We start from the raw sequence: 57671 nt of genomic DNA, 5'->3' as shown, positions 1-57671 counted from the left end.
GGGCTCGATTGGCTTGAAGCTTATACTCAAAAGCCTGTTTTAGGCGTGTTGCCTTATCTGCATGATTTACATCTCGATGCCGAAGATGCGCTGGTTGATTCGCCCACTAAGCAGCCGAAGAGTCGTTTTAAGGTGCGGGTACTCGTATATCCGCGAACCAGTAATCACACAGATTTTGATCCGCTGCGGTTGCATCCCGATATCGATTTTGACTATGTGTCATTGCAAACCCAAGCCGCGAGTCACGCCACTCATTTGCCCGCCGCCGATGTATTGATCTTGCCCGGCAGTAAGAATGTGCGCGCCGATTTGGCCTTTTTACGCCAGCAAGGTTGGGATAAGGACATCGACACACACCTGCGTTACGGCGGCAAAGTGCTCGGTATTTGCGGCGGTTACCAAATGTTAGGCCAAAGTATTGCCGATCCCTTAGGGATTGAAGACAGTGCGGGCGATACCGAAGGACTTGGCTACCTGCCATTGAGCACAGAACTGAAAGCCGATAAACAGTTACGGCGGGTGAGCGGTGAGCTAAGGTTACTTGGGCAAACAGTTGCTGTGCAGGGTTATGAAATCCACTGCGGTGAATCACGTTATCTTATCCCTAGGCTTGAACAAACGAATGCGCCCTTGCAGTTAATCCCAGAATCGACAAGCTTAGCTGCGCCAGCGATGAGTTTTGCCGATGGCCTGCAAAGTGATGATGGGCAAATCTTAGGTACTTATTTACATGGGCTATTTGATAGCCCTGATGCCTGTCAGCTGATTTTGCGCTGGGCGGGATTAAACGATGCTAAGACGATAGATATCAATCAAATACGTGAGCAGCAACTCGAGCGTTTAGCCGATGTACTAGCCGAACATCTCGACATGCAAAAATTACAGCCAATTTTAGAAGCATAAGTTTTAAAAGCAGACATTTTTAGCCGCAGAGTGAAGAGAAGACCATGACAGCACAGAACGACAATGAACAAGCGCAAATCAAGGCCGAACGCCACAAGGCTCGCCAACAAAAAGTGAAAGCCGGTGTGGATGCTAAAATTGCCGCCGCCCAAGAAGAAAAGGGGATTTTGCTGGTATTAACTGGTAACGGTAAAGGCAAGTCGACCTCAGGTTTTGGCACGGTCGCCCGCGCCGTCGGTCACGGTAAAAAAGCCGCGGTAGTACAATTTATCAAAGGCACCTGGGAATGCGGTGAGCGCAACTTACTCGAAGGCGCCGGAGTTGAGTTTCATGTAATGGGTACAGGTTTTACCTGGGAAACCCAAGATAAAGAAAAGGATACCGCCGCCGCTGTGCTCGCTTGGGAAGCCGCTGAAAAGCTGCTGCAAGATGAGAGCATAGATTGCGTGATGCTCGATGAACTCACCTACATGGTGAGCTATCACTATCTGGATGTGGAACGTGTGCTTAGCGCACTTAAAAATCGTCCACCGATGCAGCATGTGATTATTACGGGCCGTGCTTGCCACCGAGCGATTATCGAGCTTGCAGATACGGTCAGCGAAGTGCAGCCGCTGAAACACGCCTTCGAAGCGGGTATCAAGGCGCAGCAAGGTTTTGATTACTAATCGAACTTGGTAAAAGTCGGCGCATAAGCGACTATCTGTTATTGGCTGGCAGCTAGGCCTTTAGCCACTACTAGCCGTTAGTCACTAACCGTTTAGCGTTCAAAGTGTTCTCAAGGATGATCCTATGAATAAGCGTATCGTGATTTGTGCCGATGGGACTTGGAATCGGCCCGAGAAAGATCTAAAGGTCGATTTCCCAACCAATGTGCTGCGCCTCGCGCGTGCTATCAGCCCGATAGCGGCTGATGGTAAACCCCAGCAGGTATTTTATGATTGGGGTGTGGGTTCCTATTACGATCAAACTATCGGTGGTGCGACAGGGCGCGGTTTACATAAAAACATCATGGATGGGTATCGCTATATAGTGCAAAACTATTCCCCAGGCGATGAGTTTTATCTCTTTGGTTTTAGCCGCGGTGCTTACACTGTGCGTTGCTTGTGTGGCTTGATTAATAACTGCGGCATACTTAAACGCCCCGATGCGGCGTTGATTCAACAAGCTTTCGACCACTATAAAAAAAGCAGTGCGCCCTTTGCGCCTGATGGTGAAAAATCCCTCGAATTTAGAGCGAGATACAGTCATGAATCACGGGAAATCAAGTTTGTTGGCGTGTGGGATACCGTGGGTGCTATGGGGATCCCTATTTCATTTTTAGGCTTGTTCGAAGATAAAGACGAGTTTTACGACACTAAAATTGGCCGCAATGTGCGCGTTGCCCGACATGCGTTAGCCATAGATGAACATCGCAGTGATTTTGAGCCGACTATTTGGCAACTACGCGACAATATGGACATGCAGCAAGTGTGGTTTGCGGGCGCCCATAGCAATATTGGCGGTAGTTATAAACCCGATAAAGACGGTTCATTGTTGTCGGATATTGCACTGTTGTGGATGATATCCGAGGCGCAGAAATTTAATTTAAGCCTAGAGCCACACTTAGCCGCGAGTGTGCATCCAAATCCGCTCGCGACCTTACATGACTCGAGACGCAGTTTTTATCGGATAAAACAGGAATATTTACGACCACTCGACCCTGAGCAAATCCCAGTACTTTTGCATCATTCGGTGAAGACCCGCTGGGATCAAGATCCTCAGTATCGCCCCAAGAATCTACAAACTTATATCGAACACTATGGCTGGCCAGAGCAGCTAGTTTAACTCTATAACCCCAAGTGACCTGAAGCTACTACGCCTGCATCTTCAGGCGGTTTGGGGATAAATACTAAGGCATATCATGATTAAGCGACACTTAGCTGGACTCGTTTTTGGGCTCAGCTTGTTTTTTCCCCATAGCGTATTGGCCGAGCCCGCTAAACGCATTATTGCGCTCTCGCCCCATGCGGTGGAAATGCTTTACGCCATAGGTGCGGGCGATACAATTGTGGCCGCAACCGATTATGCGGATTATCCCGAGGCGGCAAAAAATATCCCGCGTATTGGGGGTTACTATGGCATTCAAATGGAGCGGGTGATGGAGCTTAATCCCGATCTGATTGTGGTGTGGGATTCGGGTAATAAAGCCGAAGATATCAACCAGCTTAGGACGTTAGGATTTAACCTTTATGGTAGCGATCCTAAAACCTTAGAAGGCGTCGCCAAGGAGCTTGAAGAGTTAGGCCAACTTACGGGGCATGTTGAAGAAGCAAGCAAGGCTGCGGCCGCTTATCGCGCTGAGCTTATCCGATTGCGGGTTGAAAATGCTAAAAAATCAGAACCTAAGGTATTTTATCAACTCTGGTCGACCCCCTTGATGACAGTCTCTAAAAACAGTTGGATCCAACAGATCATCAGTGTGTGCCATGGCCAAAATGTGTTTTACGATGCTGCCAGTGATTATCCGCAAGTCAGTTTAGAAAACGTCTTGCTGACCTTGCCCGAGGTGATTTTGCAGAGTGAAGAAGAAGGTAATGTGAAAGGGGTTGATTGGCGCCAATGGCCAGAAATTCCTGCCGTGAAGAAACAGCATATTTATCAACTCAATGCCGATTTATTACACCGCGCGACGCCCAGAGCTTTACTTGGCGTTCAAGCCTTATGTGATGCCTTGGATAAAGCACGTTAAATAAAACGCCTGACAGATTATTCCGTCAGGCGTTTAGTCAGATGTTGCTATTTTTTAAGCGTTTAGAAAGGCGCGTTGATGTCGACCACATTAATCAGCTTGTGGTTTACAAACTCTTTCAATCCTAAATAAATCAACTCGCGGCCATAACCTGAGCGGCGTACGCCACCAAAGGGTAAGTCGGCCTTGACCATAGTCGGATGATTAACAAACATCATTCCAGTGGAAACTTGTTTCGCGACCGCGAGCCCGCGTTTAGTGTCGGCGGTAAACACTGAGCCACCCAGTCCAAAGGGCGAGTCATTGGCAACGGCAATCGCTGCTTGCTCATCCTTCACTTTGTGGATACTAGACACAGGACCGAAGAATTCCCAATAGTAGGCGGGATTATCTGGCGTCAGGTTTGTCAGTATTGTTGGCTGTACAAAGGCGCCTTGCTGCGGCACTTTTGGCCCCACTTCGGTCGCGGTTGCGCCGTGTTTCACGGCATCACGGATCTTCTGCTTCAACTCATCGGCTGCACCTTGGGAAGACAGCGGTGCCAGCGTAGTGGCCGAGTCCATAGGATCGCCTGCTTTTAGCGCTTCGATCCCCTTGATATAGCCCTGCATAAATTCATCATAAATGGCTTCAACTAAGATCATCCGCTTAGATGAGGTGCAGACCTGACCCGCATTCCAGTGACGACCAAATACAGCCCAGTCGATGGTTTTGGGGAGCTCGGCATCTTCCAGCACGATAAAGGCATCAGCGCCACCCAGTTCGAGGGTGGACTTTTTCAGCGCCTTACCCGCAAGAGCCGCAATGTGCGATCCCGCATCTTCTGAGCCTGTGAAGGCGACCCCATGCACTTTGGGTGAGTTGATGATCTGCCCTATTTGTTCTCGGGTGGCATACAGGTTTTGGAATGCGTCTGAGGGCAATCCGGCATCGCGCATTAGACCTTCAAAAGCGGCGGCGCACTGGGGCACATTAGACGCATGCTTGAGCAGTAGGGTATTACCGGCAGCAAGCTGCGGCGCGAGGATGCGAGCAATTTGATAATAGGGAAAGTTCCAAGGTTCGATGGCCAGCAATACACCCAGCGGCTCGTTAACCAGTATCGCTTCACCTTCGGCGGGATCGGCAACGGGCAGTTTTTGCGGAGCTAACAATCGCTCGGCATGTTCGGCGTAGTATTCGAAAATTTGCGCCGACAGTTCGACCTCTGCCTCAGCTTCTGCGGTGACTTTGCCCATTTCTAAGGTCAGCAATTTAGCGTAAGCGGGCTTGCTGTCTCTGAGGATGTGAGCGGCTTTAGTGAGTACGGCGGCCTTGTCGGCAAAAGGCGTGGTTCGCCAGCTTAAAAATGCCTGATGGGCGGATTCTATCGCTTGCGTGACTTCGGTATCTGTTGCATTTGGAAATTCTTTAACTAGTTCACCCGTAAAGGGATTGATCGTTGCATAAGCCATATGTTCCTCCAAGCGTTCAACGAATAGAGAGTAAATGCCAACTCTTGGCATCGAGGGTGTAAATATCGTGTCTGTTGTTATCTCCCTTGCCATCTTGCTTAGTATCGATGCGAGGCAAGGGAGTGATTAATGAGCTTTAAACCGCAAGCTTTTTATAACGTTCAGCCATTGCATTGGCGGCAATCATGGCTTGATAGACATCGTCGGCAGTTAACTGCATCGGCATATTGCCCATAGTGTCGCCCTCTGCGCAGGCAATCTCAGCCACTTTGCGCCACTCTGCTTCGACAAAGGTTTTTAGCCCCAAATCGGCGAGCGTGAGCGGCAGTCCCGCGGTTTTGATGATGTGAATGACGTTATCGATTTCGGCTTTGGGGGCATTTTCGAGTACTAGCTGGGTGAGTAAGCCAAATACCACTTTCTCGCCGTGCTGGGCTTTATGTAGGTCAGCTACCGCCGACATACCATTGTTCACAGCATGGGCTGCGGCTAATCCGCCCGCTTCGGCCCCGACACCACTGAGATAAATCGTCGCTTCAATGGTTTGCTCAAGTGCGGGAGTGACTATCTTGTTTCTCACCGCATCCATAGCGGCTTCAACATTTTCAGTCAGTAGTTGATAGCAAAGCTGCGCTAATCCCAGCCCTGTGCGGGAAGGTTTTTTCAATACGAGATTGACGCCATCGGATTGATAACAGGCGCGGGCTTCAAAGTAAGTGGCCAGAGCATCGCCTATGCCCGCTGCAAAAAATCGGGCGGGAGCCGCGGCGATAATGGCTGTGTCGGCAACAACAGCATCAGGATTTTGTGGCAGAAACAGATAGCGTTCAAACTCACCAGTTTCGGAATAGATCACGGCAAGTGCCGTACATGGTGCATCGGTTGAAGCAATAGTTGGGTAGAGCACCACTGGCCGTTTTTGATAGAAGGCGACGGCTTTGGCGGCATCTAAGGTTTTACCCCCGCCAACTCCAACAATCACGTTGGTATGATGCTGTTCTGCCAGTGCACCTAAGCGCTTTATCTCGGCTTCGCTGCACTCATAGTTGAATTTTTCGAGATGGTTGCTGATCCCATTTTGGTCCAGCCCTGCGACCGCTTCATTCTCAACTCGGCTGAGGATAAATTCATCGCAGATGATAAAAGCATTGTCACCAAAGTCCTTAACATAATCATGCGTTTGAGCTAATAAGCCCTTGCCGATAATGAATTTTTTAGGGGAAGTGACGGTACGCGGAACGACAGTGCTCATAGAGCCTCCTTTGCACTTATGACGGTTATCCTTTCATGCTTACCCTAGCATACGCTTAATTTATCGTCACAGCATGAGCGGTGGTAATATTTTTATTATGCAGCGTAAATTACTACTTTAGTGCCTAATTAATAGATTAAAAATGTGGTTTATTATTTTATTGGTCGAGTTAAATGCTTTGGTGTTTCTTTCTGGTTTTTTCTGGTTTAAGGCAGGGGCGAGGGCTCAGAGAGCGAGGCGAACTCAGTTGGTGAAGAGATGTAAGACGGAGCGGGCGAGCTGATTTAAGACTGAGTGGGCGAAGTGATATAAGACATCTAAGCAAGTGATGAAGCTAAAACTGGATTGTGTGAATAGCGGAAATGCCTGCTGTGGAAACACAGCATAGTCATTAATTTAATGGGAATTTATTACCTCAAACCCGCCCTAAGCCTTGCTCGCTGTTCATGCTTTATGTGATGCTCTGTACTGTCGTTAGTTTGTGTCCTCGCTAGATGCAATCGTTAGCTGAGATAAAAGATAAGTAATCAAGGAGTGAAGATGGCAGAGCAAAATGCGTTAGGGCAAGAAGCCAGTAAAGGCACGTTAATATTCCTCTGTGGCAAAATGGGCGCAGGTAAATCCACCTTATCGCGACAACTTGCTGAGGCCGAAAACCGCGTTTTAATCTCGGAAGATGAATGGCTGGCGGCGCTGTATGCCGATGAAATTAACGATTTTGATACTTACCTGAAGTATTCCGCTCGTCTTAAGCCCTTGCTTAAAAAGCATGTGCAGGAACTGCTCTGTTCGGGTGTATCTGTGGTGATGGACTTTCCCGCGAATACCGTGAATCAACGCCTGTGGTTTCGAAGCATTTTTACCGATTGCGGCGCCGCCCATAAGTTGATGCATCTTAATCACAGCGACGCGCTTTGTTTGAGCCAACTCGATAAACGCAGACAAAGTCACCCTGAGCGCGCTATGTTCGATACCGAGGCGATGTTCTGGCATGTGAGCGGTTATTTTCAGCCGCCGACTCTGGATGAAGGCTTTTATCTTGAGGTGATTGAGAGCTAAGTGATTGAAAAATTGATTGAAAGCCAAGTGACTGAAGCTTAGTTACAGAAGCAAGTTACTGAAGCAAGCGACTTAATAAAAACAATAGGGAATATCATGTATCAAGTGCTTGAAGACGTTGTCTCAGCTAATGATTTTATCCGTTTACGGCAGATTTCGGGGTTAAGCCCTCGGCCATTGGAGGGCGCCATTAAGGCCTTACCTAGGAGTTTATATGGCGTGCAGATAAAGCTTGCCGATCAAACTGTAGGTATGGGACGTGTGGTTGGCGACGGCGCACTGAACTTTGAAATTGTTGATATTGCGGTCGATCCCGAGCACCAAGGCAAAGGCTTAGGACGGCTGATTATGCAGCACATTATGGCCTATCTTGACCGTGAGGCTTTTGAGGGTGCGTATATTACCCTGATGGCCGATGTGCCTGAACTCTATGAAAAGTTTGGTTTTAAATTCAGTCGCCCCGCAAGTGAAGGCATGTATATAGTGAAATAACGCTGTTAACCCATACACTTTTAACTAAAATTCTCGTAGCGGCACTCGCAACAGGACTCGACGCTGTAGAGCTTAAACAGCAGTACTCGCAGTAGCAGAGCTAAAACAGCAGAACTAAAACAGCAGAACTAAAACAGCAGAACTAAAACAGTAGAGCTTGAATAACAGAACTCGAACAACAATCAAAGGAAGCTTAACCTATGAATACTTTACTTATTTGCCTATTTGTCGCCATGTTATTGCCGTATCTGGCGAAAGGCCCCGTCGCTTGGGCGATGGCCAAGGCGGGCGGTTATGACAATAATCATCCCCGCGCCCAGCAAGCACAGCTAACCGGTTTTGGTGCTCGCGCCTTGGCGGGGCATCAAAATGCCTTCGAGTCCCTGTTAGTGTTTGGTCTGGCGGTATTAGTGGTTATCGCCACGGGCAAAGTGAACCCCACCACTGAGTGGTTGGCAATTACCCATGTCGCCGCCCGCTTTGTGTATCACATCCTATACCTTGCCAATAAAGGCACCCTACGATCCCTCTCATGGTTTGTCGCTATCTTCAGCGCCTTCGGGATTTTCTTTCAAGCTTTTTAATGCACTGTCCCAGTGTAAAAACGGGTTTTAAAACCCGCCTAGAACCACTCGCGATAAGTAAGACGTGGCCTGTAATAAGGGTCACTTCCGCCTCTCTACCTTAAAAATGACCTTATTAAAGGTCATTTTTATATCTATTAAGCAAACTGTCAGGTTTTAATTGTTACCTTACGCCCCCGATGTATTGGTTAGTCCCTTTGCTACCGTTTTACCTCAGTTAGAGATATGTCATGTTTAAAAGGCTCAAGCTTTCGTTAATGATGCTCACATTCATGAGTACGTTTGTTGTGTACTCTTTTGAATATCCACAAAAGACGCCAGCTAATAGTCAGATTTCAAATGGAATGGTATTTCAAACATCCACTTCTTTGCCTCAAACTGCTCCCTATCCTTTAACTATGAGTACGAGTGCTCGGCTTCTTATCGATAGTACGTCAACATATGTAACGGCTTTTCTTTTGCAGTTAAATAGAGGCAATGTTGTGGAGACAGGCGTTAACTCTTTCCCATTCCCACCTATGGCCCAACAGCCCGTTTTACCCAGTTCAGAACTAAAGCCACAAAACGTCAGTATTACTTCGATTAACGAATTGATGCTCTTGTTTGATTCACTTGATTACACGCTAGAAAATTTTCATAAGGGTAATAAATCGATACCTAGATTGACCTTTGATGCAGTGGGAGAGGGCTGGCGTTCAGTGTCAAGCCAACTCCCTGTGAAGCAAAAGAAAACGGTGTTTTTTAGATTAATGACACCTTTAGTGCTGTTGGCTAATGAGAAAATTTTACAAGAAAGACAAGTTATCATGTCGGCAGATATTGATGACACAGCGCTGATTGCTTTGGCTGTTAAGTACAAAGTGTTAAGCAGTACAGATAAGCCGCTGTTAGAGGCCCAAAGACAAATGCTGCTTAAAAGGGTGGATATCCTGCCACCATCTCTAGTATTAGCACAAGCAGCAAAAGAGAGCGGTTGGGGAACATCGCGATTTTCCCATGAAGGTAATGCATTATTTGGACAGTGGGATTTCAACGGGGATGGCATGGAACCTAAGCAAAAACGCCAAGGATTAGGAAACTATGGTTTAGCCCGTTTCGACACACCACTTGCCTCGGTGGAAGGGTATCTACTGAATTTGAATACCCATAATGCCTATCAAAAGATGCGGGATCTTCGTGTTCAATCCAGACAAGATAATCAAGCTGTGACAGGCTCTGAACTCGCTGGGACGTTAGACCGATATTCGGAGCGCGGGCACGCCTATGTTGAGGCGATTCGTCAAATGATCCGCACCAATAAGCTCTATCTGGTGGATGATACTTATTTGAGTGATGACGCGCCACTACATCTATTAACAAGAACAAACTAAGTGATTGGTTAAATGTACATTATTACTTAGACACTATTGAGAGACCTATTTAATTTAGGCCTGATTCATCAGCGACAAAGCCAAATAAATATGCTTGCAGTTCAGACAAAATTTCAATTTCATTCTCGAACAAGTCATCGTGTTCAACCCACTCTTGTCTTGATAACATATTTAAATCAGAGATATTTACATTGTATTTATCAATATATTCAGAAAATTCTTTAGTCATTACAGGCTTATAGACATTCAAAATATTTCTAACTTGATTATTGAGTTTTGCACTAAGATCATTCCAACTTTTTATAAGCTCCTTCTCTCTCTCTTTAAGCCTTGGCATTTCATCTATCTCATCCTCTTGCATATGGTTCAAACGCATATAAATGTCATACATTTCTTTAGATAACTCTAACTTATTCGATAGTGCATTCAACAAATCAAAAACAATACCTTTCCTGAGTTCCCACCGTCTTGATCTTTCTTGTGTATACAAACCACTACCATGCACTAGGACAGCGATGATGGATGCAAAGGCTATTACGATGTTAGTTAACACACCTAAGCTTAAGGTAAGAATATCTAAACAAATAAAGATACAGCCAAATAAAACCAAACCAACCATAATTCCAACTAAGATTGGGCTCATTAAATCATCACAAAAACGTATAATTCTTATATACATGCTTTAGCCCTATATTTCATCTGTAAACTTCAACAACAGTGATATTATTCTTTATTCTCAATTAATTAAAGCTATCTCAGCCCTTCTCAACCAATACGCATACGACTTCTTACTGTCTAATCCCATCAATGCCAATTGGCCTTTGCACACGTAACAAGTGCGAATCGCCCGAATACAGTTTGGCGATAACCGCTCAATCATCCTATCGAACTGGATCACATGCTTAGGAGCGCTCAAAAAAAGACAGAAAATGCATAACTCTTTTAATGCGAAATGTTAACTCTAATGCCACAGAAGTTCACCTCTCCCCGGCGAAGCTGTTGAAATATTTTGATAAAAATGCCGTGGCGATATCATGGATGATGGCGCAGGCTCTGGGTTAGCCGTTAGGTGACTTTTAGTGGGCGTATGATACTGGTTACTATGGTGTTTACGGAGATATGAGTCATGTAGCTACAGACATACTTAAGTGTTGGTGAAATTAATCACTTGCATGTAAGTGACCGTTGGCGGCATGGATGCCGCCGTCGAGCCATCAGGGACGAGTTTATGGCGTGTCACTGGAATGAAAGTGATTAATTCTATGCATAAAAGATAAAGCACTAATCACTCATAAAGAGGGGATTGCTGTTAATTCCTTCTTGGTCGATTCTTGATTAACAAATCAGGGGTGAAGCCCCACGACGTTGACTTTTCTTGATAAAAATACTGATAGATAAAACCAATCAGTTGGTTGCAAAACTCCACATGGCTTGAATCAATCCATCAGAGACTTCAAATACCACCATCACCTCAAAGGGTTCATCTCTAATCCCGCTGATGCGTTCGTGGTCGACGACTTTATTGCCCACCACCATACGGCTGACGATTTCGGCATGTAAGTTGGGCAGATTAAAGCGCTCATTCTGATAGAAGTCACTAAAAGCGGCTTTACCTTGGATGACGGGCGCTGTTGCGGGTGGGCGATAGATGCACACATCGTCACTGAACTGGGCGACAAAAGTAACGAGATCGCGCTGGTTGTAGGCTTCAAGCTGAGCTTGAACCAAAGCTTCGGGTGTGCTTTCTACTGCTTTGGCTTTAGTTCTGGCACTTGCACCGATGCCTGTGGCTTCCGTCATATTCACTATCCTAATGTTTTTATTACAACAGCTTAAGCTGTGTTTGTCCCCATTGGGTGGCGAAAGGCATCGCCTCCTGCGGACTCAGGACAAATTCTTGTTCACAGCCATCGCCGCGGGGTGTTTCCCAGAATTTGATGGTCTTTGCCTCAAGGGTGAGCTGATAATATCCCGAGCCGTCTGATGAGGGACATTCTGGATCTAACTCTTTACCTGCAAACAATTTTTCCCTTAATGCTTGAGGTAAAGGATGGCTCATACTATCTAGCATGCTTTGCGGTTTGGTATCGGCGAGAAACCATTGCCACGGGTGGAAAGGTTTGCCGTCGGTAAGGGAGAAACTGACAAATTCTTGGCTGATGCCATTAGCGCCATAGCCTGCGGCCCAGCGATATAGGCGCACACTGAGCCAATGCTGATTAATAAAAATCGGCTCGGCAAAGGTTTCGTCAGTCACAAAACTGCCCATTTGTGCCAGCATTCTGCGGCGAGTGTCAAAGGTTTGTGCTAGCTGGGCTTCATCGGTGAGCTTATGTTCAAGCCATTGATTAATTGCCAAGATACCCGTTTGTGGGCCTTTAAATTCAATACCCACATCTGTGCCAAACGTCAGCGGGCGATACTCAATATTTTCATAGGGTTGCCATTTCCCTCGGCTGAGTTTTGGCCTTGTTTCTAGTGGCAGGTTATAGGCATCGGCACCGCAATCTTCTAGATCATCTGGGCTGGTTTCTCGCTCAAGTTGCACGGGTAACGATTTACCCGCGCTATCTTTAAACCAATGGCCGCTCAGTTTTTGTGGCGTGACAGTATCAAACTGCCAGTTTCCAGTGTTGCCTTCTTCTTTCCACAGTTCATCTTGCTGCTCGAGTCTTATTGGCTTTAAGTAGCGTTGATAGTAATAACTGCCTGTTCCATATTGATTAAAGCAGACTCTGACTTTGCTTTTGCCTAATTGTCCCTGCCAGATCCCCGTCAGTTCATTGGCCGCAAAGGAATGTAATGGGAGCGTAGAAGCAAGCAATAGGCTTGAAGATAAAACAGTGAATAACATCCTTGTGGGCATACTGATTTTCTCTTAAAAGGTCATAGGTTAGGGCTGTATTTTAAGCGAGAGACACTAGCCGATTGTGGTCTAAAAATCAAAATGAATCTGGGGCATAAAAAAGTCGCCCGTAGGCGACTTGATGTTAAAGACTTAAGGCTTACTCAACCTGCCAATCAATGGCTTCACCTGCACGAATCGGCACTACGTTAGTGTCGCCCAGCGGGTAAGTTGCAGGGACATTCCATGGTTTTTTCACTAGCGTGATCGTGTCGGCGTTACGTGGCAGATTGTAAAAATCTGGGCCATTGAAGCTTGCAAATGCTTCGAGTTTATCTAGCGCATTCACCGATTCGAAGGCTTCGGCATATAGCTCAATTGCGGCGTGGGCCGTGTACGAACCCGCGCAGCCACAGGCGGCTTCTTTCTTATCTTTAGCGTGGGGCGCCGAATCTGTGCCTAAGAAGAACTTCTTGCTACCGCTTGCTGCAGCGGCCAATAACGCCTGCTGGTGGGTATTGCGTTTTAAAATCGGTAGGCAGTAAAAATGTGGGCGAATACCGCCCGCCAGCATATGGTTGCGGTTATACAGCAAATGGTGGGCTGTAATAGTCGCGGCCACATTATCAGAGGCTTGGGTGACAAAATCGACCGCATCTTTAGTGGTGATATGTTCAAGCACGATTTTAAGTTCTGGGAAATCGGCAACGATTTTGCTGAGGATATTTTCGATAAAGACGCGCTCGCGGTCGAAAATATCAATCGATGAATCCGTGACTTCACCGTGCACTAAAAACAACATACCGACTTCTTGCATAGCTTCGAGGGCAGGGTAGATGTTCTTCAAATCGGTTACGCCTGAATCCGAGTTGGTCGTCGCGCCCGCAGGGTAGAGCTTCGCGGCGACAATTTTACCCGAAGCTTTGGCTTTGCGGATTTCATCTGGGCTAGTTTTGTCAGTTAAATACAACACCATCAAAGGTTCGAATTGTGAGCCCGCTGGCACCTGCGCTTTAATGCGGTCGTAATAAGTCAGTGCGGTTTCGGTATCGATAGCGGGGGGCACTAAGTTTGGCATGACGATGGCGCGGCCCATATAGCGGCTGATGTCGCGCACGGTATCTTTAAGCTGGGCGCCGTCTCTTAAATGAATATGCCAGTCGTCTGGGCGAGTGATTGTTATTGTGGTCATAGGGTTGGTCTTTTGATCGTTTTTGCTGCGAGGGTGGCAGGATCTTATGTGGCAAGGATTTTACTGTAAAGGGAAACTCGGTAGTTTCGGCCAATAAATCTGTTAGGACATGTAATTGAAACGCTTAGCTGCATGGCTCGCGCTATGTCATCTTTTTTAACATCGGACACTTTTGATTAATCTGCTGCGGACACTTTTCGATTTAACTCCCAGTGTCCGCGGACACTTTTATCAACAAAACAAAGTTAACGTTATGAATAATAATGTGTTTACTGATTTGGCATAGGCTTTGCTATCTCTGTGGTATAGATTTCCAATAGTGTCCGTTGATTGCGCTCCGGCACTGATGATTCCGACAGGGAAGCGAGTAAAGCCATGATTAAAGATACTAGCGGCCAAGATACTGTACTTGTGCCATCGACCACTAAACGTCTTAAGTTACCTCTGTTGATCGGCGGTTGCGCCTTATTAGTCAGCGCCTTAGTGTGGGCGAGCTTGGGCACAGATAGCGTGAGCAAATCCTTAAGCCGCAGCGACATCACTACCGCAACACTCTTTGTTGGAACCTTAACCCGTGATGTTGCGACCACAGGTAAAATTGTGGCGGCGAATGCGCCTATTTTGTATAGCACAGAGGAAGGCACAGTCACTCTGCTGAGTAACCCTGGCGATAGCGTCAATAAAGGCGATGTGGTTGCCAAACTCGATAGCCCAAGATTATCCAATCAGTTGGAGCAGGCTAAGTCGATTTTGGCGGGAATGCAGAGTGCGTTAGAGCGCGCCAAGTTGGACGCCAGACGCGGTCAACTGCAAGTGAATCAAACCTTAGACATGGCCGCGGTTGACCTAGAAGCCGCCAACAGAGAACGTCGCCGTGGTGAGTTGTTAATTAAAAATAAGCTGATCAGCGAAATCGATTACGAAAAAGGCAAAGACGAATTACACAAGGCTAAACTCAAGTTTGCCCATGCCGAGCAGGAAGTCGCGTTAACAAAAGACACCCTGACCTTCGAAGTTAAAAACAAAGCCTTAGAGGTCGAGCGCCAAACCCTTGCGGTGCACGAACTCGAACGCCAAGTTGAGGCTCTGAATATCAAAGCCCCCGTTGGCGGCATTATCGGCAACTGGATCACCGAGCAGAAAACCCGCCTTAGCGCTAATCAACCGATTCTAACCGTTGTGGATTTAAGCGCCTATGAGGCCGAACTTGCGGTGCCAGAGTCCTACGCCGACGATTTGGGTTTAGGGATGGAGGTTGAGCTCAGTTTCGGCAGCGTGAAGTTAATGGGCAAGTTATCGTCCATCTCCCCCGAAGTACGTAACCGTGAAGTGACCGCAAGAGTGCAGTTCGTTCAAGATAACAGCTTGAAACTGCGTCAGAACCAACGTATCTCCGCCCGAGTCTTGTTAGAGCACAGACCCGATGTGTTGATGGTGAAACGCGGCGCCTTTATGACTAGCGGTGGTGGCAATGAGGCTTACCAAATTGAAGGCGATTTAGCCAGCCGCCGCGAGATCAAACTCGGCAGTACCAGCCTGAGCCAAGTCGAAGTGCTGGATGGCGGTAAAGCCGGAGACGAGTGGGTGATATCCAGTGTCGAGCCCTTTAACCACGCCGAACAGGTCAGGATTCATTGATGACCGATATTCGTAAATTACTAAATAACCAATCTGATGAATTTAACAGCGCAGTGATCAAGGTGAATGACGAAACCTGCTGCGACATGGACAAGAATAGGAGCCGAATATGCGTGATAAACAATTTGATTTCAGCGTGTTGATGTCATCAAAAATGTTTGGCGTGTTGGCCTTACTGCTGCTGGTGGTCGCGGTGGAGTTGAGTATCGGTGAAGCCAATAGCTGGTTTTTCCTTGGACTGAATTTGCTGGAATGGACCAATCCATTGGATGAGGTTCGCCAAGTGGGTGAGGTTTCGGTCGAAAGTGCCGACCTTATATTGGGCGTTTTTGTGTGGCTTTTAGAATCTGTCGTTGAGCTCTTTTTCGGCTGATGACGCTGCCATGCATTGAGTCGTTTAGATGCAGCGTAAAATCGATTTGATTATTTTAAGGAAATTAACATGTTATCAATGAAGAGTGTGAGCAAGGTTTTTAAAACGGATTTAGTGGAAACCCACGCCCTGCGCGATTTTAACCTCGAAGTGAATGAAGGCGAGTTTGTCGCGGTCACGGGTCCTTCTGGCTCAGGTAAAACGACTTTTTTAAATATCGCGGGTTTGCTCGAAGGTTTTACCCACGGTGACTATTTTCTCGATGGCATTAACGTGTCTAACCTGAGCGATAACAAGAGCGCTGCTATCCGTAACGAGAAAATCGGCTTTATCTTCCAAGGCTTTAACTTAATTCCCGACCTTAACTTGGCAGAAAATATCGAAGTGCCGCTGCGCTACCGTGGTTTTAATGCCAAGGAACGCCAACGCCGCGTACAGCAGGCATTAGAACAAGTGGGTTTAGCTTCACGACTCAAGCATTTTCCCACTCAGCTTTCGGGCGGACAGCAACAAAGGGTGGCGATTGCCCGTGCATTAGCCGGTGAACCCCGCTTCCTGCTCGCCGATGAACCGACTGGTAACCTCGACAGCTTAATGGCGCGCCAAGTGATGGAATTACTTGAAAATATCAACCAAGCGGGCACGACTATTATCATGGTGACCCATGACCCTGAACTCGCTCGCCGCGCCCAGCGCAATATTCAAATTGTCGACGGTCAAGTGTGTGATTTTACTATGTATCAGCCCCATGGCAGTGTACAAACTGTGGCGACCCCGCACCCATTAGACAAACTTGTCGCCAACGCCGACCGTTAAGGATATGCATTATGTTCTTTTATTATGTTGATTTAGCTTGGCGCAGCATTAAGAAAACCCCAGTGCTGTCGCTGTTGATGGTGTTGGCGATTTCGATTGGTATTGGTATCACGATTACTACGTTAAACGTGTACAAGATGATGTCATTTAATCCTGCGGGTGAACGCTCAGATGAGTTAAATGCGGTACAGCTTTGGAGCCAAGGTCCCGATTCTTGGGATGAGCTTAACTCGTTAGTGACTTATCAAGATGCGATGAATTTGCGTAACAATACCTTACCTAAACGCCAAGCGGCGATGTTTCGTACTGGGATGGCTGTGCAAACGGAGGATGCTAATTTTGCGCCTATTTTAGAAAGCATTCGAGTGACAGATAGCGACTTTTTTAAGCTGTTTGACGTGCCATTTTTGTACGGTAATGCGTGGGATAAATACGTCGACACTGAACCTGCTTATCAAGTGGTGATTAACGATAAACTCAATCAAAAGTTGTTTGCGGGTCAAAACAGTGTTGGCAAAGTTATCTATCTTAATCGTAAACCTTATCAAGTGGTTGGGGTGATTGATGCTTGGGATCCCCAGCCTAAATACTATGATCCCAACAATGGCGCCTTTATCGAGTCGGAACCGATTTTTATCCCCTTTTCGCTGACGCCTATTGAAGAGTTTGCTCTCTGGGGCAACGCCATGGGTTGGAAGTTTGAGTCGGTGCAAAGCCACCAAGATCGGCTTAACTCTGAACAAGTGTGGTTGCAGTATTGGGTTGATTTGCCAAATAAAGACGCAGTAACCAGTTACCGTTCTTGGCTCAGCAATTATGTGGCGGAGCAAAAAGCTCTAGGCCGTTTTACGGATAATAAATCTGCCGCCGACTCAGTCAAAGTATCCGATGTCGCGACTTGGCTTGAATACAATCATGTGGTGCCCGAAGACAATAAAATCTTGGTTGGCTTGAGTGCACTATTTTTAAGTGTTTGTTTAGTCAATATATTAGGTTTAATGCTGACAAAGTTCCTCAAGCGAGCGCCCGAGGTGGGAGTACGCCGGGCAATTGGCGCTAGCCGTGGTCAAATCTTCGCTCAATATATGGTTGAAGTGGGCATGATTGGTTTATTCGGTGGTTTGCTGGGACTTGCTTGGGCCTACGCGTCACTTTACGGCTTATCGGCCCAGTTTGAGGTCGCGAAGGATTTAACCCATTTATCGGCGAGTATGTGGATTATCACCCCAAGTATTGCGGTAGGCACAGCCTTGATGGCTGGCTTGTATCCCGCGTGGGTGGTGTGCCGGACTAAACCTAGCGTTTATCTGAAAAGCCAGTAAGGGACTCATTATGTTGCATATTAAACCTATTCTCAGCAGTTTATTGCGCAGTAAAAGTGGCCCAGTCTTACTGCTTATTCAGATTATCTTGTCTGTGGCAATTGTGGCGAATGCGAGCTTTATTATTCAAGAGCGTTTAGCCCTGATGCAGCGTGATTCGGGAGTCGAAGAGTCAGAGGTCTTGACCTTTAGCTTGTACAACTTTGATCCATTGATAGATAAAACCGCGCAAAACAAAATTGATCAGCAAATTTTGCGGGGGCTGCCCAGTGTGATTGCTGCCACCTCGACCAATATGTTGCCTTTGAGCGGGGGAGGCAGCACGAGCACCTTAAACCTAGGACCCGATCCGGATAATACTAAAACGACAGCGGCATTTTCCATGTATTTAGGCACAGAACACACCATTGAGACCTTAGGCCTTAGCTTGATCGAGGGGCGCAACTTCTATCCCCACGAAGTTAAAGGTGATCTCAAGATCCCGAGTCGATTAGCGATCATCTCCAGGGCGGCAGCTCAAGCTGCCTGGCCGGGTGAGTCCGCTCTGGGCAAGGTGTTGTACGAGGGCAATATGGTTCAAATGACTGTGATTGGGGTGGTCGATAAACTGCAAGGGGTTGGTGTTGACAGCTCAGCCCTCGAATACAGTGTGATTCAAAATGTGGATTATGGCGGCCGTCAGTATATGGTACGGGCTAAGCCTGAGTTTCACGCCGAGCTTAAAGACGCGATAAAAAAAGCGCTGCTGGCCGAGAATCCAAATCGAGTTCTCGATGGATTTAAGTCAATCGAGGCCATAAAAGATAGGTCATACCGAGATCATAAATTGATGATTACTGTGTTAACTATGATGGTGGTGTTGTTATTGCTTATCACCTCGCTCGGTTTAACGGGCATGGTGATGTTTAATATCCAGCGCCGCACTAAGCAGATAGGTACCCGCCGTGCATTGGGGGCTAAAAAGCGCGATATTATCAGTTACTTCCTCGTGGAGAATTATTTGATTTGCTTAGCGGGAGGCGTGCTTGGCGGCTTGTTAGCGATACAGTTAGGCCAACAGTTAATGAAAATCTATAGCTTGCCTATGTTGGACTTAAGCTACCCACTAATTACTGTGGCAGGTTTGTTTATTGTCACCACGTTAGCGGTTTACTTGCCAGCGCGTAAGGCGGCAAATATTTCGCCAGCAACCGCAACTCGCAGCGTATAGCGGAATATTTGATGTTACTCAAGGTACGATAAAAGCTCGACAAAAGTGCGATAACAATAGGATGTTATTGCACTTTTTGTTACTTTACGGTTAACAGTTTTACTTAGGACAACACTCACACTTATGGATACTATCCTTATCGTCGATGACAATCATGCCATCTGCCAAGCCCTAGGTTTGATGCTAGAACTCAATGATTATCGGGTGCTGATTTGCAATAGCCCAGAGGACGCTCTTGGGTTATTGACGACACAAGATGTGGATTTAGTGATCCAAGATATGAACTTTACTCGGGATACCACCTCAGGTGAGGAAGGTCGGCAGCTGTTTTACGCCCTGCGCGAACGCCAAGGGGATTTGCCGATTATTTTGATGACGGCGTGGACCCAGCTCGAAACCGCAGTTGAATTAGTCAAAGCGGGCGCTGCCGATTATATGGGCAAACCTTGGGATGACGCTAAGCTACTCAATAGCATCACTAATCTGATTGCGCTTTATAAACTCTCCCGTGCTAACCATCGTCTCGAGCGGGTGAATCATCAACGCCAAGTGGCGATCGCCGATGCGGATCTCTGCGGTATTGTCTTTGGTAGCGGTGCTATGCAGCGTTGTATTGACTTAGCCTTGCAACTGGCACGCTCCGATGTATCGGTCTTGATCACTGGCCCCAATGGCGCGGGAAAAGACAAACTCGCCGATATTCTCCACGCCAATTCACCCTTAAAAAACAAACCTTTCATCAAGGTCAATGTCGGTGCCTTGCCGATGGATTTATTAGAGGCCGAGCTGTTTGGTGCCGAGGCGGGCGCTTTTACTGGCGCGACTAAAGCGCGTATTGGTCGCTTTGAAGCGGCCGACGGCGGCACACTGTTTTTAGATGAAATCGGTAACTTGCCGTTATCTGGCCAAGTAAAACTGCTGCGCGTGTTGCAAACCGGTGAATTTGAACGCTTAGGAAGCCATAAAACCCAAAAAGTGAAAGTGCGGGTGATCAGCGCGACCAATGCGGATCTGGCCCAAGATATTGCCGAAGGGCGATTCCGTGAGGATTTGTTTTACCGCTTAAATGTTATCGAACTGGCGTTGTCGCCACTGAATCAACGCACCGATGATATTTTGCCTTTAGTACAGCATTTTATCGGTAGCGATTTTAGCTTGAGTAAGCCCGCATTGCAGGCGTTGTTGCACCATCGCTGGCCGGGTAATGTGCGTGAGCTGGAAAACGCCTGTAAGCGAGCGGTATTGTTGGCGCAAAGCCATGTGCTGACTGAAGCTAACTTTGGTTTAGCACCTGTCGTGAGTGCTGCAAGAGCTGCGACTTCCCATATTTCGGCAGCTTCTGCGCCGCGACACTTAGAGCAGCGACAGTCCGAACCGCGCAGCTTTGAACAGAGACAATCTGATCCTCAGCCCGTTTATGTGCCAAGTTCTAATCCCACTAATGCCACTTTTTCTGATAGATCTGCCCGCGACCAAACACAGTCGGCTAATGAGGCGATAGAAGTGAGTCGAGAAGATATCGAAGCGGCGCTAAAACAGCACCATGGCGTGATTGCTCGGGTCGCCAAAGCGCTTGGGCTCAGTCGTCAGGCGCTGTATCGGCGCATGGATAAGTTTGGTTTAGATAAGTCATAGGCCAAGTGCAGATGCTAGTTTGTAGCTTTTAGGCAACAGCTTCTAGGCAACAGATACTAAGTCTCAGATACTAGGTCACAGATTCTAAGCTTCAGCTTCTAGGCGAGAGAAAGGCAATCGATTAAGGAATGTCAGTGTTAATCCGAACTAAAATTATCATTTATTCAATGGTTTGCTGCGCATTTGGCGTCTTGCTTAGTTTTGCCTTGGTGAAATATATCTCACCTGAAACTTCGGCTGTCGCCACATCTAAGGCAATCGAAATCCCCGATGTGAATGTACAACTCGACTTTGCTGATCTGGAAAAAACCACTGCTGCCATTGAGCTTGCCCTTAAAAATACTGAACAATTGCAGCTAGCGGCAGCAATGCAAGCGCGCCAGAGGACCGAGCAGATTAAGGCTGAACTGCAAAAACTTGAACAACTTAAGCAAGAACAGTTACAAATAAAACTCTTCAAGTTAGAACAACTTAAAGAAGGGCAGTTTAATTTCAGCGCCCATATTGCAGAGCCTTTACGTGTAGAACCGCTCTCGATTTTACCGCCCAAAGCCCCAGCATCCCCTGTGGCACCCACTGAAATAGCAGAGATCGAGCGAGTCTCGAGTTTAACCTTAGGTGAAGGTTTACTGGTGTTATTGCTCGCTTGTGGCGCGTGTGGCCTAAGTGTCGCTTGGTTAACACGGCATCTGGGTCGTAGCTTGGATTCCCTCGAAATAGGTCTGCTGAACTTTAGCGATAATGATTTTAGTGTGAGTATTCCAGAACATGGTGAAGGTCAGCTACAAACCTTGGCCCAGTTATTTAATTATTCTGCGGCAAAATTGCGCCAAGAAAGACAATACATTTACCAGCGCGAGTTGTTGCTGGATAAGGTGATCCAAAGTTCTCCTATTGTGATGTTATTGCTCGATGATCATCAGCGCTTAATTTACGCCAACGACGCCGCGCGGCATTTATTCCATCGAAAAGGCAAAATGGAAGGCGCCAGCTTAGACGAATTGCTGGTGGACTTACCTGAGGCATTGGCCTTAGCGCTGGCCCATGACAAGAGTGGGCTTTTTGCCATAGGTGAAGACGATGTGGAAACTTGGCATTTGAGTCGTGGTCAATTTTTATTGAACAACCAACAACATAACTTAATTTTACTTAAACAGATGACCCGCGAGCTTAATCGTCAAGAGGTGGCAGTGTGGAAGAAAGTGATCCGCATTATTAGCCATGAACTCAATAACTCAGTGGCGCCCATCGCCTCTATGGTGAACTCGGGGCGTTTACTGACTAAAGATCTGGATAATCCAAAACTTAAGCTGATTTTCGATACCATAGAGAATCGCACTGGCCATCTGAGTCAGTTTATCTTCAACTATGCCCGCTTTGCTAAGTTGCCGCTCCCGCAGCGGCGTCAGGTGAATTGGACGCAATTTGCGACCCAGTTAACCCAGCATTATCCCTTTAAACTTAGGCATGATTTGCCTGAGGTTGATGGTTATTTCGACCAAGGACAGATGGAGCAAGTGCTACTCAACTTGCTTAAAAACGCCCATGAATCGGGTTCAAACCCTGAGGATGTCACCCTGTCGATTCGGCAACAAACCTTAGTGGATGGTGCAGGTTTTAGCATTGCGATCGAGGATCGCGGTACTGGCATGTCAGGCGAAGTTTTAGAGCAAGCGTTGTTGCCGTTTTACTCGACTAAACAATCGGGTACAGGGCTTGGTTTACCTCTGTGCCGTGAAATTATTGAAGCCCATGATGGCAGTATTAGTATGCACAATCGCAGTGACGGTGGCCTGTTGGTTCGGCTATGGTTGCCACAATAATCCCCATGCCTTGTATCAATACCGCAATGCGACCTTAGGGTCGCATTTTTATTGCCTCTTGATCCGTTCGTTTGCCCTATGACTCTTGCCTTAATCGCCTCTTAGCGTATTAGCCAAATGGGCTATTTTTGCCTTTTTACCTTAGCTCTTCGGGCTAATTTGCCCCCCAGCGTAATGACGGGGGATCTTCAACCCTGTTAACCTGCTTTATCGAAAATTGACGCTAAAACTCCCGTTGTTAAAACGGAGGTTAGCGGCGGTTTTAAGGTTCGATTAAAAGGTAAAGGAGGGATAAGTGAAACAGTTAAAACAGCGTCTGCTTACTTACGTTTTATGTCCATTCCTGCTGCTGGCTTCCCCTATCACTCTTGCCGACAACGACATTGAAATTAGTGGCTTAGTGATAGATAGAACCTTGACTCGGTTTGGTAAGGATTTTGGCTTCTACTACTCAAGCTATTGGCGCGAGCTGCCCTTTACCCAAGGCTTTAACGTGACCTTGTATGAGACAGTGTTTCCGCAGGCGGGGACGGTTTTAAGCTTAGAAGTCAACGGAACACGGATTTACACTACCCATTTTGGTCGTCGTGCAAATCCGGTTAAAGAGAGTGCAGAGCAGGCGATTTTGATCACGATTGATTATTTAGCGCAAGTCAGAGCCAATGCAATAACAGGTGATTTTTCAGGAACATCGGACGATTTTTAGGATAATAATAATGACATACAGGACGTTACTTGCCCTTGTCACGCTATGTGTGGCAAGCAGTGGCCAAGCCACTGAATTGATCTATACGCCAGTGAACCCCAGCTTTGGCGGCAATCCACAAAATGGGGCTTTCTTATTAAATAAAGCCCAGGCCCAGAATGACAATAAATCTACCTCTACCGAGAAGGACTTTGTCACCCGTTTTAAAGAATCCCTAGAGCGTAATATCATTAACTCGATCACCCGTGGCGTCGCCGATGGTGAAATTACCGACGGTGTTTACGATACAGGTGATTTTCGGATTGAAGTGGCTTCTACGGGAAATGGCGTGATGCTAACTATTACAAATACTGAAACCGGTGAAGTCACTGTGATTGAAATGCCAACATTCGGAGGAGTCAACTAATGGCCCGTCTAGTGTTAGTGAGTTTATTACTGTTAAGCATGTCGGCCTGTAGCTTGATCCCCAAACCCGATTTGAATATCACGCCTGCCGAGGTTAACCCCTTGAGTGAAGTGATGCGTGGGCTGCAAACTCAACCTGGACCTAAGTTTCCTATTCCAGTTGCTGTGTATTCCTTTCGCGATCAAACTGGCCAATATAAACCACAGGCGAACGTGAGTTCGTTTTCGACCGCCGTGACTCAGGGCGCAACCTCTATGTTGATGCAGACCTTGCTCGATTCTAAATGGTTTACCCCAGTGGAACGTGAAGGGCTACAAAACCTGCTGACCGAGCGCAAAATTAGTAATAAACAGAGCGGTACTAAGGGCGATGAAGTGCCCGTATTATCCACCGCCAGATTGTTACTCGAAGGTGGCGTCATTAGCTATGAGACTAACACCAGCACAGGCGGTAGCGGTGTCGAATACTACGGCATTGGCGCTTCGGAAATGTATCGTGAAGATCAGGTGACCATTTATCTGCGCGCCGTCGATGTGCACACAGGTAAAGTGATGATGTCGGTTTCGACCAGCAAACGTGTTTTATCCCAAGAAATGCGCGCTGGCTTGTTCCGTTACACCAGTTTAAATCGCCTTGCTGAGGCAGAAATCGGTTTTACCACTAACGAGCCAGTACAGTTTTGCGTGTTGCAAGCCATTGAATTAGCGGTCGCTGAGCTGATTGATAAGGGCATTAAGCAAGGCTACTGGAGTCCAACTCAAGTCACCCAGCCAGTAGAGAAAGCGCAGGAATTGAGTCAAAGTTAGACGTTAGACGTTAGACGTTAGACGTTGGAGTTAGATATCGCAGAAAGCAGGCCTCTGCTTTATCTCTTAGTCACTATCTGTGTGAAGACGTAAAAGAAAACCGAGCCAGTTAAACTGACTCGGTTTTTTATTGGATTAAATTCTGCAGTGGGTGGGCGTTTGCTGTGCTGTGGGTAGTGTATTGTGTGGTGTTAGTCTGCTTGCATGGCCTTCCAAAACAGTTCAAAACTGGCATCGCGGTACGTTTTATTCGTGCCTAAGTGCGGGTTATCAATAAAAAATCGGGTTGCCGCTAGGTATTGGCCATGGCAGTTTTCTAGCATCAGCTCCAGCGGATAGTGGGCGATTAATCCCTCTATTTGTCCTTGCTTAATCAGCTCGCTAATAAAGCCTAAGATGCTGTTCATCGCCTGATCGCGCACCTTAGCGGCAATCATGGGCGACATTGAATATTGCTGAAAAAACAGCTGTTTGACAGGGTTATCCAGCGACCAATCAATCGCACTTTGCCATAGTTGTAGGGCATTGAGCTTTAGATCGCTGCCATTATGAGTGTTCAACAGCAAGGCATCGGCAAACTCTTGTTTTATGGTAAGAAATAAAGATTCCATCAAGGCTTCCTTGGAAGGAAAATGATGGAACAAGGTGCCCGTTGCTACACCTGCTTGCTTAGCTATCGAAGCGGTGGACGTGCCATGAAATCCTTGGCTGACAAAGAGCGCTAAGGCAGTGTCGAGAATGGCTTGGCGTTTATCTGTCATGGTTTTAATGGCTTGCGTTGTTGATGGCTGATTCAAGAGTTATCCCCCAGTGACTAGCGCAAAAATAGCTTCATTAAGATGCGCTGGATAACAGTGCCGTAGGGCGGGTGCACAAATTTGCCTGTGTTGAATCGGCCTCGGCTAAGCACAGTTTTAGCGTGGCTGAAGGTTAAAAAACCTTCCTTGCCATGGTAATGCCCCATTCCCGACGGGCCGATTCCGCCAAAGGGCGCATCGTCAGCGGCGACATGAAACACGGTTTCGTTAATGCACACACCGCCAGAATGAGTCTGTTGGAGGATTTTTTGCTGACTTTTCTCATCGAAACTCATCACATACAGCGCTAGCGGTCTTGCTCTCTGGTTGATGTATTGAATAGCTTCATCTAAGGAGTCGTAACCAATGATCGGCAGTAATGGACCAAAGATTTCCTCTTGCATTAATAGCATATCTTCACAGGTATTCGTGATTAGCTGAGTTGCGAGTTTGCGATGTTGGCTATCTATGGCTTCGTCCGTCGCCGAAATAATATGGGCACCTTTAGCTTTCGCATCTTCGAGCACTGTCATAAGGCGGTCAAACTGACGGGTATTAATGATGCTGCCATAGTCTTTGTTGTGGTTTATCGCGCCGTACATGGCATTAAATTTAGCTTGGTAGGCGGCAATAAATTCATCCACTTGGGCTTTAGGGCATAGAACATAATCGGGTGCCACACAGATTTGTCCGGCATTCAAACACTTACCATAAATCATTCGTTCTACTGCTATCTCAAGCGGCATATCGGGGGCGATAATGACTGGCGATTTACCGCCCAGTTCGAGTGTCACTGGGGTGAGATTATTGGCCGCGGCGCGCATCACATGGCGGCCAACTGTGGTGGAGCCGGTAAAGAGTAAATGATCGAAGGGCAGGGCTGAAAATGCGGCGGCAACATCGGCCTCACCTTCAACGACTGCCACGTGTGACTCATCGAAGACGTGTGCCAGTAGTTGTTTAATCACTTGGTTGGTCGCAGGGGTAAATTCAGACAATTTGAGCATGGCGTGATTACCCGCGGCGATGGCGGTCACTAGCGGGCCAATCGACAGCATGACGGGGAAATTCCACGGCACGATAATGCCGATAACCCCTAAAGGCTGATAATGCACTGTGACTTTGGCTGGGGCGAGCAAAAGCCCCGCATGGCGAGCGCTGGGCTTGAGCCATTTTTTTAGATTTTTCAAACTGTAATTGATGTTGTTGATGACAGGCATAATGTCTGAGATCAGGCTGTCATCAATCGATCTATGGCCATAGTCTTGGCTTAAGGCTTCGACTAAGGGCGTTTTAAATTGCAGTATGGCCGCTTTAAGTCGAGTTAATTGCTCCACTCGCGTAGCGTAATTCGGATTCGGCGCCGCTAAATAACTGCTGCGTTGGCGCTGGAGCAACTGAGTCAGTGGCGAGGCATTAAGGTGTTCGGTGGCCATATTCATAGTGGTTGCTCCAAGCGAGATTATAGGCTGAGTCTTATTCGGCACTTTAGTTAAGGTTTAATCTTAACGATTGAACCTGTTATTAAACAAAGACAGATAAATAAGTACCGACTGATTAGTCGGTTTATCCTAGCTTGCTTAGTGAGATGGTGCAAGGTATCTGGTGTATTTTTGAGCAAGATCACGGCTTGTTGTGGCGTTAGCTTTTACACTAAATCAAGGGTTGTTACATAAGGAGTATGTATGGCATTGTTAAAGCACGGAATTTCAATTGGTATTGAACGCTATGGTGATGATGATTTTTTCGTTGCCTTTAAAGCTATCGGTACCTTAACTCATCACGACTACGAGATGATGGTGCCTGTGTTGGAGTCGGCACTGGCAGGCGTAAAAGATCCCGATATCTTCGCTTTAGTGGATGTGACTGAGTTAGATGGCTTGGAGTTACAGGCCGCTTGGGATGATCTCAAACTTGGGGTGAAGCATATTCGTCATTTCGAGAAGATTGCCATAGTCGGTAAGACGACTCTGCAGGAAGTGCTGGCTAAATTGGCAAACTGGTTTACGCCTGCTGAGGTCAGGTTTTTTGTTGATAATGGCGACGCCGTTGCTTGGTTAAAAGACTAGTTGCTCAGCAATCCATTTGCGCCATAGAAGGAGTACAGATTATGCGTACAGGTCAAATACTCTGGCCCACAGATTTTTCGGAAACTGCGGCCCATGCACTGAGTTATGCCATTGAAATGGCTAATCTATACCATGTAGGACTAAAAATTTTACACGTGGTTGAACAGCCGCTCGGCGATGAAAACTTTATGATTTTATCGATCACTCCTGAAGAGCTGGCGAAGAGCATGGAGGAAGCGGCAGCAACCAAGATGCAGGCGCTGTTAGAAGGGTTAAACACTGAACTTTCCATCACGACCTTGATCCGCCGCGGCGATCCTGTGTATCAGATTTTAGAAGAGGCCAACAGTAAAGATATTGGCATGGTAGTGATAGCGAGCCATGGCCGAACTGGGATTTCGCATTTTTTACACACCAATGTCGCAGAAGCGGTAGCTAACGGTGCGGCTTGTCCTGTGCTGGTGGTGAAGTAAGTGAGTTAGTGGCTTGACTTAATAAATCCAAAGGACGCTTATTGCGTCCTTTCTTTTTGATTGATAAAGAATAATTAATTGAAATGGGTACGCAAGAAGCATAGCTAACTGCTATAAAATAGTGGTATTTTGACTTTAATAGATAGCCTGATTAAAACTCAAATGATGGATAAGCTTATGCGTACTCAAGAAGTGTTATGCCCTACGGATTTTTCCTCCACCGCAGCCCATGCGCTCAAATATGCGGTTGAAATGGCTAATCTTTATCATGTCGATATTCGATTATTGCATGTGACAAGCCCAGCCCGTGGCGCCCATTGCTATGGTATTGCGGTCGATATTCCCGCCACATTGGAAAATGAACTTCAAGCCTTTGTCGATGCAAAAATGCAAAGTTTGCAGCAGGAAATGCAGCAAGATCTCAACGAGGGACTCAATATTAAGCTAGTGGTGCGCCATGGTGATGCTATCGATGAGATTTTAGCGGAAGCCGTCGATGTCGGCATGGTGGTGATTGCCAGTCACGGCAGCAGTGGTTTAGCGGATTTTTTAAAGCCCCATGTGACACAAGATATTGTTAAGTATGCTAAGTGCCCTGTGCTGGTGGTGAAATAAAGCTTAGATATATAGGTTGAAGTAAAGAGCTTTAGATAAAGCTCTTTGAGAAAACCTAGTAGGAATCATTTTTTATTATTTTAGGTTCAGTTAGCTTGTTTGACACATCGGCTTCATTTTCAAATGACATCAGGCGTCGATACTTTTCCTGCAAGGCCACTAAGCCCCCATCTTGGGTAATTTGTTTGAGTCCAGCATTAAAATCATCCCGAATTTGTTCACTGAGAAAGGCAAACTTGTATTCTGTTGGTGGGAATATTTGGTGGCAAATGGCCTGTTGTGTTGAATCTTTCTCAGTGAGTTTCCCCTCAAGGTAGGCCTGCTTTAAGTAGTATTTGAAGATATTTTTATCCATCACCACGACATCGGCCCTGTGTTTCATCAGCATATAAACTTGCTGCACTTGCCTCGCTTGTTCTTGGTAGCCGCTATTAGCCTTAGCCATTTTGGCAAATTCTTCCCCTAATAACGATGATGCGCGCTGAAAGGAGACGACTTGTTTGTTGTTTAAATCGTCTATGTTATTGATAGTAAAATGATTGGCTTCGAGGCTAATGGCGCAGTTTTGGTAGGTTATCGCAACATTGGAGTAAAAGACGTTGTCGATCATGCCATCTTTAATGTTGATGATACCATCGAGTTTACCTTCCCTGAGTTCATGGAAAGTGCGTGCTAGAGGTAAGTAGTGGATAGAAGCAGTATGCCCTTTAACGGCGAGGGCTTGGTTAAGTAATTCGAGTTCGAGCCCGCTATTGGTTTCTTGGATAACATAAGGGGGGATAGACAGACTGACGCCTATCTTAATTTCTGCCGCTTGGCCGAGCTGAGCGCCGCATAAGGTGAGTAACCCCATCAATTTAAAGCGGTTACGACGAGCCACTGAGCTATTTGGCTTATTTAGATTATGCGCCATAAGTTACCAACACCTCCGCGGTACACACTTGCAACTGTGTTTGACACTCGTCAGTCTTTCCATGACTCGATTGAATAAGTGTAGTGTGTCTGTGAACTCAGCACGGCTTTATTTATCCAAATACGCTAAAGAATGAGCGAATTAAAAGGATGAGCCAGGTTCACGCAGAAAGGCAATTTCCTCTGCTGTCGATTCTCTGCCTAAGATGGCGTTTCTATGTGGATAGCGACCAAATCTGTCGATAATTGCCTTATGTTTCAGTTCAAACGCTAAGTTTCCTATCGCCGCTTCGCGGTTAAACAGTTTAACCGCGACTTGATGGATCATGGCCGACTCGCTGTGCATATAGGGCATAAAGAGAAAGGGCACTTGTTTAGGTTTAACTGCTAAATCAACCTGTTGGGCAACGGCTTCTTGGGCGAGCACTAAGGCGATGGCATCGGCTTCGAAAGCGGCAGGCGTATCACGGTAAATATTACGGGAGAATTGGTCGAGTACTATGATCTCCGCTAATCGGCCTTGGGGCGTGACTCGCCAATGGGAAAGCTCCCCACGTTTAGCTTGAGCTAATATGTCCCCAAAGCGCTGTTTGATTTGTTCATCAAATTCAACATCTTTAATCCACCAAAGCTTTGGCTCAATTTCTTCAAACCAAAATGTCAGTATTTGATCGGCTGTAATTGTCTGGCTCATCTTAGCGTTCCCTCATAGGTGGTGAGTGACATTACAAATAACAGTTGTTGGGGGAGGATGACAAGTCGTTTCGCTTGATTTAGGGGGAGATTGGTTATCTGCGGAGCTTGTCGCGTGGCGTAAGTATTTAGTGTTGGCTATTGCCTTATTGACTGAATATAAAGTAGTTTTGATGATAATTACTTTTGTTTCTAGGCAGGTCATTCTATGTCACCTTCAATGCCAGTATCCCAACAGGTTTCAAAGCAACATAAGGCGTTTTTGCGTAAGCTCTATTTAGCGCACTTAATGGATGACGATCGCCATAATCTTTTATCACTCAATAAGTTAACTGGAATGCCGCGCCGCACCTTACAGGATGCCATCGCCGCATTTGAGGATATAGGTATTCGAGTCGAGTTTGTCCAGGAAGGCAGTCGTAACAATGCAGGTTATTACCGCATAGTGACATGGGGGCCAATCAGTAGTGCATGGGTTGATACCCATCTCACTGAAATCGCCGATCTGATTGGTGTTGTTGAGAGTGGCGAAACGGCAGCATGAAGCGGTAAGTTCTGAGTTCGGCAATCACGTCATAACATAATAGGCGGCAAATCCTGCCCAACTTAGCACGAGTAGAGCGATAGCAACCCAAGTGGCTCGGGTGAACTGACTCTGGGAGTCGATGATCTCGTCAGCATCGTCTAGATTATCTATGTCATTCACTGTGCGAGATTTCGCTTTCAACTGTTGTTTACGGGCTTTATCTCGCTCACGGGCTTTGGCTTTAAGCAGTTTTTTATACTCGGCGATGCCTTTTTCAATCCCTTGGGCAATGAGCTTAGTTTGCTCTTTAGTTTGTCCTGGCTTTTGAGTGGCTTTGGCTGCGACCAGTGCTTCTTGCTGAGTTTCTGTCGAGATAGTGGGTTTCATCTGGATTCTGCCTGATTTAATGCGACTTAAGTTAACGCGACTTAAGTGAATGCGGCTTAAGTTAATGCGGTTTGAGTTAACGCGCCTGCGGCTGAAATATACTCGTGAATACGAGAGTCAATATGCCCGCGAAGCTGCTCGCTAATCTGTTCCTAAAAAAGCGTGCGAAAAGTGTCAGCGCCAGATTATACCCGCATTAGACATTAAAACTTACAGCCAATATCTTCATTTCATTAAAAAATCAGTGGATGCCCGCCTTGTGGTGCAGCAAGGTACACAGGTTCATAGTCCCATACTTCACGAATGGTATCGACCGACAAGGCTTCCGCTGGCGTGCCTTCGCTCACGATTCGCCCTTGTTTTAATACGATTAATTGATCGCTATAGCGAGCGGCTTGGTTAAGGTCGTGCAGTACCACTATCACAGTGTACGCGTGCTGATGAGCTAAGTTTTGGGCTAACTCAAGCACTCTGTGTTGCTGGGCGAGATCTAATGCCGATGTTGGCTCATCGAGTAACAGTATGGGCGGGAATGGCGATTGACTGAGTTGAGTCAAGACGCGGGCGAGCTGGACTCGCTGCTTCTCCCCTCCCGATAGCGTTGGGTAACTGCGCTTGGCGAGATGAGTTAGCCCCACTTGTGCCAGCTGCTCGGCAACTAAGGTTTCCCCCTCTTTATGACTAATGGTTAAGGGGTAAAGACCCATAGCGACCACTTCAGATACTGTGAAGGGAAACGTGAGACTGGCGTGTTGTGGCAGCACGGCTAAGGATTTTGCCAGCTCGCCCCTAGGCCAATCCGCCAGCTGGCTATGGCCTAGACGGATACTTTGCCTTGGTGTGCTGATTTCTTGGCAAAGGGCTTTGAGTAGCGTCGATTTACCCGCGCCATTGGGGCCGAGTAGGGCGGTTACTGCACTGGGTTTAAATTGCACATTTATATCGCTGAGCACCATTTTCTGCCCAATGCTGACATCGAGCTTGCTAATGCTGAGCTTGGTGCGTTCAAACTGCGCATGGGTTGAATGAGTTAGATGCGCTCTTGGGGCTAATATTGAATCTGATCTTGATTCTGATTTGGCATAGGAAGTGGCAGTCATAACGCCTCGCTTAGATGAGCTTACTGCGTTGTTGCAGTAGTAAGAAGATGAAGAATGGCGCACCTATGATGGCGGTTACTAATCCAACGGGTAACTCTGCTGGTGGTAAGAAGGCGCGGGCGCCGATATCGGCCAAGGCTAATAGGGCGGCACCTAAAAGTGCACTGATGGGCAGCAGTTGACGATGATCTGGCCCTAACATCATCCGCACTAAATGCGGCACCACTAGGCCGATAAAGCCAATAATGCCTGTCGCCGCGACACTTACGCCAACGCCTAAGGCGCAAAGTAAAATGAGTCTCAGCTTAAGCTTATCGACATCTATCCCTAAGTGACGCGCTTCGGATTCACCAAGTAGCAAGGCATTGAGCGCCGCCGCATCTTGGCGAAATCGCCAGCTTAGTAATGCTAACGTCACGAGGCACAGGCTGACATACATCCACTGCGCACCTGCTATCGAGCCCATTTGCCACAAGGTTAAATCACGTAGCGCCATATCGTTAGCAAGGTACGTGAGCATGCCAATTCCTGCGCCTGCCAGTGCCGCAATAGCAACCCCTGATAGCAGTAACAACACGACCGATGTTCCGGTTGGGCTACTGGCGAGGCGATAGACAACAAGGGTGGTGATTAAACCCGATACAAAGGCACTGATGGGGATCATGAATGGATTTACATTGGGTAACAGCACGATACAGATGGCCGCGCCCAGCGCTGCGCCAGATGACACCCCGATAATACCGGGATCGGCCAAGGGATTACGAAACAGCCCCTGCATTACAGCGCCGCACTGGGCGAGCGTAGCGCCTACCGCCAGTGCCAATAATGTCCGTGGCAGGCGCACAGTGTTGACCACCAGTTGCTCGTGGGGCGCAATATTGCCTATGTTTTGCTGAGTCGCCCAATTAAGCACAGCGCTTAGGGCATCCACTAGGCTGATACTGACAGGGCCTGTGCTGACCGAGAGTAAGCAGCTTAGGACTAACAGTGTGACTAAACCGGGCCAGAGCCAGCGATTGAGGAACATCTCAACTATCCTTTCTATTTTTATCAGGTGACTCATAAGTTGTGTGAGTCAGTGGTGCAAATCAGTGAGTCCGATTAGTGGCTCATACAAGCCATTCAAATAAGTGACTCATATAATCAACATGAGCCCCCTGAGTAGTGACGGTATTCGTTACTATGCAGGTTACTGATTTTGTTTGAGCAACGTGCTAGCAAGCGTATCGGCTGCGCTAATGGCGCTGATGCCTAAACCGCCGAGAAGGGCTTGTGGCGCGAGTGTTTGTATATGGCCATTTTTACCCGCAGGAGTATGAGCGAGTAGCGGCATCTCTTTCATCAGTTCTTGGGCAATGTGCGCGTTGGTTTGCTCTGTGGGTTTATCGCTGCGCTTTGACAGTAAAATAATGTCGGGCTGCAAGGACAAAATCCCTTCCTGAGACATACTTTTGTAGCCATCAAACTCGGCGATATTCTGTGCGCCTGATAGCGCGATAATGGTATCAGCGGCAGTGCCTTTACCGCCGACCCGTGCGCCACGGCCTTCTTGTAGCAGCATAAAGAGGATTTTTGGCTGAGCGCCAGCATCGCTTATTTGCTGTTTTTTATCCGCCAAGCTTTGCAGTTGTTGATGTAAGTCCTGCTTTAACTTAATGGCGTTATCTGGGCGATTGAGTAATTGACCTAAGGTATCCACATTGCTCATTAGCTGCGGCTCATCGTTCGTTGCGGGTAACTGCACAACTTGGATATGGGCTTGTTTTAATACATTGAGCGTGGTCTCAGGCCCCATGACATCCGAGCCGACAACGAGTGTTGGCGAGAGCGCAATAATGCCTTCGGCGGAGAGCATTCTGTGATAGCCAAGCTTAGCCACATGGCTTAAACCTTCAGGTACATAGCTGGTGGAATCTATGGCAACCAGCTCATTGCCCGCATCGAGGGCGAGCACGAGCTCAGTGACGCCCGTGCCCGCACTCACGAGTCTTATCTCACTTTCAGTACTTTCCACATCGGTCTCAGCACTAAAGGCGCTGGGCGATAGCAAAGCCGACAATGCAGAGACGATAACTACCACTTTGCTTAATGATATTTTAGTTGCTTGAAACAACATGGTTAAACTCCTAATAAAAACTGGTTCGCCACAGGCTTAGATACTGTTTTTAGTCTCTGACTTTCAAAATCTTGGCTTTAAAAATCAGTACATTAAATCCAGGAACGTAAAGCAATGCTTTACGGCCTGCATGTTTTGTTTTGGTTATGGTCTTGTCAGAAAGGCAACATTAGTTGTGTCTCTGATTCATTATTTAGCTTGCCTATTTGGCTTTGGGGGCAGATAGCGAGTTAGGCAAGGCGCTAATGCTCCATTAATATTTGGGTCTGGCTGATGGACAGCGTCTGCAGCAGCGCGAGCAGTTGCATCAAGGGCTCCACTGGCGCGGCCTTATCGGCGGCAATAACAACGGTCGCCTCTGGCATAGTCTTAAAATGTGCGGTAAACGCGGCGGTAAAAGTCGCTAAATCATCAAATGTCTCACTATCTATTGCCCAATAAGGCGCTGTCGCCATGATATTGATGGCAATCGTTGGCTTGTTGTCGACTGCCGTGATGGCCGAACTTGGGCTTTGCGGCACATCCACCGGTAAGCTGAGTAGTTGGCTGTTTGCCGTCAGTAGTAGAAATACCAACACGATAAAAATAATGTCGATTAACGCGGTTAAATCTAGGCTCGGAAGTTGCTCAGGCGAAGCAATGCCAGCCTGCGAACGCTGTGATGCATCTGCACTTATCATGTCTGTGACTCAATCTGAGTATGGGAGTTGAATGCCGACTTTTGCTCAGTGCTGCTAGAGCGACTGTTACTGCTGACTTTGCTGAATGCTTGGTATTGATTGCTATCGATTGAAATATCTTCGATACCCGCTAACCAGAGATTGAGTTGATTGAGCACGTGCCCTGCGCGCAGACATTGTCCTTGAGCCCAAATGCCAAATAGATGGGCGGCGGTAATCGCGGGCACGGCGATAATAAGCCCGGCAGCTGTGGTGTTCATCGCAAGGCCGAGTCCAGCGCTGAGTTGCGTTGGGGTAACTGGGCCTTGTGATTGCCCAAGCTGAGCAAACATGTCGATGAGACCTAGCACTGTGCCAAGTAGGCCGAGTAATGGGCTGATAATGCCAATCACTTGCAGAACCTTAAGCCCGGCTTGCAAGTCGCGTTGCTGTTTGTTGAGCCACAGACTGAGCAATTCTTCCCTTAGCACTTTGGGCTGGTGGACTTGTTTGAGTAACAAAGTAGCGCCACGGGCGAGTAAATCTTGTTGTGCGCTGGTTTGTGCGAGCAGCACGCTGACGTTTTCAGTGGTCGCCGCCGAGCTTGATTGACGCAATGCCTTTATCCAAGCCTGTTTTTTGGGCCAGATTGACAGCAGAGTTTGATGCAAAAACAAGGCGCTACGTTCAAGGCAGATCATCAAAGCTAAAAAAGCACATAACAACAAGGGCCAAGTCAGCACGCCAAGTTGTGTCTGTAGGGTTGAGAAATCAGTTACGGGCATTAAGCCTCTCCAATCGATTGAAAAATCAGTTTTATACGTCATTGAGTGAATCAAAAAGTGAGCTTTACTATGGTTAGCTTTCAGCAATAAGATTAAGGCCCGCTAGTTAAGCGCGAAACGAATCGGCACTCTGACCTTGTAATGACTCGCTAGCCTTGGCGTCGGCGCCGCAAATTGCCAGTTCTCAACTGCAGCAATTGCTGCCTGATCAAGCAGGCTAAATCCTGAGCTTGTGACTAACGTCAGCGCCAGTTGCTCGCCAAGTTCGTTAAACATCACTTCTATGGTTGCAGTGCCTTCGAGTCCTTTCTTACGCGCTATTCGCGGATAAGTCGGTTGTGGTGGCGCTGTAGCAAACAGCGGTTTGGCTAATTCCACTATGTTGGTTTGGAGGCTGTCGTTAACAGGGGCATTGTCAGATGCTGCACTGGCTACATTTTGGGGCGTTTTTGCATCTAGTTCGGCAGTGTTAGCAATTAAATCCGTTAGTTCTTGTGCTGTTTTAGGCTCTGTTTTTAGCTCTAATTCTTGCTCTACATGTTCGGACCGCTTGTGTGCTAAAGCGCTCGTCCCTGATGGAGTTGTATCTGGATGACTTTGAGTCGTGGTTTTTTCGATTGAAGGTTTCTTAGCTAACTGGCTGCCAATTCGTTGATCAGCTTTGGCTTTTTCAACGGCCTCGATAACCGTCTTATCGACAGATTCTGCTGTTGATACTTTTCGCACTGTGCTGTTTACGCTTGCTAGCTTGGATTCTGTTTGCGTTATGGGCTCGACATTGGCGTTGCTGCTTGTCGTGCTCGTCGCAGCAGAAAAATTGAGGGTGACACGATTTGCGCTCGGAGCGTTCGCCACTTGATTTACACTCGATGCTTGGGCGCTTTGCTGCATAGTGATAGCGGGTTGCGAGGCGATAACCCCCGTTTGTATGGCAACAGTTAACGCGCCAAAGGCAAGATATCGTTTTGGTGTCACAGCAACCTCTTTTCCCCAATAAAGCACTTCTGCTCATTTATCTTCGCTAATTAAGATATCTCAATATAAACAAGATCGCAAATGATAATGATTTGCATTTGATCTATTTTATTATCTCAGGTAGAGTGCCTGCAATAGCTCGAATGAGCGCTTAAAAAAACAGCTAAACCGGTAATTCATCCTACTTTATGGGGGCTGATTACCTTGGACTCGATTAGGAAGGGGCTCAAGTTTGCAAGAGCCAAATTTGGAATGGAACATCTATAACAGACTCAATCTTAAAAGGATTGGCGTCTGGAAAGAGAGTCTGGGGTCAGTATTGAATTGCACGGATATAGCTGATTATCACTTGAGGATGAAGAGATGAAGAAAAAGCCGTTAGTGATCGCAATGGCGATAGCACTGAGCAGTACGGCCCTAAGTTTTACGTTAGCGGCAGAAGAAAATGTGAAGCCAGTTGTTCAAGGCGATGCGGATAAAAAACTCGTTACAACTGAGTTTGATGAAGTGTTAGTGAGTGCAACCCGCATCAGCGAGAAATCCTCCGAAACCAGCCGCAGCGTAGCCGTGGTGGGTGAAGAGCAACTTGCGGTTGCTCAAGCATCATCCGTGGCTAATGCCCTTAAAAACGAGGCCAATATTACGCTGACAAATGGCCCAAGAGCTTCATCTCAGGGGGTTGAAATCCGTGGTTTAAGTGGCAGTCGAGTACTGCAAACTATTGACGGAGCAAGACAAAATACCGACTCTGGCCACAGAGCAACTTTCTTTATGGACCCTGAGTTACTGAAATCCATTGAAGTGCTGCGCGGTCCAGCCAGTAGTTTGTGGGGCAGTGGCGCACTGGGTGGTGTCGTCGCGCAAAATACTAAGTCGGCACAAGACTTTTTAGCGCCAGATGAGACCTTTGGTGGCTATTTCAAACAAGGTTATGAAACCAATGGCTCGCGCACTAAAACCAGTGGCGCGATTTATGGTCGACAAGACAGTATCGATTGGTTATTGAACGGCTCTTACACCGACTCTAACAATATCAAAACCGGTAATGACGAAACCCTCAGCAACAGTGCATCTCATGGCAGCAGTGGTTTAGCTAAATTTGGTTGGCAAGCTGATGAAGCATCACGCTTAGAGTTATCTGCTAGAGTTAATAAGATCAATGAATTAGTGCCAAGTAATCCTTCTGCGGCAGCCAGTAATTCAGTGCCTTTGGTGCGTCGCAAGACAGACGATCAAAATATCACCTTAGATTACAGTTTTAATCCTGCCAATAACCCGTATCTGGATACTAAGATGCAAGTGTATTGGAACAGTACCGACTACGATGAAGACCGCATCACTAAGGGCCAGCTAGACAGCACTGAGTACCGCACTGTGGGGATTAACCTCAATAACAGTTCGCGCTTGGGCAATACTTTATTGACCTACGGCGTTGATGGTTTTCGCGATACCATAGAAACAACCCGTGATGATTCGGGTCAAGTGGGCCAGCGTCCGGGAAATATTGATGGTGAAACCACAGTATGGGGCGCTTTTACGCGGGCAGATATTGAGCTGACTAAGACGTTAAATCTGGATGCAGGTCTGCGTTATGACAGCTTTAAAAATGACAGTAATAACCTCAATTTATCCTCAGATGACAATGAGTTATCCCCGTCGCTAGGGCTAGTTTGGCAGACTCAATCTTGGTTGACCTTAAGCGCACGTTACGATCAAGCCTTCCGCGCACCTTCGGTAGAGGAAATGTATTCTAGCGGCACCCATTACTGCATTCCACCTATACCGGGATTCTTGCCCCAAGGTCTATGCAACACCTTTGCGACCAATCCGGATCTAAAGTCTGAAAAAGCCCGTAACAAAGAAATCAAAGCAGACTTACGTTTCAGTGAGTTAGCCGGTGATGATGAATTAGCGTTGACGTTCAACATCTTCCGTAACGATGTGGACGATTTTATCGTGCAGCAAGTGTCTAATCCTTGGCATGGCATTCCTGGATTCGAGCAAACGACTTCATGGAATAACGTTGAGGATGCACGTTTAACAGGTTTTGAAATAAGCGGCCGTTATCGTATTGGCCAAACTCGTTTAGCGATGAATTACGGCCAAACCCATGGTGAAGATCGTCAAACGGGCGGCGATATTGAAGGTATACCCGCCAATAAATTCAATGTCGATTTATCCCAAGGCATTATGGAAGGTGACATGAAACTCGGCACTCGCGTTACCTATGTAGCGACGCAGTCGAATACACCTGACGGTAATAGAGTGGCGAAATACGACGATTACACCCTATGGGATGTGTATGTTGCATGGGAGCCGACTATGGGCGCCATGGCGGGTGTGAGAGTGGATTTCGCCATCGAAAACATCGGCGACGAGAAATACCTACAAGCGTGGCAAACCTTGTATCAACCGGGCCGTAATATGAAGTTATCGGCGCGCTACATGTTCTAAGTCACTCTATAGCTACCAGCTGGAGACAGTAAAATGAAGATGACACTCGATACTGAGCTTGATGTTGCGCCAGATTTAGGCTCTGAGCAACGTCAGCTAAGTGAGCAGCAGGCGCAACTGCGACAACGATTTGAGCAACAAGCTGATTTGATGCCAGCACAGCTCGCCAGTGAATTAGGCATTGCCGAGCTTGAAGTGGTTGCAGCGCTGCCGCCCGAACAAGTGGTGTTTGTGCCGTTAACTCAGCTCGATACCTTACTGCAAGCCTTACCCAAATGGGGAAAGTTAACCACTATTGTGATGTTATCTGGCAGCGTATTTGAATTTAAAGGGGATTTCCCCGAGGGAAAATACGCCCACGGTTATTACAACCTCTACAGCAAGGGCGACGGTGTGCATGGTCATCTCAAATTAGATGTCATGCGCGGCATCGCCTTGATCAGTAGACCTTTTAGAGGCAGCGAGAGCCATTCGATTAACTTCTTCGGCAGCGAAGGGGAGGTCGTATTCAAAGTATATTTAGGTCGTGATAAACAAAGAGCGCTGTTTCCTGAGCAAGTTCGCCAATTTAAAGCACTCGCGACTGCCTTTGCCTCGGTGCAATCACATATCTGAATTGCAGCATTAACGACAGTATTTAAGGAACACAGCAAATGAAGCCTGAAATGACCGAACAAGAACAACGTTTAAGAGACAAGCTTTTACCTGAGATAGAAGCCTTCAAACAGCAAAGGGAAACCTTACAACTGGCCACGCTAGGTATTGATGGCCAGCCGAATGCGAGTTATGCACCCTTCGCACTGGCCGATGATGGTTTTTATATTCTGGTGAGTGACTTAGCTCGTCATGGTCATAACTTAAAGCACTCATCTAAGGTCTCTGTGATGCTAGTTGAGGATGAAACCGCCGCAAAATCGGTTTTTGCCCGCAAGCGTTTGACCTTCGATGCGATTGCCGAGGCCGTGCCCCGCGATACGCCGGCCTTTATTAAGGGCGTTGGTGTGTTATCGGCCCGTTTTGGTGAAATGTCCGATAACCTTGCGGCATTAACCGATTTTAACTTATACAAGCTCGCGCCCCATCAGGGTCTTTATGTGAAAGGTTTTGGCCAAGCATTTAGCCTGAGCGGCGCAGAGTTGTTAGATGTGGATTGGAAGCGTGATGGCCACCATGGCACGCCAAAAACGCCGGAAAACCAGCAAGTCGCTTAAGTCGCGCTAAGCGATGGCAATAAAACCAACCCGCACTCGCTGCGGGTTGGTTTTATGTTTTTCTTTTGAGTAAAACCACGCTTTGCCCTTGAATTTTCCCGCAACAGGTAGCATCTAATTGATATGCTTTAAGCAAAGCTGCGCGGTTAACGGCTTGCAGATGACCAGTTCAGGCGAATGTTATACTTGAATTGCCGTTCCCTACCGAAGGATATCACCCGTGACAGAGCCGACCGTCGAATTAGCCAAATCACCAAACCCCATTAAAGCGGGCGCAGAGCCATTGCCTGAAAAGTTAATTCCAGTCACGCCTACAATAAGCGCTGATGCATCGAAGGTTAAACCAACCTCGGCGCAGCAAAGATCGGTATTGCCTTGGATTATGGGGTTTCTTAAACCCTACAAACTGAAAGTCGTCGCGGCGATTATTTGCTTGATGATAGGCTCGCTCGCTTGGCTATCATTGGGCCAAGGTGTGCGCTTAATGGTCGATGAAGGCTTTGTGCGCGACAATGCGCAGCGGCTGAATGAAATCATACTGTTAGTGCTTGGGATTACCGCCGTCAGTGGCACAGCGGTGTTTTGCCGCTTCTATTTAATGACTTGGCTCGGCGAGCGGGTCAGTGCCGATATTCGTCTAACTGTTTACAATCAACTGCTTAAACTCTCGCCCGCCTTTTACGCTAAGGTGCGTACTGGCGAAGTGATCTCCCGTTTTACCGCCGACTCTACTTTGCTGCAAACCGTGGTGGGCTCGAGTTTATCTATGGCACTGCGCTCTAGTGTGACGGTACTTGGTGGTTTAGTCATGATGGGGATCACCAGCGTTAAGATGACCTTATTAGTGTTATTGGCTGTACCTTTAGTGTTGGGACCTGTGATCTTTTTCGGCCGTAAAGTGCGTACGCTGGCGCGAGAAAGCCAAGACAGGGTTGCCGATCTCGGCGCTTATGTTGATGAAACACTTCATGAAATTCATACGGTACAAGCCTATGGTCATGAAGATAAAGACCGTAGCTTATTCAATACCCGCGTCGAAGATGTGATGTCTGCGGCAAGCGGGCGGATCCGTTACCGTGCCTTGCTGATCTCAACCGTGATGTTTTTAAGTATCGCGGCGATTGCTATGGTGACTTGGGTCGGTGCCCACGATGTGATGGCGGGTAAGATGACGGGCGGCGAGTTATCCGCCTTTATGTTTTACGCTGTGATGGTTGCAGGCGCTGTGGCGACCATTAGCGAAGTAATCGGCGAAATTCAGCGGGCTTCTGGCGCCGCCGAGCGTTTAATTGAACTGGCTGAAACGCCAGTGGATATTCCCGTTGCAACTCATCCTATTGTTTTACCCGCCAAGGTCAGTGGCGAGTTAATGATTGAAGGACTCAACTTTGCCTATCCAGAGCATGATGCCTTAGTGCTAAAACAGCTCAATATGGCTATTGCCGCGGGTGAGCGGGTCGCCTTAGTCGGCCCAAGTGGCGCGGGTAAGAGTACCTTGTTCCAGTTATTGCAGCGCTTTTATGTGCCTAGCGCTGGCAGTATTCGACTGGAAGGAATTGATATTGCTAAGCTTCTGCCACATGACCTTCGGGCGCAGTTTGCTCTGGTGCCGCAGGACTCAGTGATTTTTGCGACCAGCGTACTTGAAAACGTGCGTTATGGCCGAGTCGATGCGACTGAGCAAGAAGTGATTGATGCTTGTATTGCAGCCCGTGCCCACGAGTTTATTAGCGAGTTTACTGACGGTTATCAAACCTATTTAGGTGAGCGTGGCGTGCGGCTTTCTGGTGGGCAAAAACAGCGGATCGCCATTGCACGGGCGATTTTAGCCGACAGACCCATATTGTTACTCGATGAAGCGACCAGCGCTTTAGATGCGGTAAGCGAGCAGAAAGTGAAGCAAGCGCTGGACGTATTGATGGCGGGTAAAACCACCTTGATTATTGCCCACCGCTTATCGACGGTAATCAATGCCGATAGGATTTTTGTGTTCGATAAGGGCGAGATTGTTGCCTGCGGACGCCACCAAGAGTTGATGCAATCCAATGCCTTATATCGTGAATTTGCCAGTCTGCAATTGTTAACCGAAGAGGCCAATGCCAGCGCCTTGAATGAGACAATTTAGGTAAAATAAAACCCAGTTGCTAGCTGAAACGCTCAAGCTAGCTCACTGGGTCTTTTATTGTGCTTTTGTTGCTAAGCTTTGTTAATCAGCTTTGTCTTTAAGTACTGCACTTTAAGTACTGCACTTTAAGTACTGCACTTTAAGTGCGGTCTCTAAGCTTTATCTTTTAGCTCGCGGCGCAGAATTTTACCTACGGTACTCTTAGGTAATTGCGTCATAAATTCAATGACTTTTGGCAATTTATAGGCGGTCAATTGCTCGCGGCAATAGGTTAGAATGGCCTCTTTAGCCTGTTGATGATCTTGGCTATCATCCTTGAGCACGATAAAGGCTTTAACCGCTTCGCCCGAGTGTTCATCTTTTACTCCCACCACGGCGCATTCGATCACACTTGGATGGCTCGCCAGCACGTTTTCCACCTCGTTGGGATAAACGTTAAAGCCTGAGACTATGATCATATCCTTTTTGCGATCCACAATTTGATGGAACCCTTCCGCTGTTGCTATGGCAATGTCACCGGTTTTAAAGAAACCTTCTGGAGTCATAGCATTGGCGGTTTCCTGCGGATTATTCCAATAACCTCGCATCACTTGTGGGCCGCGCGCGGCTAATTCTCCCGCTGTACCTAAGGGCACTTCAAGGTTGTTTTCATCTAAGAGTTTAACTTCAGTGCCAATCACAGGTTTACCAATAGTGCCAAGCTTTTGATAACCGGGCGCATTGAGTGAAATCACCGGTGAGGTTTCAGATAATCCATAACCTTCGCTGATCATATTGCCTGTGGTCTGTTGCCAAATATTCGCCGCTGCGGCAGTGAGTGCAGTGCCGCCAGAGATAGTGATTTTTAAGTGGCTAAAGTCCAGCGCCTTAAACTCGGGTTGATGGCATAGGGCGACAAACAGGGTATTGAGTCCTGCAAATCCCGTGAAGGGGTATTTGGCGAGTGTCTTAATTAAGCCACTAATATCACGCGGATTTGGAATTAATACCGAGCAACCGCCGCACTCGAAATACAGCACTAAGTTCACCATAAACGCATAAATGTGGTAAATCGGCAGCGGCGCAACAAAGATATCTTCCCCTTCGGTGATCACGCTCGCGATGCGGGATTTTACCTGCGCCGCATTGGCGAGCATATTGCCGTGGGTCAACATGGCACCTTTAGATAATCCTGTCGTGCCACCTGTGTATTGCAACGCCGAGAGGTCGTCGAGATTCGAGATAAATCGGCTAAAAGGGAGGTCAGCCCCTTGCTTTAAAATCTGACAAAACTCGACATTCTTAAGCCCTGTTTTTGGCTGCACATGCGGATCGATCAAATCTAAAGGATGGGTGGAGATGACGAGTTCTATTTGAGTGCTGTCGATGACTTTGGCCAAGGTCGGCAATAGGTCGGATAACACCACGAGCGCTTTAGCACCAGAATCATTGAACTGATGAATAAGCTCGCGCTCGGTATATAAGGGATTCGTATTAACAAGGATTAGCCCAGCCCTGATTGCGCCGTAGGCCGCGATGACAAATTGGGTGATATTGGGCAATTGAATGGCGATGCGATCGCCCGGTTTGAGTGTGGTCTTATTCTGTAAATAGGCGGCAAAGTAACGAGAGTCGCGTTCTATCTCATTAAAACTACTGGTTTTACCAAGGCAGGCATAGGCGGGTTTATCGCCATAACGTAGGCTGGTTTTCTCGATCAGATCGACCAGTGATGAGTAGTCTAGTGTGAGTTGAGAGTCTTGATCGTATGCCATGCTGAACTACCTCAAAGATGATGTTTATTAGTTGTTATTATTCTGGAGTTAAACAGGTGTTTAGATTAGAGGGTGTTAGCACTAGAGGTCAATGCTTATCGCGAAAAACATCGCTATGCCAATAACGGTATCTTTATGTAACAAATAGTATTTTTACTCTAAAGCTGAGGCGTTAACGATAGCGTAATTATCGTATCATCGATAAAGCGTAATAAAGCGTAAAGGGAGAGCATTCGAGATCTGTCTTTTGGGGATGAGTGTTTGATTTAGAACGGCGCTTAGGTTGATTCCCCAAGCGCCGATTTAGCGGTTAATGTAGACGGTTACCGATATTAACCGCTAAAAGAAGCCTAGGGACTGAAGAATCCAGTTTCTTGACTCACTTGCTGGCTTGGCTGCTTCACATCCGTCACCGAGAATTGGATCATTTTACGCCCCGAAGGGATGGCATCCTTATCGGCTAATACTGTTACTGGGTAGTCCACTTGCTCGCCCGCGGCCAAGGTAATAATAGGATCGGCAATCAAGCTAAAGGGCATTTCACTGTCGACGGCGAGTTGATACTGCTTAGTGTCCTGCGTTTTGTTGCGGATCTTCAGCTGATAGGTATTTTCAATCTTATTGTCAGCCGTTTCGCGGTACAGGCTCTGACGGTCTCGGATCACGTTAAGCTGGATCTCGCTGCGGCTATTTAAATCTAAACCTATCACTATCAGCATGATCACGACCGCTGCGCCATAGCCTAAGAATCGCGGCGAGCGCCAATAGGAGTAGTTGACTCCCTTAAGATCATTCTCACTCATGTAGCCGATAAGGTTCGGTTTATAATCGAATTTCAACATGGTTTCATTACAAGCATCGACACAGGCACCGCAGTTGATGCACTCATATTGCAAGCCGTTACGAATATCTATCCCTGTTGGGCAGACTTCGACACATAAATTACAGTCAACACAATCACCAAGATTACTCTCTCTGAGATTGGTTTCTTGCTTACGTTTACGCGGGCCGCGGGATTCACCGCGCTTGGCATCATAGGTCACGGTTTTAGTGTTGGCATCGAACATTACCGCTTGGAAACGTGAATAGGGGCAGCAATGTAGACACATTTGCTCACGCATCCAGCCCGCATTCAGATAAGTACAAATGGCGAAAAACCAGACCCAGCTAGTCACCCAAAAGCTGGCATTGCCCGTAAAAATGTCGATATAGAGTTCGCGGGCGGGTATGAAATAGCTGATAAAACCACAGCCAGTGAGCAGGGCGGCGAGACCCCAAAGTAAGTGCTTGGTGCTTCTTTTACCGATTTTGCTGCCAGACCAGGACGCTTTATCGAGTTGCTTGCGTTTGTTGCTGCTGCCTTCGATGCGCGTTTCTATCCACACATAGATAAAGGTCCACGCCGTTTGTGGGCAAAGATAACCGCACCAAACACGGCCCCAGAACACGGTAATAAAAAACAAACTAAAGGCCGCGGCGATAAAAATCCATGCAAGTAGGGTAAAGTCCTGTGGCCAGAGCGTGATGCCAAAGAAGAAAAACTGTTGCTGGCTGATATCTAACAATATCGCTTGGCGGCCATCGATGGAGATAAACGGTAGGGCGAAAAATAGCACGATCAGCAGGCTATTCATCATGGTTCGCAGGCGCTGAAAATCACCTTTCTGCTCACGAAAATGGATGTTGCCTGAGGGCGTATTGCTCCCTGTTGCAGTTTCGCTGGAGAGGATTTTAATCGGAATGTGCAGCTCGACTGAGGAAGGTTTCGCGCTCACACTTTTATTCACATTTGGAGAATTGGGGGTAACTTCGCTCTTGGGCATAAAAGGGTCCTAACGGCTTAAATAAGATTCGCCTCCCTATAGCAAGCGCTAGGCCAAGTTTTAACTGATTCAACCTTATGATATATATGGTTATTTTAATACTTTGGTTAGATGTTGATCGCGATATATCACACATTGGCGATATATCGCGTTTTTTGCTTGTGTGATTTGAGTTATATTTCACTCGATTGACGTTGGATCCCCAGTTTTTTCATCCGCGATCTCAGTGTACTTGCGGGAACGCCTAGCACATTCGCCGCGCCGAGTGGGCCGGATATTCGCCAGTTTAAACGCTTAAGGGTTTGTTCTATATGCAAGGCTTCCGCTTCTGCTAAGGTTTGTCCTTGGGCCTGAGCTAAGGGGTTATTGCTCGGCATCGCATGGATCTGCAAAATATCGCCTTGGGAAAGAATGGCTTCGCGTTCGAGAATATTTTGCAACTCGCGCACATTGCCCGGCCATGTGTAAGCCATCAGTTTTTGTAACCCTTTTTGGCTCACGCCGCGGATTTTTTTACCTAACTTACGATTCAAATTATGCAGTATATGGCTGACGAGTTCGGGGATATCTTCAATCCTCGCACGCAGTGGCGGTACTTGAATTGGGAATACATTCAAGCGGTAATAGAGATCCATCCGAAATAATCCTTGCTCGACTCGCTTGAGTAAGTCGTGGTGACTGGCGGCGACCAAGCGAATATCCACTTGTATGGTTTCGCTGCCTCCGAGGCGTTCGAAGGATTGCTCTTGGATGACCCGCAGTAGTTTTGATTGGGCTTCTAAACTGAGTTCTGCCACTTCGTCGAGGAACAGTGTGCCTTGGTGAGCAAGTTCGAAGCGACCTTTACGGCGGCTGGTGGCACCGGTAAATGCGCCTTTTTCGTGACCAAAGAGTTCACTTTCTAACAAGGATGCCGAAAACGCGGCGCAGTTGACACTGATCATAGGTTTATCTTTGCGGCGACTGAGTTGATGTAAGTTACGGGCTACAAGTTCTTTGCCTGTGCCATTTTCACCACAAATGAGCACAGTACTGTCGGTATTGGCTACCATATGCAATTGCTGGATCATGTGGCGGATCACGCTACTGCCACCCGAAATATCCACATCACCCGTTTTGTCAGCTAGTTCTGCCTGTAGGTAATGATTCTCGGAGGCAAGTCGCTCCGAGAGCGCTTGCACTTGCGCCAACGCTTGACGTAATGACTGCTCCGTTTGCTTTTGGATACTAATGTCACGAAATATCGCGACTACGCCAATGAGTTCATTATCACGGTAAACGGGCGTAGAACTGTAATGCACGGGAAAGCTACTCCCATCTTTACGCCAGAACACATCATGGGTGATTTCGCGGGTAATGCCATCCTTTAATGTGTTGTAAATTGGGCAATCTTCTTGGGGATAATGGCTACCATCGGCATGGCTGTGATGATGACAGTTATGGATATTTTTGCCCAGTAACTCTTCATTTTTCCAACCTGTCATGCGTTCAGCCGCGGGATTGATAAACACCGCATTCCCGCTTAAATCAAATCCATAAATACCTTCACCGACAGCGTTAAGCAGTAACTGATTTTCAGGCAAGAAATGCTTATCGACTGATTTTTGATTATTGACCGAAATCTTATTTGTCATCTGCGGTACTCAAGCTTGGCTGGTATTGCCCGAGTATACCTTAAGTTGCATGTCGCGATATATCGTGTCTTTGATTGAGTTAGTGAGTATTTCCCACTTTATGGTGACTTATGGGTTTTACATTTTTGCGCCCTAAAGTGCATTTTACCTAACGACACACCTTAAAAAATATTCACTTATAACAAACTGATCTAAAAGAGAAATGACTAATATTCATTCAAAAGTCTGATTTAATATTGGATATTGTCTTATTTATGTTATAAAAATGTTCTTGTTATGTAAAAAAATAACTTTGTATTGACCGTAGTTGCAAGGTTTAGGGATGAGAATCGCATAAAGCAGGTCAGGTATTCTAAAAAAATAATAAGCAGTTGGGATGAATATGATGACCTCAAAGAAGCAGAAGTTTGGATTAAGTGCAGTCAGTTTGGCGATTACATTAGCTTTGTCTGGTAGCTTCATTAGCCCGCAAGCCATGGCTGAGGAAGAAGACGCTGCTGTTAAAAATGAAGGCGTGGAAAAGATTGCGGTTGTTGGTTCACGTGCGGCACCACGCTCAATCGGCGATTCCCCTGTTCCAATTGATATTATTAGTAGTGACGACCTTAAAAAGAATGGTTCGACTGACATGATTGATATGTTAGTGACATCGGTACCTTCGTTTAACTCGCGCGCTCAACCCATTAGTGATGCGGCAACCTTAGTACGTCCCGTTAACTTACGTGGGTTGCCTTCCGACAGTACCTTAGTGTTAGTCAATGGTAAGCGTCGTCACCGCGCAGCTGTGATTGCGTTCCAAGGCGGCGGCATTAACGATGGTGCTCAAGGCCCAGATATTTCAGTTATTCCTGGTTCTGCATTGAAGCAAGTCGAAGTGCTGCGCGACGGCGCTGCGGCGCAATATGGCTCTGATGCGATAGCAGGCGTCATGAACTTTGTCTTAAAAGATAATTCCGATGGTGGGTCCATCACAGTGACCCAAGGTGAATATTACGAGGGTGACGGTGCCACGACCACAGTCGAAGGTGATGTTGGTTTACCGTTGACGGATAATGGCTTTGTTAACTTAAGCTTCCAGTATAAAAATGCCGATGCAACCAGTCGTAGTGTGCAGCGTCCCGATGCGGCTAACTTAGCTGTGCAGGGCAATACTGCGATTAATGACCCCGCTCAAGTATGGGGTAATCCTGAAATCAATGATGACTACTCAGTGTTCATCAACTCAGGCTTAGACATTAATGCCAATATGCATGCCTATGCCTTTGGTAACCTGTCATCCCGCGATGCTGTGGGGGGATTTTATTATCGTAATCCGCAGGATCGCAGTAATGTGTATACCCCTCCAGAAGGCGGTAACTTATTAGTCGGAGCTATAAATGGTGATCAATCGTCTTGCGTGCTAGTGCCAATTCCTAAAAATGCGGACGGTTCTGATGGCAACGTGTTAGATACAGACGCATACAAGGCGATGGTTGCCGATCCCAATTGTTTTGCTATGAACCAAATTTTCCCCGGTGGTTATACACCGCAGTTCACTGGGACCATTGAAGATATGTCTTTCTTCGCTGGTGTAAAGGGCGATATCGGCGAGTGGAATTACGATTTCAGCGCCGGTACGGGGAGTAACAAAGCCAGCTTCGGCCTTAAAAACTCGTTAAACCCATCATTGGGATTAGATACCCCAACTGATTTCGATACCGGTGCCTATGAGCAAGTTGAAACCACAGTTAACCTCGACTTTTCGCGTTTTATTACCTTAGGCGGCATCGAAGACATTAGTTTTGCTTCTGGTTTTGAATGGCGTAATGAGTCATTTGAGATTTTTCAAGGTGATGAAGCCTCTTGGATTGCCGGCCCCTATGCCGAGCAAGGCTTCAGCATCGGCTCGCATGGATTTAAAGGCTTTGGCCCAGAATCTGCGGGTAAAAATTCCCGCCACAATATTGGTATTTATACGGATTTAGAAGCCTATTTAAGTGATGACTGGTTACTCGGTTTAGCGCTGCGTTACGAAGACTTCTCTACCTTCGGCGATACGTTAAATTACAAGCTGACGGTGCAGTATTCTGCAACCGACGAATTGTCATTCCGCGCTTCACACAGTACGGGCTTTAGAGCGCCAACCGTGGGTCAAGAAAACGTCGTCAACACACAGACATCGATTATTGATGGTCAGTTGATCCAGACCTTTATTGCACCACCCACCGATCCACTTGCGGCATTTTATGGCGGGGAAGTGTTAAAGCCTGAAGAGTCAATAAGCTATGCGCTAGGTGCTGTCTATGAGTACGAAAACTTTTTCTTAACGGTCGATTATTACAACATTGGCGTTGAGGGCCGTATTGCGCAGTCGAGTAAGATTGATGTTAAAGCTAAAGACTATGATGCACTGCGTGCAGCGGGCGTTGAGTTCCCTGAGTTGATCCAAGGCGTGAGTTATTACACTAACGACTTTGATACTACCACTCAAGGTATCGATATCGTCGCCTCCTATGATGCGGAAATTCTGTCGGGTAATGCTAAATTTAGTCTTGCCTATGGTTGGACCGATACCAGCGTTGATAAATTCGATCCAGAAACCACTGATGAAGGTAAAGTTCGCCGTTTAGAAGATGGTATTCCAGCGCATCGTGCAACCTTAAGCTGGGCGCAGTCATGGGATCAATTAAGCATGTCACTGCGTGGTAACTACTTCGGTGAGTACTATGCGACTCATGCTGATGATACCTCTGATTGGGGTTCTGAAATGGCCGATGCTGCTGTCACCATAGATTTGGAAGTGAGCTATGAGTTATTTGATGGCTTAACGCTGGCGGTAGGGGCAAATAACCTATTCGACCAAAAAGCGCAAAAGCTGAAAGTGGGCGATGATTACGCTTATTCTCAACTTGGTGGCGTTTACTATGAAAGTGGGCCGTTCGATTACAACGGTGGCTTCTACTATGGCCGTGTAAATTACCGTTTTTAATGAGTAAGCCAATTTATAGAAGCGATTTCTAACCCACCTTTCAAGAAATTTGGCTTTTATAGATTTGAAGTGAAGTGAGCAAAAAGGCTGCAGTGCAGCCTTTTTTATTGGTTGATTTTTCGTTAGCTGCGATTCGTTTGTGCGGCAGCAAGGCCATTCAACACATCACTCATACTGAGTTTTGACGGCAAAAGAATGCCATTGGGTGCGCTTGGACCGTAGATTTTATTGTATGGCGTACCAGGTACACCTTCATGGCGCATATAGCTTTCAATCGTTTTGTTGGCCTCACTCCAGTTGCCTTGCATCAGGATAATGTTGTCTGCCATTAAGGCATTCACAATTTGTTCCCTGTGGGTAACTTCGGCTTTATTGGTTTGGCAAATGGTGCACCAATCTGAAGTAATATCGACAAATACGGTATAGCCTTGGGCAACCAGAGGCGCAATTTGCTCGGGTGCTAAGGTGTGCCATTGCAGTTTTTGATAGGCTTGATAATCCTCGCCTTTATGCACAAACCCAATAATCGCGCCAAGTCCTAAGGCGAAAAATCCCAGTACAAATATCACCGCCAGCGGTATGGTTTTTCCTTTTTGTCTTTGCCAAAGCAGCAGCAAGATAGCGCCGATTAATAGACAAAGAATGATAATACTGATCAGAGTAATAGTGCTCATAAAACTTCCTGCTGGAGAATGGCGTGCCTTTATTAAACATTGAGGCTTAGGAATACAGACTTAGATTCGTGCTTATCTTAGCGGTTAACGGCTTAAAGCAGCATGAATTTATGGGATTTCATTTGAGCTGCCCTTTGACGCATTCAGTTGCAATTGTGTTTTGCGCCTGCTGTGGAGTCTTTGTAAGCTGGGCAAGATGATAGTTACCGCTATAACAAAAATAAAAGGAAATAAGATGACACCTTTACCATCGTGTCGACGCTCGTCGGCTAGGCCGCTTTGGTCATTATTCGTGTTGCCGTTGATCGTATTCTGCTCGAGCCTGAGCTATGCCGAACCCGCCAAAAAGGCCGAAGATAAAGCCGACAAGCTTGTCCCTGAGGTGGTTAAAACCGAGCATAAGATGACGATTCAAGGGCAAAAAGTCAGTTATCAAGCGATCAGTGGCGAGACTATTTTAAAGGATGATAAAGACGAACCGCTGGCGAGTATTTTCTCTATTAGCTATTTACGTAACGATATTAAAGATAGCAGTACACGCCCAGTCACTTTTATCTTTAACGGCGGTCCGGGTTCGGCCTCGCTCTGGTTGCACATGGGCTTATTCGGTCCTAAACGTGTGGTGGTGCCGGATGCAAAGGACGATGGCGCAGCACCTTATCGCATTGAATCAAACGATTACTCTATGCTCGATGAGTCCGATCTCGTGTTCATCGATCCCGTAGGTACTGGCTTTAGCCGCGCTTTGGGCGATAAAAAAGGTGCGGATTTTTGGGGCGTGAAAGAAGATGCCCAGTCGATTGCCGAGTTCATTCGCCGCTGGTTGATTGAGCATAAACGTTGGAACTCCCCTAAATATTTGGCCGGCGAGAGTTACGGTACTACTCGCGCGGCAGCACTTGTGAATGAATTGCAGGGCGGTTGGACTGACATTTCGGTCAATGGAATTATGCTGATTTCATCCATTCTCGATTTTAGTCATGCCCGCTACCAGCCGGGTAACAACCTGCCATACATTGGTTTTTTACCGACCATGGCGGCAACGGCTTTTTACCATAATAAAGTCAGCGCTGCGGATAAAGCTTTAGGGCTGGAGGCTTTTATTGAGGAAGCGCGCCAGTTTGCGATCAAAGATTATGCCCTCGCGTTGTTGCAAGGCAGCCGCTTAACCCCCGATGCCTATCAAGCGGTACGTCAAAGTTTGGCGCGTTTTACGGGGTTAAGTGAGCACTATTTAGATCGTGTTAATTTGCGCGTGAGCGCCAGTCGATACACTAAGGAGCTGATCAGAGATCAAGCTTTGACGATAGGGCGGTTAGACAGCCGCTACACAGGTAAAGACTACGACAGTGGCGGCGATTCAACCGACGATGACCCATCAGGTTATGGGATTGATGGCGCTTATACGGCTGCCATGCATCAATATCTGTATGACGATTTGGGCGTGACCTTATCCCGTCCTTTCAATGTACTTTCCGTTGATGTGAACCGGAGTTGGAATTGGAATATCAGTGGTAAGCAGATGCACTATGTCAACGTTGCGCCTTATCTTGGTCAAGCGCAGCGTGAGAACAAAGATCTGCGGATTTTTGTCGGCAATGGTTACTTTGACTTTGCGACGCCATTTTTTGCCACCGAAAATACCTTTGCCGATAACGGCATAGATAATAGTCGTGTGAGTATGCATTACTATAAAGCGGGACACATGATGTACGTTGAGCCCGAATCCTTAACTCAGTTAGTGAAGGATATCCGTGCTTTTTATCAGCCTAAATAGCCGTTAATTTATCGACAAACGGATGGATTAGCGTTAACGCCTTAATGGCGCAATGCTAGAATAGCAAGCAAGTTTAAGGCCCCAGAGTTTAACTACATCAAAGGGGCCTTTTTATTCGGCGTAAGGTGTGTTCAATGAGTTTTAGTACTTGGTTAGGTTTATTGGCGATTTGTTGTTTGGGGGCTATGTCGCCGGGCCCAAGTTTAGCTATGGTGGTGCGCCATACCTTAGGCGGTGGACGGGGCAAGGGCATAGTGTGTGCGTGGGCACATTCGATAGGCATTGGGATTTATGCGTTGGTGACGTTACTCGGCTTAGCGGTTGTACTTAAAAAGGCGCCCTTAGTCTTTAATGGCATTGCGATTCTCGGTGCTTTGTATCTGGCTTGGATGGGAGTTCAGGCGCTGCGTTCCAAGGGCGGTATGCAAGCTAAATTGGCCGCAGGGGAGGCGACAGATACCTTGACCGCCGCCCGTGATGGTATCGCCATTTCCTTATTTAATCCTAAAATCATGCTGTTTTTCCTCGCGTTATTCAGCCAATTCGTGATGGTGGCCGACAGCATGACGGCTAAAGCTTTAATCGTTTTTACCCCTTTAGTGGTCGATGGACTTTGGTATACGCTTATCGCTTTATTGTTATCCCACTCAAGCGTGTTGCCTAAACTACGGGAAAAGGCAGGGTTAATTGATAAGTTGTCCGGCGTGGTGTTGATACTGCTGGCATTCCGCGTGGTATACACGCTTTAGTTATTGATTGCAGGTCATCTGTTTCAACAAACAAAAACGCCATCAATCGATGGCATTTTTTATGTTTTCGCTATGCATGAAAGGCGTGCTTAGCCTTTAAACATTTGCACTGAATTGTCGGTCTCTTCTGCCACCGCTTCTTGGAGAATTGGCGGATTCGCGATGTGATCGTCTAAGTTGTCACTCAGCATTTCTTTGAATTCACTGCTAAACCATTCTAATGCACTTTCTTTCTCGGCGCCGAGATCCGCTGATTTAATTGCGGCTTCGAAGGCGTTAAAACGTGCCGCGGCAAAACGGAGTGCTGTGCCCACTTTACCTACATCTGCTTCTTGTTGACTTAGCTGATTGGCTAAGGCAATAAACTGATCGGCAAGTTCGTAAATGGTGGTGTTGCTCGTGTCGGTCATGGCGTTCACTCTAAAAGTAACAGATTAAAGTTCGATTCTAACTTAATTGACGTAAGAAGGAATCGTCAGGCATTAACTATTGGGATCTGTGTCGGTAATGACGACTCCGGTTTGGGAGTCATAACTGATCGAGAGTTTGTCGTTTGTTCGATAGAAATAAGTGCACTGGCCAGGATTGGTATAACTGGCTTTGTAGTCGGTTTCTGTCGCATCAACATTTAAGCGCGAGACACTCGGTTGGGTATTTTGGAATAATACTTCCCATACCGAGATACAGTCTTCGACATTATCAAGCGACGGTGAGGCTTCATTACCAAAGATATAGTGCTGTGCAGGCCAGCCGAAGGCGTTAAAATCCACTTGTTCAGATTGCGCAGTGCCAAATACGGGTAAGTCTTCTTTTGGACCTGAGCCCACTTTTACCGCCCAAACGGAGCGGGCCAGATTAATGGCTGACTTAAAGCCACCGCCTGCAGCTTTGACTGTGGCGATTTGCGCATCTTGCTGCACATTGATAAATTTTGGCAGGGCCACTACCGCTAAAATACCGAGCACTATGATGACCACCACAAGCTCAATTAAGGTGAAACCCGTTTGATGTCGTTGCATCAATTTATCAGAATGTTGGATCATCATGGCGTAATTAGACTGTGCGAGAATGGGCGCACTATAGCATTTAAATTCGAATGTTTTAAATTGAAAGTCTTAAAGCGAAACACAGCAAGCATAGTCTTATCAATTATCGACAAGCATAACCTTCAAACTTGCCATTCCACAGTAGGACTTTTAAGCTAACCCGATAATAGAATTGAGGAAGTAAAATCGTGACTCAGGCGACATGGCAAACATTTATCGATGAGCAAAGGGCTTTGCCTTATTTTCAGCAACTAAGTGCGTTTGTAGACAATGAACGTAGGGCTGGAAAAGTGGTTTATCCTCCCGAAGCCGATGTTTTTAATGCTTTTACTATGACTCAGCTTGAAAAGGTCAAAGTGGTATTGATTGGTCAAGATCCCTATCACGGCCCAGATCAAGCCCATGGTTTATGCTTTTCGGTCAAGCGCGGTATTAAACCGCCGCCTTCCTTAGCCAATATGTACAAGGAATTAGCGACGGATATTGATGGCTTTACCATTCCATCCCACGGGGATTTATCCGCATGGGCGGAGCAGGGGATCTTAATGCTCAATACGGTATTAACCGTTGAGCAAGGTAAGGCGCACTCCCATGCCAAAGCGGGCTGGGAAGTGTTTACGACTGCCGCGCTGGAATTATTAAATCGCCAGACTCAGCCGATTATTTTCGTGCTTTGGGGCAGTCATGCCATCAAAAAAGGTCAAGTGATTAACGCACCGCAACATCAAGTGCTCACTGGGCCGCATCCTTCACCTTTATCGGCCTATCGGGGTTTCTTTGGCTGTGGGCATTTTTCTCAAGTGAATCAATTATTACTTGAGCGGGGCGAAGCGCCGATCCGCTGGCAGGTTTAATCTTAGGATTGCGGATTTGAGACAATAAAAAAGGTCTTACTGAGTAAGACCTTTTCTTTGGGCTAAACACGAACTAGCGAGCGATCAATGATTACGGTCGACCGAAATCTTAGCTAGCGCAACTAAGGCTTGCTTGTAGTCGCTGTCGGGTAGAATCGATAATGCCTCGATGGCTTTCTCTGATTCTTCAATCGCTTTTTGCTGGGTGTAGTTTAACGCGCCGCAATGGTGCAGTGCTGCCACTATTTTATCTATGGCCTGTGTACCATCGCCTTGCTCAATTGCTTGACGTATGAGGTGTTTCTCTTCGTCTGTGCCATGGGCAATGGCATAGATGAGTGGCAGAGTTGGTTTACCTTCAGCAAGGTCATCACCTATGTTTTTGCCTAGCTCATCACTGTCGGCGGTATAGTCGAGTAAATCGTCGGTAAGCTGGAAGGCGGTACCAAGATACTTACCATAGTTACCTAAGGCGGTTTCTTGCTCTGGCGTCGCACCCGCTAACACACCCGCAAGCAGAGTAGCCGCTTCAAACAACTTAGCTGTTTTACAATAAATGACCCGCATATAGCTTTCTTCTGTGGTATCAGGATCGTTGCAATTCATCAGTTGTAAGACTTCGCCCTCGGCCAATACGTTCGTGGTATCCGCTAACACTCTGAGCACTTTCATGCTGTCGAGTTCAGTCATCATCTGGAATGAACGGGTATAAAGGAAATCCCCGACCAGCACGCTGGCGCTATTGCCGAACAGTGCGTTGGCGGTTTCTCGTCCGCGGCGCAATGTCGATTCATCAACTACATCATCGTGGAGCAATGAGGCCGTATGGATAAACTCAATAATCGCCGCTAGCTTTAGATGCGCTTCGCCTTCGTAGCTCACCGCACGTGCGGCTAATACCGACAGCAGAGGACGAAGACGTTTACCACCACCATTAATAATGTAAAAACCTAATTGATTAATTAGGGCGACATCTGATTCAAGCTGTTTATATATCAGCTGATTGACTGCTTGCATATCAGTGTCAGCCAGTTGACGAATAGCGTTTAAATCCATAGTAGACTCTGGTTGTGGGGTCATTACGTACCGGCCCCTGTTTAGGCTCACGTGTTATAATGAAATGAATTTTACCTAAAATTCTGACATATGACAGCACTAGCTCAACTAATGTGAGAGTTAATCCGGTCTTTTTTTATTCTTTCCTAATTAGGGCTTGCCAGAGTTAGATTCTTCGCGTAAACTCCGCGCCCATTGTCAATAAAGTTTTTATAGCACCCTGCCTCATCCAAGAATGAGCCCGCGTGTTAGGAATTGGAGTAAAATAGCTATGTACGCTGTTTTTCAAAGTGGTGGTAAACAACACCGTGTAGCCGAAGGCCACACTGTTCGTTTAGAAAAGTTAGAAGTTGCAACTGGCGAAACTATCGAATTCGATCAAGTTCTTTTGATCGCTGATGGCGAAACAGTGCATGTTGGTGCTCCTTTAGTAGCTGGCGGTAAAGTCGTTGCTGAAGTTGTAAGTCACGGTCGTGGCGATAAAGTAACTATCGTTAAGTTCCGTCGTCGTAAGCATCACGACAAGAAAATGGGCCACCGTCAGTGGTTCACTGAAGTTAAAATTACTGCTATCAACGCATAATAGGAGTCTAACTCATGGCACATAAAAAAGCTGGCGGTTCTACTCGTAACGGCCGCGATTCAGAAAGTAAACGTCTAGGTGTTAAGCGCTTTGGCGGTGAATCAGTTCTAGCTGGTAACATTATCGTTCGTCAACGTGGTACTAAATTCCACGCTGGTGTAAACGTAGGTATTGGTCGTGACCATACTCTGTTTGCTCTGACTGACGGTAAAGTGAAATTCGAAGTTAAAGGCGCTAAT

56 protein-coding genes and 1 pseudogene (2 of these 57 cut by a window edge) are annotated in these 57671 nt (G+C 47.0%); 32 read left to right on the top strand and 25 right to left on the bottom strand.

Features of this window, described 5'->3' with window-relative positions; translation table 11 throughout:
* The 4 genes from Q4Q57_RS02525 to Q4Q57_RS02510 all read left to right on the top strand — a co-directional run.
* Positions 1–903, top strand: partial view of a cobyric acid synthase gene (locus tag Q4Q57_RS02525; RefSeq protein ID WP_311889601.1) — the 3' portion only. It extends 732 nt beyond the left edge of the window; the window shows 903 of its 1635 coding nt (coding positions 733–1635); its start codon lies off the left edge, out of view; its stop codon occupies positions 901–903.
* A gap of 44 nt (positions 904–947) precedes the next feature.
* Positions 948–1571, top strand: a complete 624-nt coding sequence (gene cobO, locus Q4Q57_RS02520) for a cob(I)yrinic acid a,c-diamide adenosyltransferase (RefSeq protein ID WP_198571815.1) — start codon at positions 948–950, stop codon at positions 1569–1571.
* Positions 1572–1695: 124 nt separating this feature from the next.
* Positions 1696–2730 carry a DUF2235 domain-containing protein gene (locus Q4Q57_RS02515; RefSeq protein WP_311889600.1) on the top strand — a complete coding sequence of 345 codons (1035 nt, stop codon included), beginning with the start codon at positions 1696–1698 and terminating at the stop codon, positions 2728–2730.
* Between the two features lie 76 nt (positions 2731–2806).
* Complete coding sequence (locus Q4Q57_RS02510) at positions 2807–3634, top strand: cobalamin-binding protein (protein WP_131525603.1); 828 nt, start codon at positions 2807–2809, stop codon at positions 3632–3634.
* A gap of 62 nt (positions 3635–3696) precedes the next feature.
* Here Q4Q57_RS02510 and Q4Q57_RS02505 read toward each other — a convergent pair whose 3' ends face one another.
* Together Q4Q57_RS02505 and Q4Q57_RS02500 are read right to left on the bottom strand one after the other, a co-directional pair.
* Positions 3697–5088: an NAD-dependent succinate-semialdehyde dehydrogenase gene (locus Q4Q57_RS02505; protein WP_311889597.1), complete on the bottom strand. Its 1392-nt coding sequence runs from the start codon at positions 5086–5088 to the stop codon at positions 3697–3699.
* Positions 5089–5224: 136 nt separating this feature from the next.
* The gene (locus Q4Q57_RS02500; RefSeq protein ID WP_311889596.1) at positions 5225–6340 is read right to left on the bottom strand and encodes a glycerol dehydrogenase; all 1116 of its coding nucleotides are present in this window, start codon (positions 6338–6340) and stop codon (positions 5225–5227) included.
* Positions 6341–6880: 540 nt separating this feature from the next.
* Between Q4Q57_RS02500 and Q4Q57_RS02495 the strand changes: the two genes are divergently transcribed.
* From Q4Q57_RS02495 to Q4Q57_RS02480, 4 genes are all read left to right on the top strand, one after another.
* Positions 6881–7399 carry an AAA family ATPase gene (locus Q4Q57_RS02495; protein WP_011847594.1) on the top strand — a complete coding sequence of 173 codons (519 nt, stop codon included), beginning with the start codon at positions 6881–6883 and terminating at the stop codon, positions 7397–7399.
* Positions 7400–7495: 96 nt separating this feature from the next.
* Positions 7496–7891 carry a GNAT family N-acetyltransferase gene (locus Q4Q57_RS02490; RefSeq protein WP_011847593.1) on the top strand — a complete coding sequence of 132 codons (396 nt, stop codon included), beginning with the start codon at positions 7496–7498 and terminating at the stop codon, positions 7889–7891.
* 200 nt (positions 7892–8091) lie between these two features.
* Complete coding sequence (locus Q4Q57_RS02485; RefSeq protein WP_011847592.1) at positions 8092–8475, top strand: MAPEG family protein; 384 nt, start codon at positions 8092–8094, stop codon at positions 8473–8475.
* Positions 8476–8705: 230 nt separating this feature from the next.
* The gene (locus Q4Q57_RS02480; RefSeq protein ID WP_311889593.1) at positions 8706–9845 is read left to right on the top strand and encodes a glucosaminidase domain-containing protein; all 1140 of its coding nucleotides are present in this window, start codon (positions 8706–8708) and stop codon (positions 9843–9845) included.
* A 49-nt stretch (positions 9846–9894) separates the two neighbouring features.
* Here the strand turns inward: Q4Q57_RS02480 and Q4Q57_RS02475 are convergent, their stop codons facing one another.
* The 5 genes and pseudogenes from Q4Q57_RS02475 to pyrC form a co-directional block, all read right to left on the bottom strand.
* Entirely contained in the window at positions 9895–10488 is a 594-nt protein-coding gene (locus Q4Q57_RS02475; protein ID WP_311889592.1) for a hypothetical protein, read from the bottom strand.
* Positions 10489–10581: 93 nt separating this feature from the next.
* Positions 10582–10761 (bottom strand): annotated as a pseudogene (locus tag Q4Q57_RS02470) (hypothetical protein); the annotation flags it as partial.
* Between the two features lie 488 nt (positions 10762–11249).
* Positions 11250–11645: a nuclear transport factor 2 family protein gene (locus Q4Q57_RS02465; protein ID WP_311889590.1), complete on the bottom strand. Its 396-nt coding sequence runs from the start codon at positions 11643–11645 to the stop codon at positions 11250–11252.
* A 22-nt stretch (positions 11646–11667) separates the two neighbouring features.
* Entirely contained in the window at positions 11668–12711 is a 1044-nt protein-coding gene (locus Q4Q57_RS02460; RefSeq protein ID WP_311889589.1) for a hypothetical protein, read from the bottom strand.
* Between the two features lie 139 nt (positions 12712–12850).
* Positions 12851–13882 (bottom strand): dihydroorotase, encoded by a 1032-nt coding sequence (pyrC, locus tag Q4Q57_RS02455; RefSeq protein WP_107402502.1) that lies wholly within the window; start codon positions 13880–13882, stop codon positions 12851–12853.
* Positions 13883–14257: 375 nt separating this feature from the next.
* Between pyrC and Q4Q57_RS02450 the strand changes: the two genes are divergently transcribed.
* From Q4Q57_RS02450 to Q4Q57_RS02405, 10 genes are all read left to right on the top strand, one after another.
* Positions 14258–15520 (top strand): HlyD family efflux transporter periplasmic adaptor subunit, encoded by a 1263-nt coding sequence (locus Q4Q57_RS02450; RefSeq protein ID WP_311889588.1) that lies wholly within the window; start codon positions 14258–14260, stop codon positions 15518–15520.
* Between the two features lie 109 nt (positions 15521–15629).
* Positions 15630–15893, top strand: coding sequence for a hypothetical protein (locus tag Q4Q57_RS02445; protein WP_311889587.1), 264 nt, complete (start codon positions 15630–15632; stop codon positions 15891–15893).
* Positions 15894–15962: 69 nt separating this feature from the next.
* Positions 15963–16709, top strand: coding sequence for an ABC transporter ATP-binding protein (locus tag Q4Q57_RS02440; RefSeq protein WP_311889586.1), 747 nt, complete (start codon positions 15963–15965; stop codon positions 16707–16709).
* An 11-nt stretch (positions 16710–16720) separates the two neighbouring features.
* A complete protein-coding gene (locus Q4Q57_RS02435) occupies positions 16721–18031 on the top strand; it encodes an ABC transporter permease (protein ID WP_311889585.1) in 1311 nt (436 codons plus the stop codon).
* A gap of 10 nt (positions 18032–18041) precedes the next feature.
* Entirely contained in the window at positions 18042–19241 is a 1200-nt protein-coding gene (locus Q4Q57_RS02430; protein ID WP_311889584.1) for an FtsX-like permease family protein, read from the top strand.
* A gap of 123 nt (positions 19242–19364) precedes the next feature.
* On the top strand, positions 19365–20876 hold the full coding sequence (locus Q4Q57_RS02425; protein WP_311889582.1) for a sigma-54 dependent transcriptional regulator: 1512 nt from the start codon (positions 19365–19367) through the stop codon (positions 20874–20876).
* Positions 20877–21010: 134 nt separating this feature from the next.
* On the top strand, positions 21011–22699 hold the full coding sequence (locus Q4Q57_RS02420) for an ATP-binding protein (RefSeq protein WP_311889580.1): 1689 nt from the start codon (positions 21011–21013) through the stop codon (positions 22697–22699).
* Between the two features lie 295 nt (positions 22700–22994).
* Positions 22995–23405, top strand: coding sequence for a curli production assembly/transport protein CsgE (locus Q4Q57_RS02415; RefSeq protein ID WP_012088448.1), 411 nt, complete (start codon positions 22995–22997; stop codon positions 23403–23405).
* 10 nt (positions 23406–23415) lie between these two features.
* Positions 23416–23811, top strand: coding sequence for a curli assembly protein CsgF (locus tag Q4Q57_RS02410; protein ID WP_106649655.1), 396 nt, complete (start codon positions 23416–23418; stop codon positions 23809–23811).
* Positions 23811–24617: a CsgG/HfaB family protein gene (locus Q4Q57_RS02405; protein ID WP_106649656.1), complete on the top strand. Its 807-nt coding sequence runs from the start codon at positions 23811–23813 to the stop codon at positions 24615–24617. The genes Q4Q57_RS02410 and Q4Q57_RS02405 overlap by 1 nt, the downstream gene beginning before the upstream one ends.
* Positions 24618–24808: 191 nt before the next feature.
* On the opposite strand, the gene Q4Q57_RS02400 is transcribed toward Q4Q57_RS02405, so the two are convergent.
* Positions 24809–25414, bottom strand: coding sequence for a TetR/AcrR family transcriptional regulator (locus tag Q4Q57_RS02400; RefSeq protein WP_311889575.1), 606 nt, complete (start codon positions 25412–25414; stop codon positions 24809–24811).
* A gap of 17 nt (positions 25415–25431) precedes the next feature.
* A complete protein-coding gene (locus tag Q4Q57_RS02395) occupies positions 25432–26856 on the bottom strand; it encodes a coniferyl aldehyde dehydrogenase (RefSeq protein WP_311889573.1) in 1425 nt (474 codons plus the stop codon).
* A 243-nt stretch (positions 26857–27099) separates the two neighbouring features.
* Here Q4Q57_RS02395 and Q4Q57_RS02390 point away from each other — a divergent pair, with 243 nt between their 5' ends.
* The 3 genes from Q4Q57_RS02390 to Q4Q57_RS02380 all read left to right on the top strand — a co-directional run bounded on the left by Q4Q57_RS02390 (position 27100) and on the right by Q4Q57_RS02380 (position 28571).
* Positions 27100–27483 (top strand): STAS/SEC14 domain-containing protein, encoded by a 384-nt coding sequence (locus Q4Q57_RS02390; protein ID WP_006082808.1) that lies wholly within the window; start codon positions 27100–27102, stop codon positions 27481–27483.
* Positions 27484–27524: 41 nt separating this feature from the next.
* Entirely contained in the window at positions 27525–27956 is a 432-nt protein-coding gene (locus Q4Q57_RS02385) for a universal stress protein (protein ID WP_006085854.1), read from the top strand.
* 177 nt (positions 27957–28133) lie between these two features.
* Entirely contained in the window at positions 28134–28571 is a 438-nt protein-coding gene (locus Q4Q57_RS02380) for a universal stress protein (protein ID WP_006082806.1), read from the top strand.
* A 55-nt stretch (positions 28572–28626) separates the two neighbouring features.
* On the opposite strand, the gene Q4Q57_RS02375 is transcribed toward Q4Q57_RS02380, so the two are convergent.
* Both Q4Q57_RS02375 and Q4Q57_RS02370 read right to left on the bottom strand, forming a co-directional pair.
* Positions 28627–29484: a transporter substrate-binding domain-containing protein gene (locus Q4Q57_RS02375; RefSeq protein WP_311889565.1), complete on the bottom strand. Its 858-nt coding sequence runs from the start codon at positions 29482–29484 to the stop codon at positions 28627–28629.
* 141 nt (positions 29485–29625) lie between these two features.
* Positions 29626–30177, bottom strand: a complete 552-nt coding sequence (locus tag Q4Q57_RS02370; RefSeq protein WP_311889564.1) for a DUF924 family protein — start codon at positions 30175–30177, stop codon at positions 29626–29628.
* Between the two features lie 207 nt (positions 30178–30384).
* Here Q4Q57_RS02370 and Q4Q57_RS02365 point away from each other — a divergent pair, with 207 nt between their 5' ends.
* Positions 30385–30720, top strand: a complete 336-nt coding sequence (locus tag Q4Q57_RS02365) for a winged helix-turn-helix domain-containing protein (protein WP_311889563.1) — start codon at positions 30385–30387, stop codon at positions 30718–30720.
* Between the two features lie 24 nt (positions 30721–30744).
* On the opposite strand, the gene Q4Q57_RS02360 is transcribed toward Q4Q57_RS02365, so the two are convergent.
* The 7 genes from Q4Q57_RS02360 to Q4Q57_RS02330 all read right to left on the bottom strand — a co-directional run bounded on the left by Q4Q57_RS02360 (position 30745) and on the right by Q4Q57_RS02330 (position 36724).
* Positions 30745–31089 (bottom strand): DUF2956 domain-containing protein, encoded by a 345-nt coding sequence (locus Q4Q57_RS02360; RefSeq protein WP_311889561.1) that lies wholly within the window; start codon positions 31087–31089, stop codon positions 30745–30747.
* Positions 31090–31322: 233 nt separating this feature from the next.
* The gene (locus tag Q4Q57_RS02355) at positions 31323–32189 is read right to left on the bottom strand and encodes a heme ABC transporter ATP-binding protein (protein ID WP_311889559.1); all 867 of its coding nucleotides are present in this window, start codon (positions 32187–32189) and stop codon (positions 31323–31325) included.
* Between the two features lie 10 nt (positions 32190–32199).
* Positions 32200–33216, bottom strand: a complete 1017-nt coding sequence (locus tag Q4Q57_RS02350) for an iron ABC transporter permease (protein WP_311889557.1) — start codon at positions 33214–33216, stop codon at positions 32200–32202.
* Between the two features lie 162 nt (positions 33217–33378).
* Positions 33379–34305, bottom strand: coding sequence for an ABC transporter substrate-binding protein (locus tag Q4Q57_RS02345; protein WP_311889555.1), 927 nt, complete (start codon positions 34303–34305; stop codon positions 33379–33381).
* A 242-nt stretch (positions 34306–34547) separates the two neighbouring features.
* Positions 34548–34985, bottom strand: a complete 438-nt coding sequence (locus Q4Q57_RS02340) for a biopolymer transporter ExbD (protein WP_311889553.1) — start codon at positions 34983–34985, stop codon at positions 34548–34550.
* On the bottom strand, positions 34982–35749 hold the full coding sequence (locus tag Q4Q57_RS02335; RefSeq protein WP_311889551.1) for a MotA/TolQ/ExbB proton channel family protein: 768 nt from the start codon (positions 35747–35749) through the stop codon (positions 34982–34984). The genes Q4Q57_RS02340 and Q4Q57_RS02335 overlap by 4 nt, the downstream gene beginning before the upstream one ends.
* A 102-nt stretch (positions 35750–35851) precedes the next feature.
* Positions 35852–36724 carry a TonB family protein gene (locus Q4Q57_RS02330; RefSeq protein WP_311889549.1) on the bottom strand — a complete coding sequence of 291 codons (873 nt, stop codon included), beginning with the start codon at positions 36722–36724 and terminating at the stop codon, positions 35852–35854.
* A 363-nt stretch (positions 36725–37087) separates the two neighbouring features.
* Between Q4Q57_RS02330 and Q4Q57_RS02325 the strand changes: the two genes are divergently transcribed.
* The 4 genes from Q4Q57_RS02325 (at position 37088) to Q4Q57_RS02310 (ending at position 42514) form a co-directional block, all read left to right on the top strand.
* Complete coding sequence (locus Q4Q57_RS02325; protein ID WP_311889547.1) at positions 37088–39178, top strand: TonB-dependent hemoglobin/transferrin/lactoferrin family receptor; 2091 nt, start codon at positions 37088–37090, stop codon at positions 39176–39178.
* A 33-nt stretch (positions 39179–39211) separates the two neighbouring features.
* Positions 39212–39793, top strand: a complete 582-nt coding sequence (gene hutX / locus Q4Q57_RS02320; protein ID WP_311889546.1) for a heme utilization cystosolic carrier protein HutX — start codon at positions 39212–39214, stop codon at positions 39791–39793.
* Between the two features lie 38 nt (positions 39794–39831).
* The gene (gene hutZ / locus Q4Q57_RS02315; protein ID WP_107402482.1) at positions 39832–40389 is read left to right on the top strand and encodes a heme utilization protein HutZ; all 558 of its coding nucleotides are present in this window, start codon (positions 39832–39834) and stop codon (positions 40387–40389) included.
* 220 nt (positions 40390–40609) lie between these two features.
* Positions 40610–42514, top strand: coding sequence for an ABC transporter transmembrane domain-containing protein (locus tag Q4Q57_RS02310; RefSeq protein ID WP_012088464.1), 1905 nt, complete (start codon positions 40610–40612; stop codon positions 42512–42514).
* Between the two features lie 152 nt (positions 42515–42666).
* On the opposite strand, the gene Q4Q57_RS02305 is transcribed toward Q4Q57_RS02310, so the two are convergent.
* From Q4Q57_RS02305 to Q4Q57_RS02295, 3 genes are all read right to left on the bottom strand, one after another.
* Complete coding sequence (locus Q4Q57_RS02305) at positions 42667–44268, bottom strand: AMP-binding protein (RefSeq protein ID WP_311889545.1); 1602 nt, start codon at positions 44266–44268, stop codon at positions 42667–42669.
* A 350-nt stretch (positions 44269–44618) separates the two neighbouring features.
* On the bottom strand, positions 44619–46091 hold the full coding sequence (gene ccoG / locus Q4Q57_RS02300) for a cytochrome c oxidase accessory protein CcoG (RefSeq protein ID WP_311889544.1): 1473 nt from the start codon (positions 46089–46091) through the stop codon (positions 44619–44621).
* 173 nt (positions 46092–46264) lie between these two features.
* Positions 46265–47725 carry a sigma-54-dependent Fis family transcriptional regulator gene (locus tag Q4Q57_RS02295; protein ID WP_107946700.1) on the bottom strand — a complete coding sequence of 487 codons (1461 nt, stop codon included), beginning with the start codon at positions 47723–47725 and terminating at the stop codon, positions 46265–46267.
* Positions 47726–48107: 382 nt separating this feature from the next.
* On the opposite strand from Q4Q57_RS02295, the gene Q4Q57_RS02290 reads away from it, so the two are divergent.
* Positions 48108–50693 (top strand): TonB-dependent receptor, encoded by a 2586-nt coding sequence (locus Q4Q57_RS02290; protein WP_311889734.1) that lies wholly within the window; start codon positions 48108–48110, stop codon positions 50691–50693.
* Positions 50694–50815: 122 nt separating this feature from the next.
* On the opposite strand, the gene Q4Q57_RS02285 is transcribed toward Q4Q57_RS02290, so the two are convergent.
* A complete protein-coding gene (locus tag Q4Q57_RS02285) occupies positions 50816–51367 on the bottom strand; it encodes a thioredoxin family protein (protein WP_220592193.1) in 552 nt (183 codons plus the stop codon).
* Positions 51368–51602: 235 nt separating this feature from the next.
* Here Q4Q57_RS02285 and Q4Q57_RS02280 point away from each other — a divergent pair, with 235 nt between their 5' ends.
* Positions 51603–53144 (top strand): S10 family serine carboxypeptidase-like protein, encoded by a 1542-nt coding sequence (locus Q4Q57_RS02280; protein ID WP_311889543.1) that lies wholly within the window; start codon positions 51603–51605, stop codon positions 53142–53144.
* A gap of 134 nt (positions 53145–53278) precedes the next feature.
* Positions 53279–53893, top strand: a complete 615-nt coding sequence (locus tag Q4Q57_RS02275) for a LysE family translocator (RefSeq protein WP_220777044.1) — start codon at positions 53279–53281, stop codon at positions 53891–53893.
* An 89-nt stretch (positions 53894–53982) separates the two neighbouring features.
* Here Q4Q57_RS02275 and Q4Q57_RS02270 read toward each other — a convergent pair whose 3' ends face one another.
* Together Q4Q57_RS02270 and Q4Q57_RS02265 are read right to left on the bottom strand one after the other, a co-directional pair.
* Positions 53983–54303: a DUF3144 domain-containing protein gene (locus Q4Q57_RS02270; RefSeq protein ID WP_106649673.1), complete on the bottom strand. Its 321-nt coding sequence runs from the start codon at positions 54301–54303 to the stop codon at positions 53983–53985.
* Between the two features lie 72 nt (positions 54304–54375).
* Positions 54376–54939 carry a Tfp pilus assembly protein FimT/FimU gene (locus Q4Q57_RS02265; RefSeq protein WP_063883726.1) on the bottom strand — a complete coding sequence of 188 codons (564 nt, stop codon included), beginning with the start codon at positions 54937–54939 and terminating at the stop codon, positions 54376–54378.
* A gap of 188 nt (positions 54940–55127) precedes the next feature.
* Between Q4Q57_RS02265 and ung the strand changes: the two genes are divergently transcribed.
* The gene (gene ung / locus Q4Q57_RS02260; protein WP_311889539.1) at positions 55128–55793 is read left to right on the top strand and encodes a uracil-DNA glycosylase; all 666 of its coding nucleotides are present in this window, start codon (positions 55128–55130) and stop codon (positions 55791–55793) included.
* An 84-nt stretch (positions 55794–55877) separates the two neighbouring features.
* Here ung and ispB read toward each other — a convergent pair whose 3' ends face one another.
* Positions 55878–56849 (bottom strand): octaprenyl diphosphate synthase, encoded by a 972-nt coding sequence (gene ispB / locus Q4Q57_RS02255; RefSeq protein WP_037391117.1) that lies wholly within the window; start codon positions 56847–56849, stop codon positions 55878–55880.
* Between the two features lie 271 nt (positions 56850–57120).
* Here ispB and rplU point away from each other — a divergent pair, with 271 nt between their 5' ends.
* Both rplU and rpmA read left to right on the top strand, forming a co-directional pair.
* Positions 57121–57432 (top strand): 50S ribosomal protein L21, encoded by a 312-nt coding sequence (gene rplU, locus Q4Q57_RS02250; RefSeq protein ID WP_006080526.1) that lies wholly within the window; start codon positions 57121–57123, stop codon positions 57430–57432.
* 14 nt (positions 57433–57446) lie between these two features.
* Positions 57447–57671, top strand: partial view of a 50S ribosomal protein L27 gene (rpmA, locus tag Q4Q57_RS02245; RefSeq protein ID WP_006080527.1) — the 5' portion only. Its footprint extends 30 nt past the window's final position; only the first 225 of its 255 coding nucleotides appear in the window; the start codon lies at positions 57447–57449; its stop codon lies beyond the right edge, outside the window.

The organism is Shewanella sp. SP2S2-6 (genome assembly GCF_031931965.1).
GTDB lineage: Bacteria > Pseudomonadota > Gammaproteobacteria > Enterobacterales > Shewanellaceae > Shewanella > Shewanella baltica.
Note: the sequence above shows the minus strand (reverse complement) of the source record. Positions and strands in the feature narration are given on the sequence as shown.

Coding starts and splice junctions, on each gene's coding strand:
- cobO (WP_198571815.1), top strand. CDS start 948: ATGACAGCACAGAACGACAATGAACAAGCGCAAATCAAGGCCGAACGC.
- Q4Q57_RS02515 (WP_311889600.1), top strand. CDS start 1,696: ATGAATAAGCGTATCGTGATTTGTGCCGATGGGACTTGGAATCGGCCC.
- Q4Q57_RS02510 (WP_131525603.1), top strand. CDS start 2,807: ATGATTAAGCGACACTTAGCTGGACTCGTTTTTGGGCTCAGCTTGTTT.
- Q4Q57_RS02505 (WP_311889597.1), bottom strand. CDS start 5,088: ATGGCTTATGCAACGATCAATCCCTTTACGGGTGAACTAGTTAAAGAA.
- Q4Q57_RS02500 (WP_311889596.1), bottom strand. CDS start 6,340: ATGAGCACTGTCGTTCCGCGTACCGTCACTTCCCCTAAAAAATTCATT.
- Q4Q57_RS02495 (WP_011847594.1), top strand. CDS start 6,881: ATGGCAGAGCAAAATGCGTTAGGGCAAGAAGCCAGTAAAGGCACGTTA.
- Q4Q57_RS02490 (WP_011847593.1), top strand. CDS start 7,496: ATGTATCAAGTGCTTGAAGACGTTGTCTCAGCTAATGATTTTATCCGT.
- Q4Q57_RS02485 (WP_011847592.1), top strand. CDS start 8,092: ATGAATACTTTACTTATTTGCCTATTTGTCGCCATGTTATTGCCGTAT.
- Q4Q57_RS02480 (WP_311889593.1), top strand. CDS start 8,706: ATGTTTAAAAGGCTCAAGCTTTCGTTAATGATGCTCACATTCATGAGT.
- Q4Q57_RS02475 (WP_311889592.1), bottom strand. CDS start 10,488: ATGAGCCCAATCTTAGTTGGAATTATGGTTGGTTTGGTTTTATTTGGC.
- Q4Q57_RS02465 (WP_311889590.1), bottom strand. CDS start 11,645: ATGACGGAAGCCACAGGCATCGGTGCAAGTGCCAGAACTAAAGCCAAA.
- Q4Q57_RS02460 (WP_311889589.1), bottom strand. CDS start 12,711: ATGCCCACAAGGATGTTATTCACTGTTTTATCTTCAAGCCTATTGCTT.
- pyrC (WP_107402502.1), bottom strand. CDS start 13,882: ATGACCACAATAACAATCACTCGCCCAGACGACTGGCATATTCATTTA.
- Q4Q57_RS02450 (WP_311889588.1), top strand. CDS start 14,258: ATGATTAAAGATACTAGCGGCCAAGATACTGTACTTGTGCCATCGACC.
- Q4Q57_RS02445 (WP_311889587.1), top strand. CDS start 15,630: ATGCGTGATAAACAATTTGATTTCAGCGTGTTGATGTCATCAAAAATG.
- Q4Q57_RS02440 (WP_311889586.1), top strand. CDS start 15,963: ATGTTATCAATGAAGAGTGTGAGCAAGGTTTTTAAAACGGATTTAGTG.
- Q4Q57_RS02435 (WP_311889585.1), top strand. CDS start 16,721: ATGTTCTTTTATTATGTTGATTTAGCTTGGCGCAGCATTAAGAAAACC.
- Q4Q57_RS02430 (WP_311889584.1), top strand. CDS start 18,042: ATGTTGCATATTAAACCTATTCTCAGCAGTTTATTGCGCAGTAAAAGT.
- Q4Q57_RS02425 (WP_311889582.1), top strand. CDS start 19,365: ATGGATACTATCCTTATCGTCGATGACAATCATGCCATCTGCCAAGCC.
- Q4Q57_RS02410 (WP_106649655.1), top strand. CDS start 23,416: ATGACATACAGGACGTTACTTGCCCTTGTCACGCTATGTGTGGCAAGC.
- Q4Q57_RS02405 (WP_106649656.1), top strand. CDS start 23,811: ATGGCCCGTCTAGTGTTAGTGAGTTTATTACTGTTAAGCATGTCGGCC.
- Q4Q57_RS02395 (WP_311889573.1), bottom strand. CDS start 26,856: ATGAATATGGCCACCGAACACCTTAATGCCTCGCCACTGACTCAGTTG.
- Q4Q57_RS02390 (WP_006082808.1), top strand. CDS start 27,100: ATGGCATTGTTAAAGCACGGAATTTCAATTGGTATTGAACGCTATGGT.
- Q4Q57_RS02385 (WP_006085854.1), top strand. CDS start 27,525: ATGCGTACAGGTCAAATACTCTGGCCCACAGATTTTTCGGAAACTGCG.
- Q4Q57_RS02380 (WP_006082806.1), top strand. CDS start 28,134: ATGCGTACTCAAGAAGTGTTATGCCCTACGGATTTTTCCTCCACCGCA.
- Q4Q57_RS02375 (WP_311889565.1), bottom strand. CDS start 29,484: ATGGCGCATAATCTAAATAAGCCAAATAGCTCAGTGGCTCGTCGTAAC.
- Q4Q57_RS02370 (WP_311889564.1), bottom strand. CDS start 30,177: ATGAGCCAGACAATTACAGCCGATCAAATACTGACATTTTGGTTTGAA.
- Q4Q57_RS02365 (WP_311889563.1), top strand. CDS start 30,385: ATGTCACCTTCAATGCCAGTATCCCAACAGGTTTCAAAGCAACATAAG.
- Q4Q57_RS02360 (WP_311889561.1), bottom strand. CDS start 31,089: ATGAAACCCACTATCTCGACAGAAACTCAGCAAGAAGCACTGGTCGCA.
- Q4Q57_RS02355 (WP_311889559.1), bottom strand. CDS start 32,189: ATGACTGCCACTTCCTATGCCAAATCAGAATCAAGATCAGATTCAATA.
- Q4Q57_RS02350 (WP_311889557.1), bottom strand. CDS start 33,216: ATGTTCCTCAATCGCTGGCTCTGGCCCGGTTTAGTCACACTGTTAGTC.
- Q4Q57_RS02345 (WP_311889555.1), bottom strand. CDS start 34,305: ATGTTGTTTCAAGCAACTAAAATATCATTAAGCAAAGTGGTAGTTATC.
- Q4Q57_RS02340 (WP_311889553.1), bottom strand. CDS start 34,985: ATGATAAGTGCAGATGCATCACAGCGTTCGCAGGCTGGCATTGCTTCG.
- Q4Q57_RS02335 (WP_311889551.1), bottom strand. CDS start 35,749: ATGCCCGTAACTGATTTCTCAACCCTACAGACACAACTTGGCGTGCTG.
- Q4Q57_RS02325 (WP_311889547.1), top strand. CDS start 37,088: ATGAAGAAAAAGCCGTTAGTGATCGCAATGGCGATAGCACTGAGCAGT.
- hutX (WP_311889546.1), top strand. CDS start 39,212: ATGAAGATGACACTCGATACTGAGCTTGATGTTGCGCCAGATTTAGGC.
- hutZ (WP_107402482.1), top strand. CDS start 39,832: ATGAAGCCTGAAATGACCGAACAAGAACAACGTTTAAGAGACAAGCTT.
- Q4Q57_RS02305 (WP_311889545.1), bottom strand. CDS start 44,268: ATGGCATACGATCAAGACTCTCAACTCACACTAGACTACTCATCACTG.
- ccoG (WP_311889544.1), bottom strand. CDS start 46,091: ATGCCCAAGAGCGAAGTTACCCCCAATTCTCCAAATGTGAATAAAAGT.
- Q4Q57_RS02295 (WP_107946700.1), bottom strand. CDS start 47,725: ATGACAAATAAGATTTCGGTCAATAATCAAAAATCAGTCGATAAGCAT.
- Q4Q57_RS02290 (WP_311889734.1), top strand. CDS start 48,108: ATGATGACCTCAAAGAAGCAGAAGTTTGGATTAAGTGCAGTCAGTTTG.
- Q4Q57_RS02285 (WP_220592193.1), bottom strand. CDS start 51,367: ATGAGCACTATTACTCTGATCAGTATTATCATTCTTTGTCTATTAATC.
- Q4Q57_RS02280 (WP_311889543.1), top strand. CDS start 51,603: ATGACACCTTTACCATCGTGTCGACGCTCGTCGGCTAGGCCGCTTTGG.
- Q4Q57_RS02275 (WP_220777044.1), top strand. CDS start 53,279: ATGAGTTTTAGTACTTGGTTAGGTTTATTGGCGATTTGTTGTTTGGGG.
- Q4Q57_RS02270 (WP_106649673.1), bottom strand. CDS start 54,303: ATGACCGACACGAGCAACACCACCATTTACGAACTTGCCGATCAGTTT.
- Q4Q57_RS02265 (WP_063883726.1), bottom strand. CDS start 54,939: ATGATGATCCAACATTCTGATAAATTGATGCAACGACATCAAACGGGT.
- ispB (WP_037391117.1), bottom strand. CDS start 56,849: ATGGATTTAAACGCTATTCGTCAACTGGCTGACACTGATATGCAAGCA.
- rplU (WP_006080526.1), top strand. CDS start 57,121: ATGTACGCTGTTTTTCAAAGTGGTGGTAAACAACACCGTGTAGCCGAA.